The 56,854-nt window shown below is 62.9% G+C and carries 54 protein-coding genes (1 of these 54 running past the window's edge); 20 read left to right on the top strand and 34 right to left on the bottom strand.

Annotated elements, in window-relative coordinates:
* Positions 1–746 precede the first annotated feature (746 nt).
* The 4 genes from HCZ97_RS08765 to HCZ97_RS08750 all read right to left on the bottom strand — a co-directional run bounded on the left by HCZ97_RS08765 (position 747) and on the right by HCZ97_RS08750 (position 3,837).
* Positions 747–968, bottom strand: coding sequence for a hypothetical protein (locus HCZ97_RS08765; RefSeq protein ID WP_217701755.1), 222 nt, complete (start codon positions 966–968; stop codon positions 747–749).
* Positions 969–1,056: 88 nt separating this feature from the next.
* Positions 1,057–2,196 (bottom strand): aminotransferase class V-fold PLP-dependent enzyme, encoded by a 1,140-nt coding sequence (locus HCZ97_RS08760; protein ID WP_167688321.1) that lies wholly within the window; start codon positions 2,194–2,196, stop codon positions 1,057–1,059.
* Between the two features lie 66 nt (positions 2,197–2,262).
* Positions 2,263–2,934 carry an amino acid ABC transporter permease gene (locus HCZ97_RS08755; RefSeq protein WP_167688320.1) on the bottom strand — a complete coding sequence of 224 codons (672 nt, stop codon included), beginning with the start codon at positions 2,932–2,934 and terminating at the stop codon, positions 2,263–2,265.
* Positions 2,935–3,027: 93 nt separating this feature from the next.
* The gene (locus tag HCZ97_RS08750) at positions 3,028–3,837 is read right to left on the bottom strand and encodes an ABC transporter substrate-binding protein (protein ID WP_167688319.1); all 810 of its coding nucleotides are present in this window, start codon (positions 3,835–3,837) and stop codon (positions 3,028–3,030) included.
* A 177-nt stretch (positions 3,838–4,014) separates the two neighbouring features.
* Here HCZ97_RS08750 and HCZ97_RS08745 point away from each other — a divergent pair, with 177 nt between their 5' ends.
* Positions 4,015–4,665, top strand: a complete 651-nt coding sequence (locus tag HCZ97_RS08745; RefSeq protein WP_167688318.1) for a GntR family transcriptional regulator — start codon at positions 4,015–4,017, stop codon at positions 4,663–4,665.
* Positions 4,666–4,715: 50 nt separating this feature from the next.
* Positions 4,716–5,465 carry an amino acid ABC transporter ATP-binding protein gene (locus HCZ97_RS08740; protein WP_167688317.1) on the top strand — a complete coding sequence of 250 codons (750 nt, stop codon included), beginning with the start codon at positions 4,716–4,718 and terminating at the stop codon, positions 5,463–5,465.
* Between the two features lie 105 nt (positions 5,466–5,570).
* On the opposite strand, the gene HCZ97_RS08735 is transcribed toward HCZ97_RS08740, so the two are convergent.
* The 11 genes from HCZ97_RS08735 to HCZ97_RS08685 form a co-directional block, all read right to left on the bottom strand.
* On the bottom strand, positions 5,571–7,760 hold the full coding sequence (locus tag HCZ97_RS08735; protein ID WP_167688316.1) for a xanthine dehydrogenase family protein molybdopterin-binding subunit: 2,190 nt from the start codon (positions 7,758–7,760) through the stop codon (positions 5,571–5,573).
* Positions 7,757–8,761 carry a xanthine dehydrogenase family protein subunit M gene (locus HCZ97_RS08730; protein WP_167688315.1) on the bottom strand — a complete coding sequence of 335 codons (1,005 nt, stop codon included), beginning with the start codon at positions 8,759–8,761 and terminating at the stop codon, positions 7,757–7,759. Before HCZ97_RS08730 ends, HCZ97_RS08735 begins: the two co-directional genes overlap by 4 nt.
* Entirely contained in the window at positions 8,758–9,261 is a 504-nt protein-coding gene (locus tag HCZ97_RS08725) for a 2Fe-2S iron-sulfur cluster-binding protein (RefSeq protein ID WP_167688314.1), read from the bottom strand. Before HCZ97_RS08725 ends, HCZ97_RS08730 begins: the two co-directional genes overlap by 4 nt.
* Before the next feature lie 300 nt (positions 9,262–9,561).
* Positions 9,562–10,269 carry an SDR family NAD(P)-dependent oxidoreductase gene (locus HCZ97_RS08720; protein ID WP_167688313.1) on the bottom strand — a complete coding sequence of 236 codons (708 nt, stop codon included), beginning with the start codon at positions 10,267–10,269 and terminating at the stop codon, positions 9,562–9,564.
* A 157-nt stretch (positions 10,270–10,426) separates the two neighbouring features.
* On the bottom strand, positions 10,427–11,188 hold the full coding sequence (locus HCZ97_RS08715) for a DUF1684 domain-containing protein (protein ID WP_167688312.1): 762 nt from the start codon (positions 11,186–11,188) through the stop codon (positions 10,427–10,429).
* Between the two features lie 15 nt (positions 11,189–11,203).
* Positions 11,204–11,965, bottom strand: coding sequence for an ABC transporter ATP-binding protein (locus HCZ97_RS08710; RefSeq protein WP_167688311.1), 762 nt, complete (start codon positions 11,963–11,965; stop codon positions 11,204–11,206).
* A complete protein-coding gene (locus HCZ97_RS08705; protein WP_167688310.1) occupies positions 11,962–12,771 on the bottom strand; it encodes an ABC transporter ATP-binding protein in 810 nt (269 codons plus the stop codon). Before HCZ97_RS08705 ends, HCZ97_RS08710 begins: the two co-directional genes overlap by 4 nt.
* Positions 12,771–13,619: an ABC transporter permease gene (locus HCZ97_RS08700; protein ID WP_167688309.1), complete on the bottom strand. Its 849-nt coding sequence runs from the start codon at positions 13,617–13,619 to the stop codon at positions 12,771–12,773. The genes HCZ97_RS08705 and HCZ97_RS08700 overlap by 1 nt, the downstream gene beginning before the upstream one ends.
* Positions 13,619–14,572, bottom strand: a complete 954-nt coding sequence (locus HCZ97_RS08695; RefSeq protein WP_167688308.1) for an ABC transporter permease — start codon at positions 14,570–14,572, stop codon at positions 13,619–13,621. The genes HCZ97_RS08700 and HCZ97_RS08695 overlap by 1 nt, the downstream gene beginning before the upstream one ends.
* Positions 14,573–14,651: 79 nt before the next feature.
* A complete protein-coding gene (locus HCZ97_RS08690) occupies positions 14,652–16,181 on the bottom strand; it encodes an ABC transporter substrate-binding protein (protein ID WP_175581674.1) in 1,530 nt (509 codons plus the stop codon).
* Positions 16,182–16,559: 378 nt separating this feature from the next.
* Complete coding sequence (locus tag HCZ97_RS08685) at positions 16,560–16,721, bottom strand: hypothetical protein (protein ID WP_167688307.1); 162 nt, start codon at positions 16,719–16,721, stop codon at positions 16,560–16,562.
* 154 nt (positions 16,722–16,875) lie between these two features.
* Here HCZ97_RS08685 and HCZ97_RS08680 point away from each other — a divergent pair, with 154 nt between their 5' ends.
* Both HCZ97_RS08680 and HCZ97_RS08675 read left to right on the top strand, forming a co-directional pair.
* Positions 16,876–17,184: a helix-turn-helix transcriptional regulator gene (locus HCZ97_RS08680; protein WP_167688306.1), complete on the top strand. Its 309-nt coding sequence runs from the start codon at positions 16,876–16,878 to the stop codon at positions 17,182–17,184.
* An 80-nt stretch (positions 17,185–17,264) separates the two neighbouring features.
* Complete coding sequence (locus HCZ97_RS08675) at positions 17,265–18,470, top strand: oxidoreductase (RefSeq protein ID WP_167688305.1); 1,206 nt, start codon at positions 17,265–17,267, stop codon at positions 18,468–18,470.
* Positions 18,471–18,782: 312 nt separating this feature from the next.
* Here HCZ97_RS08675 and HCZ97_RS08670 read toward each other — a convergent pair whose 3' ends face one another.
* Complete coding sequence (locus HCZ97_RS08670) at positions 18,783–19,703, bottom strand: LysR family transcriptional regulator (RefSeq protein ID WP_167688304.1); 921 nt, start codon at positions 19,701–19,703, stop codon at positions 18,783–18,785.
* A gap of 131 nt (positions 19,704–19,834) precedes the next feature.
* On the opposite strand from HCZ97_RS08670, the gene HCZ97_RS08665 reads away from it, so the two are divergent.
* Positions 19,835–20,515 (top strand): type 1 glutamine amidotransferase domain-containing protein, encoded by a 681-nt coding sequence (locus HCZ97_RS08665; protein WP_167688303.1) that lies wholly within the window; start codon positions 19,835–19,837, stop codon positions 20,513–20,515.
* Positions 20,516–20,565: 50 nt separating this feature from the next.
* Here HCZ97_RS08665 and HCZ97_RS08660 read toward each other — a convergent pair whose 3' ends face one another.
* On the bottom strand, positions 20,566–21,678 hold the full coding sequence (locus tag HCZ97_RS08660; RefSeq protein WP_167688302.1) for a zinc-binding dehydrogenase: 1,113 nt from the start codon (positions 21,676–21,678) through the stop codon (positions 20,566–20,568).
* A gap of 403 nt (positions 21,679–22,081) precedes the next feature.
* Positions 22,082–22,348 carry a hypothetical protein gene (locus HCZ97_RS08655; protein WP_217701754.1) on the bottom strand — a complete coding sequence of 89 codons (267 nt, stop codon included), beginning with the start codon at positions 22,346–22,348 and terminating at the stop codon, positions 22,082–22,084.
* Between the two features lie 279 nt (positions 22,349–22,627).
* Between HCZ97_RS08655 and HCZ97_RS08650 the strand changes: the two genes are divergently transcribed.
* Entirely contained in the window at positions 22,628–24,751 is a 2,124-nt protein-coding gene (locus HCZ97_RS08650) for a TonB-dependent siderophore receptor (RefSeq protein ID WP_167688300.1), read from the top strand.
* Between the two features lie 747 nt (positions 24,752–25,498).
* On the opposite strand, the gene HCZ97_RS08645 is transcribed toward HCZ97_RS08650, so the two are convergent.
* Positions 25,499–26,044 carry a TetR/AcrR family transcriptional regulator gene (locus HCZ97_RS08645; RefSeq protein WP_167688299.1) on the bottom strand — a complete coding sequence of 182 codons (546 nt, stop codon included), beginning with the start codon at positions 26,042–26,044 and terminating at the stop codon, positions 25,499–25,501.
* A gap of 76 nt (positions 26,045–26,120) precedes the next feature.
* On the opposite strand from HCZ97_RS08645, the gene HCZ97_RS08640 reads away from it, so the two are divergent.
* Positions 26,121–27,644 carry an MFS transporter gene (locus tag HCZ97_RS08640; protein WP_167688298.1) on the top strand — a complete coding sequence of 508 codons (1,524 nt, stop codon included), beginning with the start codon at positions 26,121–26,123 and terminating at the stop codon, positions 27,642–27,644.
* Positions 27,641–28,207 (top strand): GNAT family N-acetyltransferase, encoded by a 567-nt coding sequence (locus HCZ97_RS08635; protein ID WP_175581673.1) that lies wholly within the window; start codon positions 27,641–27,643, stop codon positions 28,205–28,207. Before HCZ97_RS08640 ends, HCZ97_RS08635 begins: the two co-directional genes overlap by 4 nt.
* 339 nt (positions 28,208–28,546) lie before the next feature.
* Here the strand turns inward: HCZ97_RS08635 and HCZ97_RS08630 are convergent, their stop codons facing one another.
* Both HCZ97_RS08630 and HCZ97_RS08625 read right to left on the bottom strand, forming a co-directional pair.
* The gene (locus tag HCZ97_RS08630) at positions 28,547–28,897 is read right to left on the bottom strand and encodes a hypothetical protein (protein WP_167688297.1); all 351 of its coding nucleotides are present in this window, start codon (positions 28,895–28,897) and stop codon (positions 28,547–28,549) included.
* Positions 28,898–29,352: 455 nt separating this feature from the next.
* On the bottom strand, positions 29,353–30,078 hold the full coding sequence (locus HCZ97_RS08625) for a DUF4344 domain-containing metallopeptidase (protein WP_167688296.1): 726 nt from the start codon (positions 30,076–30,078) through the stop codon (positions 29,353–29,355).
* A 359-nt stretch (positions 30,079–30,437) separates the two neighbouring features.
* Here HCZ97_RS08625 and HCZ97_RS08620 point away from each other — a divergent pair, with 359 nt between their 5' ends.
* The 12 genes from HCZ97_RS08620 (at position 30,438) to HCZ97_RS08565 (ending at position 43,797) form a co-directional block, all read left to right on the top strand.
* The gene (locus HCZ97_RS08620; RefSeq protein ID WP_167688295.1) at positions 30,438–30,893 is read left to right on the top strand and encodes a GNAT family N-acetyltransferase; all 456 of its coding nucleotides are present in this window, start codon (positions 30,438–30,440) and stop codon (positions 30,891–30,893) included.
* A gap of 510 nt (positions 30,894–31,403) precedes the next feature.
* Positions 31,404–31,748 (top strand): hypothetical protein, encoded by a 345-nt coding sequence (locus HCZ97_RS08615; protein WP_175581672.1) that lies wholly within the window; start codon positions 31,404–31,406, stop codon positions 31,746–31,748.
* An 851-nt stretch (positions 31,749–32,599) separates the two neighbouring features.
* Positions 32,600–35,062, top strand: coding sequence for a nitrite reductase large subunit NirB (gene nirB, locus HCZ97_RS08610; protein WP_167688294.1), 2,463 nt, complete (start codon positions 32,600–32,602; stop codon positions 35,060–35,062).
* 5 nt (positions 35,063–35,067) lie between these two features.
* A complete protein-coding gene (gene nirD, locus HCZ97_RS08605) occupies positions 35,068–35,400 on the top strand; it encodes a nitrite reductase small subunit NirD (protein ID WP_217701756.1) in 333 nt (110 codons plus the stop codon).
* 37 nt (positions 35,401–35,437) lie between these two features.
* Positions 35,438–36,283 carry a formate/nitrite transporter family protein gene (locus HCZ97_RS08600; RefSeq protein WP_167688292.1) on the top strand — a complete coding sequence of 282 codons (846 nt, stop codon included), beginning with the start codon at positions 35,438–35,440 and terminating at the stop codon, positions 36,281–36,283.
* Positions 36,284–36,338: 55 nt separating this feature from the next.
* Entirely contained in the window at positions 36,339–38,063 is a 1,725-nt protein-coding gene (locus HCZ97_RS08595) for a bifunctional protein-serine/threonine kinase/phosphatase (RefSeq protein ID WP_167688291.1), read from the top strand.
* 20 nt (positions 38,064–38,083) lie between these two features.
* Positions 38,084–38,551, top strand: coding sequence for a cyanase (cynS, locus tag HCZ97_RS08590; RefSeq protein ID WP_167688290.1), 468 nt, complete (start codon positions 38,084–38,086; stop codon positions 38,549–38,551).
* Positions 38,552–38,973: 422 nt separating this feature from the next.
* On the top strand, positions 38,974–39,924 hold the full coding sequence (locus HCZ97_RS08585; RefSeq protein WP_167688289.1) for a tripartite tricarboxylate transporter substrate binding protein: 951 nt from the start codon (positions 38,974–38,976) through the stop codon (positions 39,922–39,924).
* The gene (locus HCZ97_RS08580) at positions 39,921–40,385 is read left to right on the top strand and encodes a tripartite tricarboxylate transporter TctB family protein (RefSeq protein ID WP_167688288.1); all 465 of its coding nucleotides are present in this window, start codon (positions 39,921–39,923) and stop codon (positions 40,383–40,385) included. The genes HCZ97_RS08585 and HCZ97_RS08580 overlap by 4 nt, the downstream gene beginning before the upstream one ends.
* A 39-nt stretch (positions 40,386–40,424) precedes the next feature.
* A complete protein-coding gene (locus HCZ97_RS08575; RefSeq protein WP_167688287.1) occupies positions 40,425–41,900 on the top strand; it encodes a tripartite tricarboxylate transporter permease in 1,476 nt (491 codons plus the stop codon).
* On the top strand, positions 41,897–42,664 hold the full coding sequence (locus HCZ97_RS08570; RefSeq protein ID WP_167688286.1) for an amidohydrolase: 768 nt from the start codon (positions 41,897–41,899) through the stop codon (positions 42,662–42,664). The genes HCZ97_RS08575 and HCZ97_RS08570 overlap by 4 nt, the downstream gene beginning before the upstream one ends.
* A complete protein-coding gene (locus HCZ97_RS08565; RefSeq protein WP_167688285.1) occupies positions 42,664–43,797 on the top strand; it encodes an alpha-hydroxy acid oxidase in 1,134 nt (377 codons plus the stop codon). Before HCZ97_RS08570 ends, HCZ97_RS08565 begins: the two co-directional genes overlap by 1 nt.
* A 180-nt stretch (positions 43,798–43,977) precedes the next feature.
* Here HCZ97_RS08565 and HCZ97_RS08560 read toward each other — a convergent pair whose 3' ends face one another.
* The 13 genes from HCZ97_RS08560 to HCZ97_RS08500 all read right to left on the bottom strand — a co-directional run.
* Positions 43,978–45,561 carry a tannase/feruloyl esterase family alpha/beta hydrolase gene (locus HCZ97_RS08560; protein ID WP_167688284.1) on the bottom strand — a complete coding sequence of 528 codons (1,584 nt, stop codon included), beginning with the start codon at positions 45,559–45,561 and terminating at the stop codon, positions 43,978–43,980.
* A gap of 36 nt (positions 45,562–45,597) precedes the next feature.
* Complete coding sequence (locus tag HCZ97_RS08555) at positions 45,598–46,557, bottom strand: SMP-30/gluconolactonase/LRE family protein (RefSeq protein WP_167688283.1); 960 nt, start codon at positions 46,555–46,557, stop codon at positions 45,598–45,600.
* Positions 46,554–47,846, bottom strand: coding sequence for a TRAP transporter large permease (locus HCZ97_RS08550; protein WP_167688282.1), 1,293 nt, complete (start codon positions 47,844–47,846; stop codon positions 46,554–46,556). Before HCZ97_RS08550 ends, HCZ97_RS08555 begins: the two co-directional genes overlap by 4 nt.
* Positions 47,847–48,362, bottom strand: a complete 516-nt coding sequence (locus HCZ97_RS08545) for a TRAP transporter small permease (protein WP_167688281.1) — start codon at positions 48,360–48,362, stop codon at positions 47,847–47,849.
* A 1-nt stretch (position 48,363) separates the two neighbouring features.
* Entirely contained in the window at positions 48,364–49,332 is a 969-nt protein-coding gene (dctP, locus tag HCZ97_RS08540; protein ID WP_167688280.1) for a TRAP transporter substrate-binding protein DctP, read from the bottom strand.
* A 56-nt stretch (positions 49,333–49,388) separates the two neighbouring features.
* A complete protein-coding gene (locus HCZ97_RS08535; protein WP_167688279.1) occupies positions 49,389–50,393 on the bottom strand; it encodes an MBL fold metallo-hydrolase in 1,005 nt (334 codons plus the stop codon).
* Between the two features lie 47 nt (positions 50,394–50,440).
* Positions 50,441–51,382 (bottom strand): tripartite tricarboxylate transporter substrate binding protein, encoded by a 942-nt coding sequence (locus tag HCZ97_RS08530; RefSeq protein WP_167688278.1) that lies wholly within the window; start codon positions 51,380–51,382, stop codon positions 50,441–50,443.
* On the bottom strand, positions 51,379–52,419 hold the full coding sequence (locus tag HCZ97_RS08525) for an amidohydrolase family protein (protein ID WP_167688277.1): 1,041 nt from the start codon (positions 52,417–52,419) through the stop codon (positions 51,379–51,381). The genes HCZ97_RS08530 and HCZ97_RS08525 overlap by 4 nt, the downstream gene beginning before the upstream one ends.
* Positions 52,416–53,912 carry a tripartite tricarboxylate transporter permease gene (locus tag HCZ97_RS08520; RefSeq protein ID WP_167688276.1) on the bottom strand — a complete coding sequence of 499 codons (1,497 nt, stop codon included), beginning with the start codon at positions 53,910–53,912 and terminating at the stop codon, positions 52,416–52,418. The genes HCZ97_RS08525 and HCZ97_RS08520 overlap by 4 nt, the downstream gene beginning before the upstream one ends.
* A gap of 3 nt (positions 53,913–53,915) precedes the next feature.
* Positions 53,916–54,377, bottom strand: a complete 462-nt coding sequence (locus HCZ97_RS08515; protein ID WP_167688275.1) for a tripartite tricarboxylate transporter TctB family protein — start codon at positions 54,375–54,377, stop codon at positions 53,916–53,918.
* Positions 54,378–54,477: 100 nt separating this feature from the next.
* Positions 54,478–55,431: a tripartite tricarboxylate transporter substrate binding protein gene (locus HCZ97_RS08510; protein WP_167688274.1), complete on the bottom strand. Its 954-nt coding sequence runs from the start codon at positions 55,429–55,431 to the stop codon at positions 54,478–54,480.
* A 27-nt stretch (positions 55,432–55,458) separates the two neighbouring features.
* Entirely contained in the window at positions 55,459–56,145 is a 687-nt protein-coding gene (locus HCZ97_RS08505; RefSeq protein ID WP_167688273.1) for an RraA family protein, read from the bottom strand.
* Positions 56,142–56,854: the 3' portion of a hydroxyacid dehydrogenase gene (locus HCZ97_RS08500; RefSeq protein WP_167688272.1), read on the bottom strand. 298 nt of this gene lie beyond the right edge of the window; only the last 713 of its 1,011 coding nucleotides appear in the window; its start codon lies off the right edge, out of view — the gene reads right to left on this strand; its stop codon occupies positions 56,142–56,144. Before HCZ97_RS08500 ends, HCZ97_RS08505 begins: the two co-directional genes overlap by 4 nt.

Below are 56,854 nucleotides of genomic sequence, written 5' to 3'. Positions count from 1 at the left end.
TCTTTGGATTGGTGCTCAGACTCAGAATGGCACGACGCCATTGAAGCTCACCCGGTCAGACGCCGGCCACCCCATCAAAGGGGCGAGGCCGATCTTGGAAGCAACGATGCATGCCTTGGCTTGAGGTCCGATCAACGTCGGGTTGTGGATATGGGCAAGCGTGATGGACCGGAGGATCAATCGGGGGAGAACCGAGTTTACGCGCGACATGCGCACTGCCTGCAATAAGATCCGGAGCGTCGGCCGGAAAAGGACGCGAGCGCCACATCTCGCCAGATGCCAATGGCTATGGTGTGGGAGTTCTCAGGAACGGCTTCACATCTTGACCCGCCATTCTCCGCGGATTGTCCGTGTGCGGGCGACATCCACAGCTGAAGACTAGCGCCTATGACGCGCACTCGATACGCCGAACAAAGGTGGCCCAAATTTACAGCATTCCATATGGCATTGGGTCACTCCAAGACGACCAGCAGCGTCAGACCCCTTGGCTATGAGATTTGGGATACGCTAGCTAACGCCGGAGCTATCGAAATCTAAAGGCATGGTTCTCCTCAAGGTACTCCTAGAGCCAAGCAAGAATTTGAAGGCCTGCGGCGCCCACCCCTCCAAGCTCCATGTAGAAGTGCCTACTAGGCAACTCGGGCAAAATACGCATCATCGGCGAAGCAACTTTTCCCAAAACTCAAAGAGACGTTAACGCCGGTGTGGGCTTGCTTCGGGCCAATGCGGATCAATTCAACTTCGTCCTAGATGCCATCGGTCGGGTCGGAAATTCGGCCGTGCTCCTGGTGCAGGGCACTTAGGATCCAGTGGCGCCCGTTGACCGCACCCTGAATCTCCACGATGCGCTGGATGCGGCGGGAGTCGAAGTAACCTTTTTGCGCATCGAAGGCATTAGGCACTCCTTTGGCCGTATGACCAGCCAACCCGAGTTTTACGACCGCCTTATCCGCGCCTTCGAGGCGCATCTGGGGGCCAAGTAGCGGAACCGATGGATCCAAGGACAAGATAGGCCCTTGGATCCAGTCTCATTGCCCAGAGTGCGAACTACGCCTCTCATCCAATCAGGTCCGCGAGGGCGTGCAGCGTTCTCTCAACGCCCGCATCGGTGGTGATGAAACCGGGGGACATGCGCAGGATCTGGCTGCGATTGTCCATGTGGATGTCGCGTGCGCTCAGTTCCGCCACCAGTTGCGTCGCATCGACCTCGTCGGGCAGAGCGACCATGAGGCTACCACCGCGCTTTTCCGCGTCCCGTGGGCTGACTAGAGCAAGCCCCATGTCATCTAGCCCGGCCAACAGCTTATCCGTCAGCGACCGGTTATGGGCAACGAGCGCAGGCCCATCCTGCTTCATGCGCCATTCCATCGCCGGCAAGCTGGCGATCGCCGAGATGGTGCTGGGTGTGCCGCTGTTGAAGCGCCGCGCATCCTCGGCAAAGGCAAAGGAATCCAGCGCCCAGGAAAAAGGATTCTCCTGCGAGAACCAACCGCGCAGCTCAGGCTCGCAGGTCGCCAGCACCTTCGCATCCACGTAGATGATCCCGGCGCCAGGCGTGCCGCACATCCACTTAAGGCTCGTCGACAGTGCGAAGTCGACCGCCGGGGTGGACACGTCGTAGGGCAGCAGGCCGGCACCCTGGGTCAGGTCGACCCCGATCATCGTGCCCATCTCGCGGCCATGAGCGACCAGCCGGGGAATATCGAGCCTGTGGGAACTGGTCGAGCTGATCCATGTCAGCAGCGCGAGCGCGACGTTCTCGTCCCACTCCGCGATCATGTCCTCTTCCTCGACCCAGGGGCTGCCCTGGCGCATCGCTACGGTGACCAGCTCGAACCCGAAGCGCTTGGCAAGACCCGTCAGAAGGAAGTGCAGCGACGGGAAGCCATCCTCGGCCACCAGCACCTTTTTGCCGCGCAACGTTCCCTCGGGCAGAGCGCCGATGACGGACATAAGCCCGGAGGTGACGTTTTCTGTGGTGGCGACGGTGCCCCTTGGCGCGTTGATGAGATCAGCCCAAAGGTCGATGAAGCGCTGCCGCTTGCCGAGGACCTCGCCCCATTGCTCGCCATTCGGGGCCGCCCAAACCTCGGAGAACTCGGTGAGCCCGGCCGTCATGTCCTGCTGTTTACCATCGTACTGACCGATGGAATGATAGAGAAGATATGCATCTCCGGTGCCCGCGGCTTCGGCCATCATGCACTCCTGTAGTTCAGATTTGGGGCCCGGCGCCGGAAGGGTCCAGGCAGATCGGAGCGCCGCTCAGCGGTACCCACGCTTGAAACGTTGTTCCAGCCAGCCGGTGAAACGCACCATCGGCCAGAGCAGCGCGATGTAAAGCGCGGCGGCCAGCAGCAGGGGCGTCGGATTGGCGAAGAGGGCCTGCGCGTCGGTGGCCTGTTTGAGGAGATCCCCCATGGCCACGACCGAGGCCAGCGAGGTGTCCTTCATGATCGCCACGCAGTAGGAGGCCAGCGGCGGGATCATCATGCGGAACGCCTGGGGCAGGATCACCTTGCGCATCGTGGTCGCGAAAGACAGGCCAAGGGCATCGGAGGCCTCGAACTGGCCTTTCGGCACGGCTTCGATCCCGGCACGCACCACCTCTGCGGTATAGGCCGCGAGGATCAGCGACAGGGCGATCGTCGCCGCCATGAAGGAAGACAGCACGATCCCGGCGAAGGGCAGCGCATAGTAGACAAGGATCAGCACGACCAGCGCCGGAATGGCGCGAAAGACGTCGATGTAGAAAGTCGCAAGCAAACGCAGGGCCTTGGGCGAATAAAGCCGCACCAGACAGACGACAACTCCCAGGATGCCCCCGCAAATGATCGAGGCCGCACCCAGGAGGATCGTGTAGACGAGCCCCTCCATGAGCAACGGGAAGGCCCGCTTCATGACATCGATATTAAAGAAAATATCGAGAATTTCCATATTTAGCTCCGGTAGATCATGGTCGGTGCGGCCTGCACTCATCGTCCCGCTGGGCGGACGGAAGGGCGCGGCGCGCCCTTCCGGGGAAGTGTATCACTCAGCCGAAGTCGGGATCGGCAGCGGGGTCACCGTCACACTGTCCTCTGCGGGGGCTTCACCGAACCACTTTTCGTAGATAGTTGCCATGGTGCCGTCTTCCTTCATCTCAGAGATGGCATCGTTGAACGCCTGCAGATGATCGGAATTCTTCGGCATCATGATTGCGAACTTGTCACCTGTCGGGATGTCGAAGGCGACCTCAAGATCGGACATTTGGGCCTGGGTGAAGGCATAGCGCAGGCCGACGATGTCGTTCACGGCCACATCGATCCGGCCACTGCGCAGATCGGTGAGCAGGTTGGCGGTGGAATCGTAGCTGCCGTAGGACTTGTAGCCCAGCTCGTCTTCGCGTTCCTTGATCCAGGTTTCCGGGAAGGACGTCGCGATCGATCCGACACGCTTGCCGCGCAGATCCTCCTGGCTGGCGATATCGGTGCCGGCCTTCGCCGCAACACCAAGCGCGCCAGAGAAATAGGGCTGGGTAAAGGACTGTGCCTCCAGCCGCTCCTCGGTGATGCTCAGGGAGGAGATGACCGCGTCGACCCGGCCAGATGCCGTGGCCACGAAGAGCGCGCGGAAGTCGAGGCCGGTGATCTCGATGGTGGTGTCGAGCCGCTCAGCGATCTCGTCGACGATGTCGACCTCGAAGCCTTCGAAGTCGCCGGACTCGTTCTTGAACTCCCAAGGCGGGTTGGCGGGATAGGAGCCGATCCTCAGCGCGTCCGCCGCCAGCACGGGCGCGGCGGAAAGGGCAGCAAAGGCGGTGAGGGCAAGGCCGGCAAGGGTCAGTCTTCTGGTGGTCATGGTGTCTTCCTGTTGTGGCGTGAAGCACATTCGTGTCGTTCTGTGTGACTATCGATTGCACCTTCCGCATACTGATTCAAACATTTTCTTTAAGTCTAAAGCTTATTTATTGCGCTATGACGCGGAAACGGCCAGTATGACGCCAACATCAGTATACAGATTGGCATGGAACGCAGGATGACCGAGCGCCCAAAGCGTCACATTAAGGACGCGATCTACGAGACCTACCTCGGGCGGCTTCAGCGCGGCGAGATCTCTCATGAAGATCGGCTGATCGACCTGGCAATCGCGGAGGAGTTCGCGGTTTCTCGGATGCCCGTGCGGGACGCGCTCATGCGGCTGACCCACGAGGGATACCTTGAAAGCACCACCCGCGGCTTCGCGCTGCCAAACCTGAGCCATCCGCAAATCCTCGAGATCTTCGAGCTTCGCCGGCTGCTAGAGCCGCGCGCTGCGGCGCTCGCCACCGCCGAGCTGACAGAGGCGGACCTCGATGCACTTGCCGCCGCTGTTGCTCGCTCGGAACAGACGCTGGAATCGGGCGACGTGGAAGCGCTTTACGCCGCCTCGGAGGACATCCGCCGGATCTGGATCATGGGGGTGCCTAACACGGCCCTGCGCGAGACCATCCTGCGCTATATCGCTCAAATCCAATGCGTCCGCCTCGCGACGCTGCATGACGCCGCCTCGCACCAGACGCTCGTCGATTTCCACCGCCAGATGGTTTCGGCCTTCAACGGGCGCAACGGGGCCCAGGTCGAACTGCTGTTCTTGCGCTTCGTCCTTGCAGGCGAAGAGAGCTACCGGCGCCTGCATCCCGACTCGTGACCGAGCGCCACATGACCCCAACTTCCCGATTCTCCCGACAGGACTGACTGATGACCAAGGACCCCTCCCCCGCGATCCGCATCTCCGGCCTCAACAAGTGGTACGGCAATTTTCATGTGCTGAAGGACATCAACCTAACGGTTGCGGAGGGCGAGCGGATCGTCATCGCCGGACCTTCCGGCTCAGGTAAATCCACGCTGATCCGCTGCATTAACCGCCTCGAGACGCATGAAGCGGGCGACATCACCGTCGAGGGGGTAGAGCTGACCTCAGACACGAAGAACATCAGCCGCATCCGCTCGGAAGTCGGCATGTGCTTCCAGCAGTTCAACCTTTTCCCGCACATGACGATCCTTGAGAACTGCATCCTCGCCCCCATGTCCGTGCGAAAAGCCTCACGCAAGGAAGCAACCGACACGGCGATGCACTATCTGGAGCGTGTGCGGATCGCCGATCAGGCCAACAAGTACCCCGGGCAGCTCTCCGGCGGCCAGCAGCAACGGGTGGCGATCGCGCGCTCTCTCTGCATGAAACCCCGGATCATGCTTTTTGACGAACCAACCTCGGCGCTCGACCCGGAGATGATCAAGGAAGTGCTGGATACCATGGTCGGCCTCGCCCAGGACGGTATGACCATGCTCTGTGTCACCCACGAGATGGGCTTCGCACGGCAAGTGGCGGACCGCGTCATTTTCATGGACCACGGCCAGATCATCGAAGAGAACGCCCCGGAACCCTTCTTCAAAAACCCGCAGAACGAGCGCACCAAGCTTTTCCTGAGCCAGATCTTCGGCCACTGAGCCTGCCTGTCTGGCAGGCGCCCTGCCCACTTGAGGACAGGCAGATAGATAAGCCGCACTATCCGTCGCAGAGAGGCCGCAAGAAGTTTGCGGCCTCTCTGCGAGTCACTTCACGCCGAACGACGAGATGACGCGATCCGGCAGTGCCGGGATGTCGTAGATACGGTGTCCGCTCGCGTGTGAAATCGCGTTGATAACCGCAGCCCCGGCGCCGGAGATGCCAAGCTCACCAATCCCCTTGGTCTGGATCGGATTGGCCCAGTCATCGCGTTCTTCCAGGAAGACCACCTGCATGTCGCCGGGCACATCGGCATGGGACGGAACGTGGTAATTGGCGAGGTCGCGCGTCACCACATGCCCGTCGCGGCTGTCGCTCTGCATGTCTTCGGTCAGCGCGGTTCCAATTCCCCAGATCATGCCGCCAAGTGCCTGGCTGCGGGCCGTCTTTTCATTCAGGATGCGCCCCATCGACATCACACCCAGCATCCGGCGGACGCGGACCTCTCCGGTCCATTCATTCACGGCGACCTCGGCGAAATGGGCCCCAAACCCGGAAGAGAAGTGGCTCTCTGCGGTTTTGCCGCCCTCTATCTCGGCCTCAGCCACGATCTCTTCCGTCACAAGGCCTGACAGATCGGCTTCGCGATTGTCGCCGCGCGCCCGGCCCTTCTGAAGCGTCAGAGCCTCCTCGGAACAGCCAATTTTCCGCGCGATCTCCGCCCGGATCTTTTTGGCTGCCAGGAATGTCGCGGATCCCGCCGAACTTGCCCCGAATGAGCCGCCGGAGCCAGAGGCCCCCGGCAGGTCGGAATCGCCCAGCCGGACCTCGACACGGTCGGGCGAGAGGCCAAGCATCTCTGCCGCGATCTGGTTCAGGATGGCGTAGGAGCCGGTGCCGATATCGGTCATGTCGGTCTCGACAATGGCGCGATCCCCTGTCAGCCGAACGCGCGCGGCGGATTTCACCAGCACGTTGCTGCGCGCTGCCGAGGACATGCCCATACCAATCAGCCAGTCGCCCTCGCGACGCGACCCGGCCTCCCATCGCGCGTCCCACCCGAATAGCTCTGCGCCCTCCGTCAGGCAGTCCGCAAGGCGCCGGGCGCTGTAGGGCCGGCCGTCCATCGGGTGCTTTTCAGGCAGGTTCTTCAGGCGCAAATCAAGCGGATCCATCCCCAGCTTGTCGGCCAGCTCGTCGATGGCAGCCTCAAAGGCCACCATGCCGACCGCCTCGCCCGGCGCGCGGACAGAGCCCGCGGGCGTGGCGGCAATGCGCGCGACAGTCTGGGTGAAGCTCAGCCCATCGGCCCCATAGAGGAACTGAGAGGCCTGGCTGACCGGTTCGGCAAAGCCTTCCTCGTCAAGGTTGGACACGCGGTCATCGTGCGAAATCGCCGTGATCCGCCCGTCCCGGGTCGCGCCCAAGCGAACGTGTTGCGCTGTCTCCGAGCGCCGCAGGATCATGTCGAACACGTTCTGACGCGTCATCACCACCCGTACCGGACGCCCCAGCTTTTGCGAAGCGATCGCGGCGGCAACCGCTTCCGGCCCGATGCCAAGTTTCGATCCAAAGCCGCCGCCGACAAAGGGCGACAGGATCCGGACCTGGGATGCGTCTATGCCAAGGGAGTCGGCCAATTCCTTCTTGTTGAAGCGCACCATCTGAAGCGAGCCGCGCAACTCGACCGCATCGCCGTTCCACTGCGCGACGGCGGCATGGGGCTCCATCGCCGCCGCGGCGTGCGACGGGGTGGTATAGTTGAGGTCCACCGTCACCTCGGAGGAATCCCAGGCGGCATCGAAATCGCCAGCCGTTTCGGGATCATCGACTTCGGTGTCCCGAGTGTTGCCGGGGGAGACGGCGGCGTCCTCGGTCTCGTATTCCACGCTCAGGCGCTGTGCCGCGTCGCGCGCTGCCTCGAAGGTCGAGGCAACCACAAGTGCAATCGGCTGGCCATGGTAATGCACCGCATCCGCCGGCTGCACGGGCGCTTCCCCGGCCATACCCTGCGCCGGGTTGCGGGTCATGCGCGGGTCCGTGATGACGTCAAGGACACCTTCAAGCCCCATGGCCCCCTCCCGGTCGATTTTCAGAACCTTGCCCCGAGCGATCGTGGCCCGCACCAGGTAGCCGTGCGCCATGCCTTCAGGCGCGGGATGGTCCGCCGTGTACCCCGCCGTGCCCGATACTTTTTGCGGCCCATCGGGACGGTCCATCGGGGTGCCTATCACGCCCTGTCCGGTTTCATCTAGCAAGCGCGGCTGGGGTTCATCCATGGTGAAACGGTCAGTCATCCCTGCGTCCTCGCGATGTCGGTACCTGCGGTGTCGCCAGGCCCGGTCAGCTGGCGCATTGTTGCAATAAAGGTGCGGCGCAGAAGGTTGCGCTTGTAGTCGGTGTCGGGATGCGGCGCGCTGTCAGGGACAAGTGCGTCGGCCGCGCGCTCGAACAGGGCGTTGGACGCGGTCTCACCCTGAAGGAGCTGCACAACGTCGTGGTCCATCCAGGGATGCGGCGCCACGCTGCCGTAGGCCAGGCTGACCTGCGTGATGGTATCGCCCTCCATCGCAACCGATCCGGCGACGGAGACCAGCGCAAAGGCGTAGGAAGCGCGGTCGCGCACCTTGCGGTAGGTCTGGCGTGCACCCGCATGCGGAGATGGCAGGATCACAGCAGTGATCAGATCCCCCTTACCCAGCCCGTTCTCGATATCGGGGCGGTCCCCCGGCCCCCTGTAGAACTCGTGCATCGGCACCTGGCGGGTCTCGCCATCCGCGCTGCGGATCTCCACCGCGGCCTCCAATGCCGTCAGCGCGACCGCCATGTCCGAGGGGTGCGCGGCAAGGCAATGTTCGGACGTCCCGAACAGCGCCAACATCCGGCCCGCGCCGCCCTGCGCCGCGCAACCTTCACCTGGGGTGCGCTTGTTGCAGGCCTGCGACGTGTCGTAAAAGTAAGGGCAGCGGGTCCGTTGCAGCAGATTGCCGCCCGTTGTCGCCTTGTTGCGGATCTGGGCCGACGCCCCCGCAAGGATCGCACGCGACAAGAGCGGCCAGCCCGCCCGGACCCGCGCATCATTGGCCAGAGCAGAATTGGTCACCAAGGCGCCGATGCGCAGGCCTTCTCCCTCTGCCTGGATTTCGGACAAGCCCTCAAGCCGCGTGATGTCGACCAGGGTGTCAGGCGTCATGACCTGGATTTTCATGAGGTCGAGCAGATTTGTTCCCCCGGCAATGATCTGCCCTGCACTCACATCGTCGAAAGAGGTGGCGCGCTGATAGTCGAAGGGCCTCATTTCTCCACCTCCGCGGCCATGGCGATGGCCTCGCGGATCAGGGGATAGGCGGAACAGCGGCAAAGATTGCCAGACATGCGTTCTGCCATCTCCGCATCGGAAAGCTCAGCTGCATCAAGGTCGTCGCTCACGTAGGACGGCGCCCCGTCACGCATCTCCTTGAGCATCGCGGTTGCCGACATGATCTGACCGGGGGTGCAGTAGCCGCACTGGTAGCCATCTTTCTCGACAAAGGCCTTTTGCAAGGCCGAGAGCCGCTCAGGCGACCCGATCCCTTCGATGGTCGTGACCTCGTCTCCGTCATGCATCGCGGTCAGGCATAGGCAGGAATTAACGCGTTGCCCGTTCACAAGCACGGTGCAGGCCCCGCATTGGCCATGATCGCAGCCTTTCTTCGTACCGGGGAGATCGAGATCGTCGCGAAGGGTGTCGAGCAAGGTCCGACGCGTGTCATGGTCGACCTCATGCGAACGCCCGTTGACTGTAAGGGTGGTCTTCATCTGTATCTCCGTTGCGAAGGGGCAAACGGGCGGTGCATCTGCACCACCATTCAAGGTCAACGAACGGAAGGCCTTATCGTTCCAGAGCGATCTTTCAGCACGGTCAGGCGTCGCCGGGAACATGGCAGGCAATGCCGGTGTTTTAAGAACTGCACGAAGCCGCTGTCGCGTGTTGCCGTCGGTCGGCACCAGGCCACTCCGAAAATCGCGTTCTGTCCTTTAGCCGGCCCCAAGTCGGACCGGTCTCAGATCGACGTGGGGGGAAGAAGCCGTTGGCACGTCACTGGTCGCGGGGACCGATCAGAACATACCGTCGGTTCGGCAGTTGATGTGGATCTCGGGCAACGAGGCAGTGTTCGACAGGCCGATGGCTTCCATCACCAGATGCGCGACCTCGTCGGGCTGGGTCATCTGCTCCGCCGCCCTGCCGCCAGCGGCGGCAGTTTCGCCCATGTCGGTCGCCACGAGGCCGGGGCAGACCGCAGTGGCGCGGATGCCGTAATCCCAGCCTTCATAGCGCAGGGCATGGGCAAGGCCGACAGCCGCGAACTTGCTGACCGAATAAAGCCCGGATCCGGCCGAGGCTACCCGCTTGCCGGAAAGCGATCCAAGGATGATGACGCGGCCGTGGCCGCCGGCTTTCAGGGCGTCCCAGGTCGCCATGGCCAGCCGCCGCGGTGCACGCAGATTTACTTCCAGCAGCGTGTCGACCTCGGCCTCCGGGGCCCCGACGATGCTGTTGGAGGTGAACAGCCCGGCGCTTGCGACGATGGCGTCGATCCGGCCGTGATTTGCCATGACCGCCTCCGCCCAGGAAGCCTCGGCATCGCGATCAGTGGCATCGTAGGCGAAGGCGTCAAGCAGGGCAGGATCAAGCCCTTCCGGCACTGCGTCGGGATTGCGCAGCCCCAGACTCACGTGCCAGCCGAGGGCCTGTGCCGCGCGGGCGATCTCTGCGCCAATCCCACGGCTGCCGCCGGTGAGCATCATTACGGGTCTGTAGGTCATGGCAGGTCCTTTCGGTCAGGGGATCAGTAGGAGAGCCTCAATAGGCTCCCCTTCCATCTCGCGGACTTGATGGCGGCCTACACCTTCGCGCGGATAGTTTTTGCATCTCCGATGCATAAGTCAGGTATCGAATTCGCGCGCACGCGGACGACGCCTGTCAGAGACGGCGTTCGCCTACCTCGATCCGCACCGGGAAAAGGTTTTCGCGCGGCGGCAAGGGACAGACCGCATGCTGGGTAAAGGCGCAGGGCGGGTTTGTAGCCCGGTTGAAATCGATCACCACGCTGTCTTCTGTCACGTCCTCGCCAAAGACAAAACGCATGTGCGAATAGGTATCGTCGAGCGAAGTCAGATCGCGGAACACGAACTGCGGCCTATCGGCGGTGCCATAGGTCGGCAGCATGGCCATCTCGCGGCCCGCGAACTCGAATTTTGCGACATGGGTCACCGGCACCTGTGTCGGCACGCCGATGATGGTGTCGAGCGTCAGGTTCATCGGTTCGGGCAGCGGCTCCCAGCGGGCAGTGATGCGCAAGGCCGGATCCAGGGGGAAGAAATCGATCGGCTTCATCTGTGCCGCCGCCTCGGACTCCGCATCGCGGATGCGCAGCGCGCGCAGCTCGTTGAGAGAGGTGATCTCCAGCAGGAAGCGTCCGACACGCCACGCGAACGCACCCGCCGCCTTGTCGAGCGGGATTGCCTCGCCGTCCGCCCTTTCAAAGACGCCGGTATCGTCGTCTTTCAGGGTCAGCCGGCCCAGCTGCACATCGCATTCCGCACCGCGCCCGATGCTCAGCGTGCCGGGGGTCACCCACCAACGGCCCAGCAGGTTCAACCAGCCGTCCTCGGCCGTCAGCTTGGCCATGCGGGTCTCGAACCAGGCGGCATGGGCCTGTTGGAACTCTAGGGAAACGGTCATGTCATGTCCTTGAAACTATAGTGTCACAGAGCCTTCCGGCATCCGCGGGATGCTGGCGAGAAGGCTTTTGGTATAAGCATGCTGCGGATTGCGCAGGATCTCCTTGGTGGCGCCCGCCTCGACGATCCGGCCGCGATCCAGCACCACCATCTGATCACAGAGGGCGGCGACGACGCCGATGTCGTGCGAGACGAAGATCATTGTCATCCGCTCGGAAATCTCCTCGAAGAGGTCCACCACACGCACCCGGGTCGACAGGTCAAGCGCGCTCACCGCCTCATCGGCCAGCACAAGCTCTGGCCGCGCCACGATGGCCCGCGCTATGGCGATCCGCTGGCGTTGCCCCCCGGAGAACTGATGCGGAAAGCGATCAAGCGTGTCGGCGCTCAGCCCAACCGAGGCAATCGCCTCCTCGGCCATCTTGCGGTGATCGCCCGGCACCTTGAGCGAGCGCAGTGGCTCGGTCACGATCCGCCCGATACGATGCGCCGGGTTCAGCGAGGAATAGGGATCCTGAAACACCGCCTGCACCCGCTTGCGATAGCCCTGCATGTAGCGCCGGTCGCGCGCCTCCAGCGGCGCGCCGTCGAACAGGATCCGCCCCTGTTGCGGGCTGTCCAGGCCCAGCATCAGTCGCAGCAGCGTCGATTTGCCGGACCCGCTCTCGCCCACCAGGCCCACATTGGACCCACGCGGCACGGTAAAGGAGATATCCTCCAGCACACGCCGCCCCTTGCCATAGGCAAAGCCGACATTTTCCACCGACATCAACGTCATGGCTGTCCCTCCAGGGCCTCATCGAACCGGCGTGCGGCCGCCACGAGACTGCGGGTATAGCTGTCTGCGGGTCGCGTCAGCACCTGCTGCGCCGGCCCCGTCTCGATCATCCGCCCGTCCCGCATGACCATCACGCGCTCGGCCACCTGCCCCACTACGGCGAGGTCATGGCTGATGAATAGCAACGCGATTCCCAGTTCCTCGACCAGCGAGGTAATCAGGCGCACGATTTCGGCCTGGGTCGTCACGTCGAGCGCGGTTGTCGGTTCGTCCGCGATAAGCAGGCGCGGCTGGCAGGCCAGCGCCATGGCAATGGCCACCCGTTGCCGTTGGCCGCCAGAGACCTCATGCGGATAAGAACGGATCAGCCGCTCCGGCTCGGGCAGGCGCACCTGCTCTAGCAGGGCCTGCACCTCCCGCGCAACGGCGGCCCGGCCCGCATCCTGGCCCGTGCGCTTCAAGCGACGGCGCACCGGTCCGGCGATCTGCCGGCCCAGGGGCATCAGCGGATCGAGTGCCGTCAGAGGCTCCTGGAACACCGTCGCCACCGCATCACCGCGCATCCGCACAAGGCGTTTCTCCGGCGCGCCGATAATCTCCTCGCCCGCCAGTGTGACGCGGCCGGTGGGCCGGATCGACGGTGCGAGCAGCCCGGTGATCGCCAGTGAGGTCAGCGACTTGCCCGACCCGCTCTCGCCGATCACGCCAAAGCGCTCCCCCGTCATGATGGAAAAGGACAGGTCCTCCACCAGCACCTTGTCCGGGGTGGCCAGCGTCAGGCCCTGCACATTCAGCAGATCGCTCATCATCCGTCCCTCCGTGCCGGGTCGAAACGGTCACGCAAGCCGTCGGCCAGCAGGTTGATCCCGATCACCAGCGCAAACAGCGCGAGGCCCGGCAGGATGGCGCCCCATGGCGCGGTATAGACCGTGCCCTGTGCCTCTTGCAGCATCCGACCCCAGCTTGCATTGGGCGGCGGTGCGCCCAGCCCGAGATAGGACAGCGAAGCCTCTGCCATCACCGCCAGGCCGAACTGTAGCGCCAGGTTCACCCCCAGGAAAGGCACGATATTGGGCAGGATATGCCAGTAGACAATGGCCCCCCAGGAGGTGCCCGAAACCCGCGCGGCGGTGATGTAGTCCTGGCCCAGCACCTGTTTCGTTAGGATCCGCGTGATCCGTCCCACGATGGGCGACAACCCGATGCCAAGCGCCAGGATCGCCGTTCCGAGAGAAGCCTCCTCGCGCGCGGCAACCACCAGCATGGCGATCAGCAACGTCGGAAAGGCGATCAAGATATCGAAGAAGGCCGCCAGCGCATCGTCCAGGAACCGCGTGGCAAAGGCCGCGAGGATGCCGGTGGCCACCCCGATCACCGCGCCGATACCCACGGCTCCGCAGCCCACGATCAGCGCGATCCGCGCCCCAATCATCAGCTGCGTGAACAGGTCGCGGCCCAGACGATCGGTGCCCGCCCAATGCGCCGCACTCGGCGCTTCCAGCCGTCCGCCGGCCATGTCCGACAGCGCATAGGGCGTCCAGAAGAACGACACGACCCCGGCAAGGACGATCCCGCCCACCAGGATCAGCCCCAGCCAGAAGGTGGCGTTGCCGCGGCGTCGGCGACTGGGCAGCGCGGTGCTTGCTGTAGACATCAGCGGGCCTCCTTGCGCAGGCGCGGATCAAGGACCCGTTGCAGGATATCGGCCAGGAACCCGGTCAGCAGAACCAGCAGGGTCGACACGATCAGCACCCCCTGGATGTTCGGATAATCCCGCTGCTGGATACCCAGCAACAGCATCGAGCCCATGCCCGGCAGCGAGAACACCTGTTCCACCACAACGGCACCAAGGAAGGTCGTCGACAGTTCGATGCCCAGCACCGAGACCACCGGCACCGCGGCGTTGCGCAGCCCATGGCGCATCAACGCCCCGGTATGGCTCTCGCCCAGGGCGCGCGCGGTGCGCAGGAAATCAGATCCCAGCACCTCCAACGTCGCCGCACGCACATAGCGCATCAGCGAGGCCGACATGACAATGGCGATGGTAAGCACCGGCAGCACCATCGACTCGATGGCGCGCCCCGGATCGGCATAGCCCCGCAGCGGGAAGCCCCCCGAGGGCAGCAGCCGCAGGTTCAGCGAGAATTCATAGACCAGCAGGATGCCCAGCCAGAACACCGGAACCGCGATACCGATCTGCGAGATCACCGAGAGCAGCAGCCCATACCAACGATCCGCCTTCACGGCAGCAAGGATCCCGAAGGGTATGGCGATCACCAGCGCCAGCACGAAAGAGGCCAGTGTCAGCGGTAGTGTCACGCTCAGCCGCCGCGAGATCTCATCGAGGACCGACGAACGAGACACGAAGGAATTGCCCAGGTCGAACCGAGCCAGGTCGCCCAGGTAGGTCAGGAACTGCAGGCTCAGCGGCTGATCGGAGCCAAGCTGTGCCTGGGCCGCGGCGATCTGCTCCGGTGTGGCCCCCACGCCGACAAGCGCATTGGCCGGATCCCCGGGCAAGAGGCGCAGCAGCACGAAGAGAACCACCGCGGCAATGAAAAGCGACAGCAGCAGGATGACCAGCCGTCGCAACATGTATCTGACCATGATCGATCCCGTTTCCCGGACAGTGCAGGGCCACGCCCGTCAGCGTGGCCCCTTTCAGTGGTTTGAGACTTCAGCGGTCTCAGTCGGCTTTCTGGATGTCGGACACGAAGAACTGGGAGTTCAGCCCGTTCAGCGGATAGCCCGAAACATTCGACGTCGAAACGACGATCTGCGGGTAGAGGTACAGCCACATGCTCGCGGCGTCCTCGGCGATGATCTTGTTCGCCTCGGTCAGCATCTCGGTCTGTTCCTCCATGCTGTGCGCGCTCTCGCTTTCAGTGATCAGCCGGGTGACCTCGGGGTTGTCGTAGCCCCAGTAGAAACCCGGGTTGCCGTAGAACACGATGTCGCGGTGGTTCACGTGTTCCTGCAGGGTCGCGTCGAAATCATGCGCCTTATAGATCTTGGTGTACCACTCGTTGGCCGTGATGATGTTGATCTTCACGTCCACGTCGACCTTGGCCAACTCGTTCTGCAGGAACTGCGCCACCACGGGATGCGGATCGTAATCCGGCGTGTCGAGGGTGAAGGAGAAACCATCGGGATAGCCCGCCTCGGCCAGCATCTCCTTGGCGCTTTCCGGATCGTAGGCGTTCACGTCGTTCAGATCGACATACCAGGGATCGGTCGGCGGCACGAAAGAGCCAATCAGCGTGCCGTAGTCGCCCCAGATCGCCTGCAGCAGCTTCTGCTTGTCCACGGCGCGCGACAGGGCGGCCCGCACCTCCACATTGTCAAACGGCGCGACCCGGTCGTTGTAGGCCATCAGCTCCTTGGTGGTTGAGGCGCCTTCAGACACGGTGAAATCCGGATTGTCGGTGAACATCGAAAGCGCGTCCGGGCTTTGTACTGAGGTGATGATGTCTACCGCGCCGGTCAGCAGAGCGTTGTTCTGCGCCGTTGCATCGGTGAAGTACTGGAACATCACGCCGCCATTGCTGGGCTCTTCGCCCCAGTAGCCCTCGAAGGGCACCATGGCCAGTGCCGAACCCCGCCGCCATTCCTGCAGCGTGTAGGGGCCGGTGCCGTCTTCGCTGGCGCTGATGTCGCCGGCGTCGTCATTGACGATCCAGACATAGGAAAGGTTGTAGGGCAGAGAGATCGAGGGTGCGCTCAGGGTCACCACCACGGTCTTGTCGTCCGGGGTCCCGATGCTGTCGATCACCGACAGGGTCTTCTTGCGCGAGCTGGCGGAGTTTTCCGCGGTGACCCGCTCGATGGAGCTTTTCACATCGGCAGAGGTCATTACCTCACCGGAGTGGAAGGTCACACCATCCTTCAGGGTAAAAGTATAGGTCAGCCCGTCTTCGCTGATCTCGTAGCCCTCCACCAGTTTGGGTTCGACATCGCCGTCGTCGGTTAGCACGAAGAGACCTTCGTAGACGTTGCCGTTGAAGGCCTCGTTGATGCCCTGGCCCGCGCCCTGGGTGTTGTCGAGGTTCTGAGGCTCATAGAGCGAGCCGATGTTCACTACGGCCTGCGGGTCGTAATCCTGCGCCATGGCGGCGGCGGACGACAGCGCAAGGAGCGAAACGGTAGTCAGCGTCGCAAGGGCGGCCCGGCCGCGCGCAAGCGGCGCACCGAGAGACATGTCTTTTCTGGAGAGCATGGGGAAGTCCTGTTTGTTCTTGTTGGCGGACGATAACGTCACGGACTGCAGCATCGAAGCATGCGGCGCGTCCGAAGACAACATCACCCTGCGCGGCAGGCATACCCAACATCTGTCAACGAACATGAGTTTCCCCATCAGCGCGCCACCTTTATCGTGCCCCCCGCCTGGCCGGCCGCACCGCATAGTCATGCGATAGGCCAGGCGCGGGCGCGCTTGTTGCACGCCCGCCAAGGTGCCACAAGCTGGAACGCGACCCACACGCCGCCCGAGGAGAAAAGATGGCAGGCGCCGTCACCTCCGTGTCCCGCAAAGTCAGCTCTGCCAACCTCTAAAGAATGAAATCTGCCATGTCTTCGTTCACCATCGCAGACAGTTTCAAACGGGTTTCTGCATCTCGCCGCCCGACAGTACCGCCCGGCGCAGCACCATCCCGCCCAAGGCCCCCTGCCCTACAATGAATTCGTTCGGCGACAGCGAGATAGTGTAGAGCTGCACGCCCGCCGCCAGTTCCCTGGCGAACTCGATCAGCTTAGCCACGCTCTCATGTCAGGGCAGGATTTTGGAATGGTGCGCGTATGGCCCGATGGTGAAGCGCCAGAACCGTGTCTGACGCACGCGGGCCCTCGATTGCACGCTTTGGAGGGCTCGACGCTGTATTGACATCGCGAAGAATATCGAGATACCTCGATATATGGACATTGAAAGATCAATCTCTGCGCTGAACAATCCTATGCGCCGCAGGATACTGGAATGGCTCAAGGACCGTTCCAACTTTCCGCCCGCGCTACCGGGACACGAAGACATTGAAGGTGTTTGTGTCGCTTACATTCAGGAGAAGGCGAAACTGTCTCAGTCCACGATCTCGAACTACATGGGATTGCTGAAACAGGCGGGATTTGTGAGGGCCGAACGCCACGGCCAGTGGACGTTCTACCGGCGCGACGAAGAGAACATTCAAGAGTTCCTGACGGCCGTCCAGGCCGAACTTCTGAAAAAGTAACCTGAAGGCAGGGAAACCGATCTCGGTTGTGCCTTGCTAAAACGAAGCGAAATATCGAGATATCCCGATGGAGAGTGGACATGAACAAGATTGGCAATGACGCAAAGACCCTGCTTGGCCAGCCCTTGGACCTGCCATGCGGTGTGAGCCTGAAGAACCGTATTGTGAAGTCTGCCATGTCCGATGCCCTTGGTGACGGCGCGGGAAATCCCACCGAAGCGCAAATGCGCTTGTATGAGAGATGGGCCGAAGGAGGTGCAGCGCTGTCGCTGATCGGTGAGGTTCAGACAAGTCCGCATTATCCGGAAAAACCCGGCAATCTTGTGCTGACGCCAAACGCCGACCTGGCTGCACTGACAGCACTGGCCACACGCGGATCGGCCAACGGTTCACATATCTGGCCACAGCTGGGGCACGCAGGAGCATTGGCGCACGCGCCGATCAGCGATCCCAAAGGACCCTCTGCCCTTGATGTCGAAGGGCTTCGCTGTGACGGCATGTCATTGGAAGACATACAAGAACTGCCCCAGCTTTACGCACAAGCGGCGGGCCTCGCAAAGAAAGTTGGTTTTGGTGGCGTACAGATTCATGCCGGTCATGGGTTTCTGTTCAGCCAATTTCTGTCGCCATTGTTCAATCATCGAACAGATGCCTACGGCGGCACGGTAGAGAGACGTTTCCGCATTGTAGAGGAGGTTATCGAGGCGGTGCGTCGGGCTGTCGGACTCGCTTATCCGATCGGCATCCGGATCAACGCAACCGACAAGCTTGAAGGCGGCCTGACGGCTGTCGATGCGCTGCGGGTAGTTCAATTGCTCGACAAGACATCGGTGGACTTGATCGACATCAGCGGAGGCACCTACTTCCCCGGCGCGACGTCAAGCTCAGAAGGCGGATCGTCTTCCGGCCCCTACTTCATCGACTTCGCCAGACAGGCAAAGAAGACGACGTCCATTCCGATCATGCTGACAGGCGGATTTGAGACAAGGGATCAAGCGTCGAAAGTCTTGGCGGAAGGGTCTGCCGATACGATCAGTCTTGCCCGTGCAATGGTGCTGAATGCATCTCTCGCCAAAACGTGGTTGAGCGACGCGGGCGGTGATCCTGACTTCCCGAAATTCGATGTCCCGCCGCGCGGAGGTGTCACGGCATGGTACTCAATGCGTCTGACAGCTCTGGGTGAAGATCGTGAAGAACAGTTTGCTCTCACGCCTTCGGAAGCCCTGGAGGCCTACGACGCGCGGGATGCGCAACGGTGTGAAATTTGGCGCAATCGGTTCAGTTAAAACAAGCGGTCAGTCGACGCTTCACAGCATGTCGGCATGGATGGGCTTAGAGCCGCCATGGGCGGAGCGGAGCGTCAAAAGGTAACCGGATCGTCGGAACTACGGTCAATCCCGAACGTACTTGCCGTTCGCAGAGGATGATCACTCCCGGCCCATGCCGAGACATTCGCGGAAGGCGGGGATCACTTGGCGGCAGGTGCGGCGTCTCAGATGCCGTTTCCTTGGATCGGACATTCAACGCCGCGCTTACGACCAAAGCCATACTCCCCCGCATTGAGGCTGGCGAAGCGCAGATAGCTGCAAATCACCTGCTCATCCCGCGCCTCGGGATCTTTTCTTTTCCGCAGCCGCGATGGTGCTCAGAAGGCCGCGCAGCCAGATATGGCGCGCGTCGGTCCGGTTGTGGGGGTGCCATGCGACCTCCGTCGGGAACGTGCCCAGGTTCAATGGCACCGGCATGTCTCGAAGCCCGTAAGGGTCAGCGACCATGGCCGCGATGCGTGCAGGGACAGTGGCGATACCTCCGATGCCGGCGACTGTCGGCGCTGCCGTCATGAAGTGCGAGACAATCACCACGGTGTTGCGCCGCAAGCCTGTGTCTGCGGTCAGCTTGTGAACTCCAGTGCGCCACTTGCCGGGCGGCGCCACCACCACATGCGGAAGTCGTTCATAAAGGTCTCGGGTCAGGGTCGCGCCCTCTGCCAAAACCTCCGGCGCAACGATGCAGCGGAACCCGTCACTGAAAAGTTCCGAGACAACCAGGTCCTCCGGTGGAGGGGAGAACCGGCCGATGGCGAGATCGAAGGTTTGCCCGGCAAGCGAACGTGGATCCAGGTCCGGGCCGATCGGCGCGATCTCGAGCTCCGCCTGGGGCGCGAGCCGCGCAAAGGCTGCAGCCAGAGGCGGAGCGAGCACGACCTCTGCGTAGGGGCCCAGCAAAAGCCGGAAGCGCCGCGTGCTTTGCGCCGGATCGAAAGGCTCTGCGTCGCGGAACGCCCGTTCCAGCCGATCCAGCCCGGCAGCGATGTCCGGCGCGATCTGCAATGCCTTCTCGGTCGGTTCGACGCCGTACCTAGCCCGCAGGAAAAGCTCATCCCCAAGGGCGACCCGCAGCCGCGCAAGCGCCGCGCTGACGGTGCTTTGCGACTGGCCGAGGCGACGCGCCGCGGCAGTGACATTGCGTTCTTCCATCACGGCGTGGAAGACGCGAAGGAGAGAGATATCGGCGGTCACTTATCCAGCTTATCGATATCTGACATGCTGCGCATCAATTTCTCGATTGGTGATTTCATCCCATATCAGCCTCAAGACGTTCCTGCAGTGACGCTTGCAGGACGTTCCAGATAACGCAAGGAGACCTGAAAATGGCACGTATTCTGATCCTTTCAACTGCGGCCGATGCCCTTGGCGACACCGGCAACCCCACCGGCGTCTGGTACGAAGAGCTGGCAAGCCCGTATTACGCCTTCCTTGATTCGGGTCACGAGGTCACGCTGGTGACGCTGGGCGGCAAGCCTGTTCCCATCGACCCGAATTCCGACGTGACCGGAGACGAGGCCCCGGCCTCGGTCACCAGGTTCCGGGAAGATGCGGAGGCAACGGCGCTTCTGGCCAAGCCCGGCCGCCTTGAGGACGAAGACGTAACCGCTTACGACGTGCTCTACATTCCGGGTGGTCATGGTGCGATGTTCGATCTCGCGGAGAGCGCGGAGGCGGCAAAGGTCATCGGCAATGCCTGGGACAGCGGCAAGATCGTCGCCTCGGTCTGTCATGGCCCTGCGGCCTTTGCGAATGTCGTGGATGCGAATGGCGATCCCATCGTGAAGGGGCGCAAGGTCACGGCCTTCACCGACAGCGAGGAAGAGGCCGTTGGCCTGACGAAGGCGGTGCCCTTCCTGCTGGAAACCAAGCTGCGCGAGCTCGGGGCCGAATTCGAGAGCGTCGGCGACTGGCAGCCTCATGCCGTGGCCGATGGCCGGCTGGTGACCGGTCAGAACCCGGCCTCGTCAGAGGCTGCGGCGAAGAAGGTTCTCGAACTTCTGTAAACTCAGGTGGCGCCGCCCTGCAACGGGCGGCGCCTTCTCTACCCTGCGGATCAGGCCCAGGGCGTGACCAGGTATTTCTCACCCGTGCGCATGGCGCTGTAGTCCAGCACGGCATCCTTGGTCAGCATTTCCTCAAGCGTGACCTTGGACTTGTAGCTGCTGGCGAAGGTGGTCGTGAGGTTGTCACGCACACGTTGACGCATCCGCCCCATGGTTTCCTGCCCAACCGATTGAAGGAAGGGGAACAGCAGCCAACCCGACAGCGTCCAGCCGAACCCGTAGCTGGCTGTCAGGATGGTGGGGCTGGTGTCGAGGCGACCGTAAATGAACATGCGTTTCGGCTGGTTCGATCCGTAGCGCGAATATTCGTCCATCTGCTCCCTTGCGACCCGCTCCATCGCCCGGAACGCGCTATCAACCAGCTTGCCGCCCCCAACGGGATCGTAGCCATAGAAGGCTCCGGTGGCACGAATGGCCTCGGCCAGCTGGTCCATGAAGTCGTCATCGGAGGAGTTGACCACATGCTCGGCGCCGATCCCCTTCAGCAGCTCCACTTGGTCGCTCTTTCGCACGATGTTCACCAGCCCGATGCCGTCCTCTGCGCAGATGCGCGTCAGCATCTGGCCAAGATTTGAGGCCCCGACGGTGTGCAGGATGGCCTCCTGTCCGTCGGCCTTGGCATTCTCAACGAAGCCGAGCGCGGTCATCGGGTTGACGAAGGCGCTGGCGCCTTCTTCGGCGGAATGCTCTCCCAGGGGAAGGCACATGTTCGCGTCGGCAAGGCAATACTGGCTGTAGGCGTTGCCCGGTACGCAGGAGACCCGCTGCCCCATCAGCGCCTGAGCAGCGTCGCTGTCGCCAGCGGCAATGACCGTACCGGCCCCTTCATTGCCAGCGGGCAGTTTCAATCCGTGACGAGCCGTTGACGCGGCATTCGCCGCCTCGGGCATCCGGGCCACGAACCTGCCTGGCGTATATTCTGCGTTTTCCATGTCGGCACCGCCGACGAGAATGGCAAGGTCAGACGGGTTGATCGGCGCGGCTTCCATCCGCACCAGCACCTGATCTTTGGTGGGGTCGTCAAATACGACGTCCTCAAGCGCGACGGTCAGTGTGCCGTCGGCCTCGAGCGTGGTGAAGAGTTGTTTTCCGGTGGTGGCCATGTAGAAGCCTCCTTCGCGTTTAATTGTGTGATCTGAATATAGGCCCAATTCCGAAGCATCCAAATTTTCTGCATACGTGACATGATACACAGGCCAGACTGCAGGAATGGGTTCGGTCACGGCCCCTTCGTAGCGGGCAACGTTCGAAAGTTACGCCATCACGCTTGGCATATGGAACACAAGGCTTCTGCGCCGAGAGTGAGGCATGCTCGCCACCCGTTTGGCCGACGCTTGCGAAGGTCCCGAACTTTGCAGTCGGCTCTAGCGCCGCCCCTGAAGGTCGTCGTCCCGACCCCTTCTATAGTAGAACCCAGGCCGAGACCCTCGGCCCATTCTGGCGATTGGGGGCGTGTCACATGATGCGCTCACCGAAGAGCTTGATACTGCTGCTTAATAACGCTCTTCAGGAATGGAAGACGAGGTTATTCGTCGCATCCCATGCCATCAGCACCTGAAAGCGATAGCGAGATGTGCGGTGGGCTTGTATCGGGCAGTCATGGGCTCTCGCGCGCGTCATATCGTAATCACACTGCTTGCCGTTCTGCTTTTGGCAGTCGGAAGTGTTACGTCGGCCCGGATGATGGCCCCTGATGAGAACACAGTCATCCGTGCGGAAATCGCTGCGCTTGGGCTCTCGCTTGACGACATCTGCGGTGACCACCTCGGACATGAGCATCACTGCCCATTCTGTCATCTGACCTCGGAGCCCCCCTTACCGGCCCCTGTCGGCATCTGGCGCGTTTTCATTCCCAACACCGGCTGGAAGGAAAGCGCAGATCTTTACCGCAAGGCGCAGGCACGAGACCACTCCCATGCCCCTCGCGCCCCTCCTGAAATGATCTGAAACGGCAATACCGGACGCGGTGCGTCACGTCCGGGTTTACCTTTCCACGGCATTTCGGCGGCTTGACGACGTCCGCCAACGTGCCTTGCTTATTTCGGAACCTCCATGAAACATCCCCTGAAACTGGCCGGGCTCCTGCTCGCCAGCACATCTCTGTGCGCCACGACGACGCTCGCCCAAGAGGCTTTGGACCTCGGCACCACCACTCTCGATCCGATCATCGTTCAGGATCTGGATAACGGCGCAGTCATATATGGCTACCGCGCAGATACCGTGTCGAGCGCCACGCGGACGGCAACGCCCCTTCAGCAGACACCCCAATCCGTCCAGGTCCTCTCGCCCGAGCTGCTGGAGGATCAGGCCGTCACCACCATGTCCGAGGCGCTTGGCAATGTCAGCGGCGCCCAGGGCACGATCCCGCTTCAAACGCCTGCCTTCGAGTCCACCCTGCTGCGCGGCTTCCCCACTGAATTCTACCGGGACGGCATGACCAGTTACATCAACACGGGCGACGCCAACGCCATGGCAGGTGTCGAGCGGATTGAGGTGCTGAAGGGGCCGAATGCCATCCTCTACGGCGGCGGCATTGGCACGCCCCTGGGCGGTCTGGTCAATATCGTGACCAAGAAGCCCAAGCCGGAAAACTTCACCGAGCTTGGCCTGACCTATGGCACAAACAATTTCGTTGAGCCGTCGTTCGACATCAATCGACAGCTCTCAGGCACCGTTCTCTTGCGCATGAACGGCAGTTACGTCTGGTCCGAAGCCGACCAGGAGGTAATCAAGACACATCGCTATTCGTTCAGCCCCTCGCTGACCTTCGGCTATGGAACGGATACCCGCCTGACGGTTGAAGGGTATCTGTCCCGCTGGGAGCAGCAGGAATATCAGGGCCTGCCTGCGGTCGGCACGGTGGCAGGGGATTTCCACATCGACCGAGATCTCTATATCGGCGATCCCGGCATTCCCGACAGCCACACGGAAACGCGCAAGCTGACCTTCACGCTTGAACATGATTTCAACGATCAGTGGTCCAATCGCACTCAGGTCCGGTATGGCGAGAACGAGGTGGAGCAGATCACCCAGATCATCCTGTCGAACGCACCTGATGCGGGCCCGACCGACTGGAGCCTCTACAATTCCTACGTACCGGGCGAGCAGACCGAATACAGCTTCAACACCTCCTTCGAGGGGCATGTCAGCGCCGGGAACTGGGACCACGTGCTGCTCTTCGGCGCGGATTACTCCCGGATCGAAGACTATTCGCTGATGTATATGGACTACGCTGGTAGCAACGATCTGGTGAACCCGGGCGCATGGCCCGCTTGGACCATGCCCTCGACGCTGGCCATGGGCGAAGGCAACGGGACCTACACGACCTCTGGGGCCTTCGTGCAGATGCAATCTTCCGTCGGGCGCCTGCACCTCCTCGGCGGCCTGCGCTTAGCCCACCTGGAGACGATCTACGATTCCGAGGGCTATGGCCGACGCGACACGCTGGAAGAAACGAAACTGCTGCCCCGGATCGGCGCGGTCTATGACGTCACGGATCAATGGTCGGCCTTTGCCAGCTACAGCGAGGGAATGAAAGCCAATGCATTCTATTTCTACTCCTCAACGCCGAAGCCCGAATTTTCCCGCCAAGCCGAGATCGGCATGAAATACGATGGAGGCACCGTGTCGGGCAGCATCGCCGCCTTCCGGATCGAGCGTGAGAATGTGCCCGTCACCGACCCCAATGATCCGATGATGCTGACCAGCATAACCGAAGGGCAGCAGCGCTCTCAGGGCGTCGAGCTGGACGCCGTCTGGCAGCCGGGCGGCGCCTGGCAGGTCATGGCGAACTACGCCTATACCGATGCCGAGCTGACCGCGGATATCCCGATGGGCGCACCGGCCGGGTCGAAGCTTCCCGGAGTGCCGCGCCATTCCGGCGGCATCTGGGTGGATTACGATGCGCGGGCTGGCAACGGCGAGGGCTGGCGCGTAGGAGCCGGGCTGCACGCGGTCTCGTCCTCCCCGCTCGATCAGGTAAATACCTACCAGACAGCTGGCTATGCCACAGTGAACGCCTCGGCCAGCTATACGCGGGGAGCCATGACCTATGCATTGGCGGTGAAGAAACTCTTCGATACGGAATACGACCTGCCGATGTATGGCTACATGGGAGGTCGCGTGGTGCCCGGAGCCGAGCGGCAGATCCTCTTCAACATCAGCAAGAGGTTCTGAGGTCTTAGGCTTTGCGCTCTCCTCGCACCCATGGGAGCGATGGCTGATCAGGTCATCCCGCTGCAACCCGGCGGGACTGTCGCACCTCTGAACCGCCCTGACCCGAAGACGGCATGCACATGCCCACCGCACCAGGAGATGAATGTCCTGGTGCGGTGGGCAAAGACGCACCAGCCTGCGAAGAGTCCGATCTTCGCAGGCGAACCAGCTGCGGCCGAGGATGGTCGCCGCTGATGATACCTGTCTGCGGAATGAAGGCCCACGCTCTGCACAGCCAGGCACGACGCGGGCATTCCGGCACAGCTTAATGTCCATCAGAACGGAGGTCACGGCGAGGGCATCTGGTCGTTGTTCAGCAGCAACACGCCGAGCTTTTGGCATTCACGAAACGGATTGAAGAAAATGACCAGCCACAGAGATCGCCAGGGGGCGTAGAACGGCTCCCCGCCCTGCCTGTCGAAGCCTCCCGTTCATGCTGCACTCGGCATGAAGCTTGTAGAAAGGTCGCTTGACGCCAATCCCCCCTCCTCCGGTGCGGTAGCGCTTAAGATGAATAAGGCCCCGGACGATGGGATCGAGGTCAACTTAGTCTCCACACACATGCGCAAAAGTCTCTGTGTAAACATCGATCATCCACGACAAAACGACCTAAGTCGCAGAGAAATGGAACGGCCTTCGACCTGCCTGACGACAGACATGGGTGCCATCAGGCAGGGCAAGTATATCTGATCATGTCGATACGGTTCACTATTCCGGTGTTCCAACCAACTTCAGCAAGATCACCTCGACGTCGTCCATCAGGTCCGACCAGCTGTTCTCATCGTCCAAGCCGTTAATCCGCATCAGAAACAGGCCCTCGACCGCCAGGAAAGCCACGCGGGCGGCGCGGGCTTCTAGTCCATCGCCGGTCAGGCGGGCGAAGACCCCTCGATACCAGTCACGGGTCTCCCGCAGGTTTGCCGGATCCTCCAGATAGCTGACCAGCAGGCCCGCCATCTTGGCGTCAAGCGCCTGTTGCGAGGCGCGTGTCGCCGCGATGTAGCGCTGCACGAAGCGCACCGGATCGTCAGGCGGCGGGTCGCCCAACAGATCGTCGAACTGCGCGGTCCAGCGGTCAATCAGCGCACGCACGATCGCGTCCTTGCTGGCGAAGGAATACTGCACCCCGCCCTTGGACACGCCCGCCGCTCGCGCCAGCGCGCCGATGGTCAGGGCTGCCCCGCCACGGCTGCGCACGATTCCCTCGGCCACGTTAAGCAGCCCGTCGCGGGTGATTTTCGCCGTCCGGCCCATCGCTGCCCTCCGCCCCATTGAATTCCATACGCACGTATTTAAATCAACTCCTGTCCGAAGACTCAATAGGCGCGCCATGACCACCCCACCTCTCGACCCCAAGCGCTGGCTGGTCCTGCTGGCGGTGATGCTGGCCTTCCTCCCGGTTGTGCTGGACATGACCATACTGCATGTCGCGGTGCCCAGCCTAACCCAAGCCCTGCATGCCTCCTCGACGGAGGTGCTCTGGATCATCGACATCTATCCGCTTCTGATGGCGGGGTTGCTCGTGCCGATGGGCACACTGTCGGACCGGGTCGGCAACAGGCGGATCCTGTTGGGCGGGCTGGTCGTCTTCGCCGCCGCATCAGCCTTCGCAGCCTTCGCGCAAAGCCCGGCCCAGCTGATCGCCTCGCGCGTCGTGCTGGCGCTTGGCGGGTCGATGATCATGCCCTGTGTGCTGGGGCTCATCCGCAAGACCTTCGAGGATCCGGGCGAACGGGCCATGGCGCTCGGCCTCTGGGGGACAGTCGGGGCAGCGGGCGCAGCCATGGGTCCAGTGATCGGCGGCGCGCTGCTGGAGCATTTCTGGTGGGGGTCGGTCTTCCTCATCAATGTGCCGGTCATGCTTTTCGTGGCCCCGGCCTGCTTTCTGCTGCTGCCCCGGGCCGAGCGCGTAACCCCGGGCCCCTGGCCCATCGGCCAGGCGCTGCTGCTGATCGCGGGTATGATCGCGGTGGTCTATGGCATCAAGGCAGGCTTCGGCGCCAAGCATCCACCCGTGGTGACGGGAGCCGTGCTTGCCGGCGGCGCGGCCCTTCTTGCGATTTTCGTGCGTCAGCAACTGCGCGCGGCGGCGCCGATGCTGGACCTATCGCTCCTGTCGCGCCCCGCCATACTTGCGGGGTTGATGATGGCGCTGGTGGCCTCCGGTGCCTTGGCCGGGGTCGAGCTGACCCTGGCGCAGGAGCTGCAATACGTGCTGGGCAAGACGCCGCTCGAGGCCGGGTTGTTCATGGTGCCGATCATGGCGGCCGCGGCTGTGGGCGGGCCGGTCGCGGGCTGGCTCTCCAACCGCTTTGGCCTGCGCCTGGTGGCGGCCCTGTCGCTTGCCATGGCAGCGCTGTCGCTGCTATTTCTGGCGTATCAGGATTTTCACGATCCCGGCTGGCATGTGCCCACTGTGTTGGCCCTTCTGGGCCTGACGCTCAGCATCGGGCTGACCGCATCATCGATCGCGATCATGGGCGCCGTCGAAGCCGAGGACGGCGGCGCGGCGGGATCGCTGGAGGCCACGGGATACGAGCTTGGGACGGGCCTTGGCATCACCGTCTTCGGCGTCTTCATGGCCAGCACCTTCGCAGGCGCCATTGAGATGCCGGCAGAGTTGCCCTCCGATCTGGCCGCCGCTGCGTCGCGTAGCATCGGCGACGTCTACATGGTCGCCGCCGGGCTGCCCGATGACCAGGGCGCGGCGCTGATCACCGCTGGTAGGGCGGCCTTCAGCCAGACCCATGCCATCCTGTTGACCAGCGCAGCCACCGTGATCATGGCGCTGGCGGCGGCCGTCTGGATTACCCTTGCAGGGCAACGCCAGTCCGCCGATGCCCCGAACCATTGAGCCCCGAGCCGAAAGGGACATCCATTAAGCCGATCGAAACCGAACGCCTGCTTCTTCGAAACTTGCGCCGCGAGGATGCGGGCGGGCTGCTGGCATATCTGGCATTTCCGGTCGCGAGCTGCTTCCTGTCGCTGACCCTCCGGGACATGGACGCCGCCTTGCCCGAGGCCGAGCGGCGCGACGCGGACGACTCCCAGATCGCCGTCTGCCTTAAGGAAAGCGACCAGCTCATCGGGGACCTCTTCGCGCATCCCGAGGGTGACACGGTTTCGGTTGGATGGAACTTCAAACCGGCGTTTTCAGGACAGGGCTATGCGTTTGAGGCTGCGCATGCCCTGTTTGCCGATCTCTTCCAGGCCCAGGGCATGCGCCGCCTCCATGCCTATGTCGAAGATCACAACTTACCCTCGCAGAAGCTCTGCGAGCGGTTGGGAATGCGACGTGAGGGGCTGTTTCTGAACTACATCTCCTTCCAAGAAGACGATACCGGCCAGCCTATCTACGAGAACACCATGCAATACGCATTGCTGCAACGAGAATGGGCCGCCTCCAACAAGCGGTAGGCGAGTGCAAATAGGTTGTCTGGCAAGGACAGTTGGAGAATTTCAACAGCTGATTTTGGGACGCGGCGGTGGGCATTGGGGCCGACAGCCGGATAGGGCACAAACCGGTCATGCGGCTCTTCAGCTGCCTACGCCGACCACCTCGACCAGCACCCTGCGTCGACGCCGGCCCTGAATCGACTTTCAGCCCTGAATAAGACTGCTGCAGCACAGCCCGTCAAAGCTGCCGTTCGAAGCGCGTGCGAACCCTGGCGGGATCGTAAGGCCTGCTGAGCGGACCTTCCAGACCTCCGTTGCAACTGCGCAAATGTTGGGTTCAGTGAACGGTTCGTTTTTGCCTCAGAAAAGGTCAATGCAACCGGCTACTTCGTAGCGACTTGTCATTTCCGCAGAGCGTAGGCGGTACCAGTCGGCGAGTTGTTCGAAGCGGTCATCGAGGGACTGGCCACTGGTCGGTGGGGCACCGTGCAGTAGCTCGAAACGATCTTGCTCTGCCTTCACAACAGACCCTAAGAAATAGCCGATGCCTGCCTCGGCCGACCCTCCTACTGGTCGGGGCTTGATGAACCCGGGAAAGCCGGAATCCTTTTCGACCAGTGGCGCTCCAAGCTTCAATGCCTCGGCCATGTGCGCGTCGCGCAAATGATCGGCATCAGCGTTCGCGCGAGATGCGCCCTCGATGCGTACCAACGGAAGTCGGCTGAGTTCGGCGTAGGCGGCACATTCAATGTGCTGTATCGCCCTTGTTCCATCGGCGAATGCGGTGGTCGCTATACATAGGGCAATCGTTGTCGTCGTAGTTCTCCTCACTTTGTTTCCTTCTGCTTGCCAAAGGCCATTCCCAGATAAGGACCACTGCCCCAGAAGAAATCTTCAATGAGCTCCGCGCAACAAATCATGTTTTCCGATACTGCAGTATCAATGTCGTGAAAGGGCTCGTTCCCAACCTTCGCTGCTCCGCAGGGTCAAGCGTCTGGTCCCTTGAAAGCGTCGCTGCGAGCCCTGAGCCGACCTTCGGCCTCGGATCAGAATGCTGCAGCGCAGCGCATCAAATCTGCCGTTCGCCGCGCTCGCAAACCCTAACGGGGCCGCAGGGTCTGCTGAGCGGACGAAGCCGACCTCCAAGGATACCCGGCGCGTATCGGTCAGTGGCCGCTCAACTGTTCCTCGAAACGCTCGACATAGGAATCGCAGATGGTGATTTTGCGCTGATTTCTCGACCAGCCAGTTTCACCCTCGCAGCGCTCCAAGGACAATGTGATTAGCGAGTGCCAGTCTATTTCCGACAATAGATCGTAGGCCATGGCGCTCAGCTCGCTGTCGACGATCATTTGGGAAAGAGGGAATTGATCCGCGATCAGACGAACTTCGGTGACCCTCGCGCGATCCGGCATACGATGCGCATCGAGCAGACGTCGCCAGGCACGCCCGACCTCCGGGCCGAAATCCCGGCAAGCGGCCACGTCGTCATCGTTCATGTCATAGCGCTCAACGAGGCTCTCGTACCGCTCGGGCTCAAGACCATAGAGAAGGCAGACCGAGCGTCCCGCCCGCTGATCGTCGTCAAGATACTCGCTGAATCGCCCCGCCTCCTCTCCGTCAGCGAGGTTCTGATCCGCACGGGCGGCGACGATCTGCTCAACACGCTCGGGGAACATCAGGTGGACGTAGACTGTCGCGAAATCGTCAACGATCGCCTCTTCGGGCCCGATCATCGGAAGGTCGAACTCCCTTAGAAACGCATGGCCGATCTCATGCGCAACCACATGGACGAGCGCGTCCGTAGTTGCCTGCGAAAGCACTTGTTTATCCTGCGCAATCAGTGGCGGCGCGCTCGCCATTGCCGCAGCAAGGATCACAGTTCTAAACATGGACGCCGTCCTTCTGCAGAGATGTCGCTAGGGCCGAGAATATCGAGACGCGGCTGTGACACAATGGGCTCCGAGCAGACGTGTGGCGATACGGCGGGCCAGGCTAAAGGCTCTGGTCAGGTGCCCCGTCGCTTGCGGCCCTCACCTGCCGTTAGTCTTTAGTGCCACCGCTGCTCCGCAGCATCACGGAAGCGGCCATTCATGCAAGGCGCAGCGCGATCGGCTGGTTGGAGGTCGGGGATGCGGGACAAAGAACGCCTTATCTGCAGCCGTGGCAGAGGTCCGGTTCCTGTAGGTGGTGTTTGGCGGATATTACCGAGAACTGGTCAACATTATTAACGCGCCTTAAGGTGCTGAGAATGACTTCAACGTTCAACATCATGCGCGCCGGTTTGAACGACATTCCGGAGCTCATTCCACTCTACGAGCGTTTCTTTGCAGAGGACGCCATCAAGATCGCGCGACCCGAGATCGAAGCCAATTTGAGACAGATGCTTGCGGATGATCGGGCGTCCGTTTTCGTGGCGACTGCTAACGGGTCGGCGATCGGGCTTGCTTCCGCGAGCTTAACCTGCGGGGTTGAGTTTGGCTGGGCGGCAGAGATAGAGGATCTGTTTGTCGTTCCCGAGCGCCGCGGCCAGGGCCTGGCGCGACAATTGATAGAGCTTGTGCTCGAATGGGCAGACGACAGCGGGGTTCGCCAGAGCTATCTCGTCATCACGCCGGAAGCCGAGCACGCGCAATCGCTCACCGCACTGTATAGCAAGTTTGGCTTCGTCCGATCTAACCGCGTCCTGATGTATCGGGCCTCTTGAACTTCCGAGCACTTGCTTAAGAGCCGGAAAGGTTAGAACCGGTCATCGGCTCGCTCTGCAGCATTGGGTGATATGGGCTCGAAGCCCATTTGTGGCAGCGCGGCGGCCGGCCAGCTAAAGTGAGTGGGTCTGTCGACGGGCGGCCCTTTGCCGACCTTCAAACATGAGATTTGTGGTGCCGCAGCTGGGACATGAAATCATTCCGAAATGTCGAATGTTTCTCCAATCTCGAAGAAGAGCGGCAGATTATCTTCTCAAGACAGCTCTGGCGTAGTTGTTGCCCGAAGATGGGCTATTGGGCAAGGCTGCTCAACTTTGCGTGACAGGCGACACGTAGGTGTCGGCGGCCTATTTCCCGTTTACGAAGCTGCGCGATGAAGAACTTTCCGATGTTTCTCCGAATGGAGGGTCGCCGTGTCGTGTTGTGCGGTGGGGGAGAAGAAGTTGCCCGCAAGGCGCGCCTGCGACTAGATTGCGGCTACCGGAACCGCTGGTATCGAAGTCGAAATCTTGCCCGGCATCATCGCAGCCTCAGCTACCGCCGCGGCGCTTGGGCAATCGCTGACCGAGCGTGACGAAACCGATACCTTCGTCGTCACGACAGGCACTTGCCGCTCCGGATCGTGCGCTCCTCTCCAGACCGGGGACTTACATTGCCTTTTCATGGCCGTCGAAAAAGCGGTCCAGGTCCAGGCTGATGGGTATTGTGGCGTCTCTCAGCATAGACCCGCAACGAAAGGTATCGACTACGCTCGGCGCCTTGTCCGAAACGGTTGCGGCTCAGGGAACCAAAGGCCCGGCCATTCTCATGTTGCGATACCTCAAGTCGTTGGCCCCCGGAGCAGCCTCCTATGAAACCGCGGTCCAGGGATCTTGATGGCTTTTTATATCTGCTTCTAGCTTGAAGCGATAATAGCCTTGGATTTCTTATGAAACTCTCCAACTTCACCGATAAAGCCTTACGGGTCTGCCTCTATCTCGGAGCGCGATCAGGATCGCGTGGTGCCCATCTCCGGGATGCCCCGGGCCTGGGGCGTTTCGCAAAGCAACCTGATGAAGGTCGTGATCCAGTTGATCGGTGGCGGGCTGCAGAAGAGCACCCGGGGGCGGTCCGGCGGCGTCGCCCAGGCGCGGAAATCTGGGTCGGCGAAGTGACGCGCCTCATGGAAGGCGATGATCCTCTGGTCGATCCTTCTTGGCGGCGCACGCGCGCAGGAAGATGCCGTCCCGGCAAGATAACACGAATTGGCACGACTCTTTCCGGACCTATGCTCCCGGACAACCTTTAGGTGTGCCCGATGGTCTTGGTCACGCACGCACCGTGGCTTCGCGAATGGTTTAAAAGCTGCTCATCAGGCGAGCAACCTATGCAAGATGCCCACAAAATCTGCCTGCTCAAAAGGCAAATCCTCTCTGCCATAGCAAAAATCGCTATTCGCGCAAAAAGGGATTGTGCCAATAATATATTCTAAGTTACCGCATTCATAAGTGAGGCTACATCGCCTCCACTCTGCCGCAACGGCGCGGCGATTTCCGTCACATCGGCCACCGGTCCCCGGACCATAGGCCACGCAGCAATGGCGCTGCTCGACGCTCTGAATTTCAGATCGCGGGATACGCCTTGCCTCATGGCTTGCAGCCTTCCCTGACAGAAACCGCCGCGGCCCGGACTCACCCGGTTCCGCACCAGCGAACCGGAGGACGTCATGTCCAGGCAGAAGCTCGTCATCGTCGGAAACGGCATGGCCCCCGGCCGGATGCTTGAACACCTGTTCGAGGCGAAAGGCGCCTACGACGTCACCATCTTCAACGCCGAACCGCGGGTGAACTACGACCGCATCATGCTATCGCCGGTCCTGTGGGGCGAGAAGAGCTTCGACGACATCGTCATCCACGATGACGCTTGGTATGCGGACAACGGCATTGCCCTGCACCGGGGCGAAAAGGTCGTCGAGATCGACCGTGACGCTAAGACCGTTACCTCCGAAGGCGGTATCACCGCCGCTTATGACAAGCTTGTCATCGCCACCGGGTCGACCCCCTTCATCATCCAGGTTCCGGGTCATCAACTGCCTGGCGTGATCGCCTATCGCGATCTCGACGATGTCGAAACCATGACAGCTGCGGCGGCCCGGGGTGGGCGCGCCGTGGTCATCGGCGGCGGCCTCCTGGGGCTGGAAGCAGCCGCCGGTCTGAAGGCACAGGGCATGGACGTCACCGTCCTGCACCTCATGCCGACCCTGCTGGAGCGCCAACTGGACCCGGCCGCAGGCTACCTGCTCCAAAAGGAACTGGAAGGTCGCGGGATCGACGTCCGCTGCGGCGCCAACACCAAGCTGATCCTTGGTATGGACAAGGTCGAAGGTGTCGAGCTGGAAGATGGCGAGGTCATCGACGCCTCCCTCGTGGTGATGGCTGTCGGCATCCGCCCGAACATCGCGCTGGCGGCTCAGGCCGGGCTGGAGGTCGGTCGCGGCATTGTCACCGACGCGCAGATGCGCACCTCCGATCCAGACATCCTGTCGGTCGGCGAATGTGTCGAGGTGGGCGGGTTCGTCTACGGCTTGGTCGCACCGCTCTACCAGATGGCGAAGGTCGCCGCGGCAACCCTGACCGGGGACGCCGCCGCCTTTGCCCATGCCGAGACGCCGACCAAGCTGAAGGTGACCGGGATCAACCTCTATTCCGTCGGTGATTTTCAAGACGGGCCTGACCGCGAGGATGTCGTCCTACGAGACGCCGCGCGTGGCAGCTACAAGCGGGTCACCCTGAAGAACAACCGCGTGATCGGCGCCGTGCTTTACGGCGATGTGGCCGATGGCATGTGGTTCAACGAGTTCCTGAAATCGGGCGAAGATGTCAGCGCGCTGCGCGATACGCTCATCTTCGGTCAGGCGCACCAGGGAGGCGGCGTTGCCGCCGATCCGCTGGCCGCCGTGGCCAACCTGTCGAGCAATGCGGAAATCTGCGGCTGCAACGGCATCTGCAAGGGCAAGATCATCGACGCGATCAACGAGAAGGGCCTGACCTCGCTGGCCGAGGTTCGCGCACACACCAAGGCTTCTGCCTCCTGCGGAACCTGCACCGGGCTGGTCGAGAGCGTGATCGCGCTGACCCTTGGGGACAGCTTCGAGAAGAAATCCGAGGGAATGTGCGGCTGCACCACGCTGGGCCACGGCGAGGTCCGTCGCCTTATCGTCGCGAAGAAGCTGAAGTCCATCCCGGCGGTCATGCAGGAGCTGGAATGGTCCACCGCCAACGGCTGCGCCAAGTGCCGCCCGGCGTTGAACTACTACCTGTTGTCCGACTGGCCGACCGAATACAAGGACGACCAGCAGTCGCGCTTCATCAACGAACGCGTCCACGCGAACATCCAGAAGGACGGCACCTATTCCGTTGTTCCGCGGATGTGGGGTGGCATGACCTCTGCCGATGAGCTGCGGGCCATCGCCAATGTCGTCGACAAGTTCAACATTCCGGACGTGAAGGTCACGGGTGGTCAGCGGATCGACCTGCTGGGCATCAAGAAGGAAGACCTGCCGGCGGTCTGGTCCGACCTGAACGATGCGGGCCTCGTTTCCGGACACGCCTATGCCAAGGGTCTGCGCACGGTTAAGACCTGCGTGGGCTCGACCTGGTGCCGCTTCGGAACGCAGGACAGCACCGGCCTCGGCATCAAGCTCGAGAAGTTCCTTTGGGGCTCCTGGACGCCCGCGAAGGTCAAGCTGGCGGTCACCGGCTGCCCGCGCAATTGCGCGGAAGCCACCTGCAAGGACATCGGCGTCATCTGCGTCGAGAGCGGCTACCAGATCGTTTACGGCGGCGCGGCGGGCCTGCATATCCAGGGCACGACGAAGCTGGGCACCGTGAAGACCGAGGAAGAGGTACTCGAGATCGCGGGTGCCTTGACCCAAATGTATCGCGAACAGGGTTTCTACCTTGAGCGGATCTACAAATGGGCCGAGCGGGTCGGGTACGACACCGTGAAGGCAGCGATCTTCGACGATCTCACCGGGCGCCGCGCCTACTATGACCGCTTCGTCATCTCTCAGGAAAACTCCCAGACCGATCCCTGGTCCGCGCGCGTCTCTGGCGTCGACAAGCACGAATTCAATCCGATGGCCGTCTTCGGCAAGCCGGCAACCACAAAGATGGAGCCCGCAGAATGAATGCCATGTCTCAGAATGATCTCGATTGGCGCCTTATCGGCACCATCGACGACATCCCGCAACAGGGCGCCCGCTGCGTCGAGAACGGCGACACCAGGATCGCCGTCTTCCGCACCGCCGCCGACGAAATCTTCGCTCTCGAAGACAACTGTCCGCACAAGAACGGGCCGCTTAGCCAGGGGATCGTGCACGAAGGTTGCGTGACCTGCCCCCTGCACAACTGGGTCATCTCGCTCTCCACAGGCTCGGCGCAGGGCGCCGATGAGGGCCGGTCCGCAACCTTCCCTGTCCATCTCGACGGTCGGGACATCTACCTGAACTTGAAACCCGGCGCCTGACCTCAGGCCCTGCAACTCTCTGAAAGGAATGCGAGAAATGTCGTATGTTACTCCCAAGGAATTCGCGGTCAAAATGGTCGACGCCGGCGAATCCAAAATCTTCATGTCCACCAAGGACACCCTGATCCGCGCCTTCATGGCCGGCGCCATCCTGGCCCTCGCGGCAGCTTTCGCCGTGACCATCGCTGTCAACACCGGCAACTTCCTCGTGGCCTCGCTGCTCTTCCCGGTCGGCTTCTGCCTGCTCTACCTCATGGGCTTCGACCTGCTGACCGGCGTCTTCACGCTGGCCCCGCTGGCCGTCATCGCAAAGCGTTCCGGCTGCACCTGGGGCGGCGTGCTCCGCAACTGGGGCCTCGTCTTCACCGGCAACTTCGCCGGCGCCATGACCACCGCCATCCTGATGGCCGTCGTCTTCACCACGGGCTTCTCGGCTGAACCGAACGCCGTCGGCCAGAAAATCGGCTCCATCGGCGAAGCCCGGACCCTTGGCTATGCCGCCGCCGGCGGCGCAGGTCTGCTGACCGTCTTTGTCCGCGCAATCCTGTGCAACTGGATGGTTTCGACCGGCGTCGTTGCCGCGATGATGTCCACCTCCACCTCGGGCAAGATCATGGCGATGTGGATGCCGATCCTGGTCTTCTTCTACCTCGGCTTCGAGCACTCGATCGTGAACATGTTCCTGTTCCCCTCGGGCATCATGCTGGGCGGTCAGTTCACCTGGGCAGACTACTTCATGTATAACGAAATCCCCGTCGTTCTGGGTAACCTCGTCGGTGGCCTGACCTTTGTCGGCGGCATGATCTACGCAACGCACTTCCGCGAAAGCCCGAAGCGCAACGCCCACCGTAACGACGACGGCGCAGGCGTCCCTGCGGAATAAACCTCTTTGACCTGGCCCCGCGCAAGCGGGGCCATTTCCCGTACCGGAGAGAGCTATGCCCAAGGATACCAATGCCCCCGCGACCCTTGCGGTTACGATCGGCCAGTGTTCCGATGCTGGCGCCAAACCGGAAAATCAGGATTTCCACGGCGCGCTGATCCCTGAGGGTCCAAGCCTCGCACTGAAGGGCATAACCCTTGCCGTCGCCGACGGGATTTCATCCTCGAAGGTCAGCCGCGAAGCGGCAGAGACGGCGGTCAAAGCCCTCCTTGCAGATTACTACACGACCCCGGATGCTTGGACGGTCAGAACCGCCGCAACCCGGGTGATCGCTGCCACCAATGCCTGGCTTCATGCCCAGAACACCTCGGTCGAGGATGTGAATGCGGGCCGCGTCTGCACCCTCTCGGCGCTGATCCTAAAAGGACGCGAAGGCCATATTTGCCATGTGGGCGACAGCCGCATCAGTCGCCTCACCGGCGCAAGCCTTGAGCCACTGACCGAAGATCACCGTGTCACCCTCTCCGCCAAGGAAAGCTATCTCGGCCGTGCCATGGGCGCGGAGCAGACCGTCGACATCGACTACAGCCGCGTGCCGCTGAAGCAGGGTGACATCTTCCTCCTGACCACCGATGGCGTGCACGAATTCATAACCGCTACGACCTTGCGGGAGGCTTTGGAGGCATCGACCCTCGACGATGCTGCCCGCTATCTGGCCGATGCGGCGCGCGGAGCTGGAAGCCAGGACAATCTCACGGTTCAGATCGTCCGCATCGACAGCTTGCCAGCGGGCTCTGTCGATCTGGACATCGACGCACCGAGCCTGCCGGTGCCGCCGCTGCCGAAGTCCGGGGACGTGATCGACGGTTTCCGCATTGCACGCCAGATCCACGCGACCGCGCGCAGTCATGTCTTCCTCGCCACCGCGCCCGACGGCCATCGGGTCGCGCTGAAGATCCCCGCGACCGATACCGCCCTCGACGCCGACTATCTGCGCCGCTTCGTGCTTGAGGAATGGATCGCCCGGCGGATCAGCTCGTCGCATGTGCTCCGCGCCGCCGACACGCCGGATAGGCGCACCGCCCTCTATGTCGTGTCCGAGTTTGTCGAGGGCGTGACCCTGCGCCAGTGGATGACGGATAACCCCCGCCCGACGCTCGATCAGGTCCGCGACATCATCGGTCAGATCGCCGCCGGTCTGCGTGCATTTCACCGGCGCGAGATGGTGCACCAGGATCTCCGTCCCGAGAACGTCATGATCGACCACAGCGGGACCGCGAAGATCATCGACCTTGGCTCCACCTCCGTCGCCGGGGTGGAGGAGGCGATCCCGGGTATGCTGGGCGAGCTTCCGGGCACCTACCAATATACCGCACCTGAGTATTTCTCAGGCGATCCGATTAGCTGGCGCTCGGACCAATATGCCTTGGGCGCAATCGCCTACGAAATGCTGACCGGCCGTCTGCCCTATGGCACGCAGGTCGCGCGTATCAGCAATCGCCGGGACCAGATGCGGCTGACCTATTCTCCGGCCCGTGACGACGACAGTCCTGTGCCCGCCTGGATGGATGAGGCCCTGCGTCGCGCCACCCATCCCGATCCCTTGCGCCGTTACGACGCGTTGTCGGAGTTCGTGACTGACCTCACCCGCCCTGGCGCCACCAGGAGCGCCACGCGGCACATGCCCTTGGCCGAACGCAATCCCGTCCGTTTCTGGCAGTCCGTCTCGGCGATCCTCGCCGTGCTCTGCCTTATGCTTGCCGTCCAGATGGTCGGCTGACCCAACCCCGGAGGACTACCATGAAAGATCTGTCACTGACCGAAGACCTCACCAAGGAGGACGTCACCGTCCTGATAATCCGCGCCAAGAAAAAGGCCGGTCTGACCTGGGAAGAAATCGCCGAAAAGATCGGAATGTCCCCGGTCTGGACGCATTCCGCCGCAATGGGCATGAATGCTTTCACCGAAGAAAAGGCCAAGGCGCTCATCGCGCTGCTGGACCTGCCGGAGGAGGTCATCGACGCCATGGTCGAGAGCCCCACCAAAATCTGGGAGCAGACCGTCCCGACCGACCCCTGCATCTACCGTCTCTACGAGATCGTTGGCGTCTACGGTCCCACCATCAAGGCACTGATCCATGAAAAGTTCGGCGACGGCATCATGTCCGCGATCGACTTCGACATGACGGTCGAGCGGGTCGCGAACCCGAAAGGCGACCGGGTCAAGATCGAGATGTCCGGGAAATACCTCGGATACAACGCATGGTAAGATTGACGGCGGGCCGCAATCGCGGCTCGCTGAACCTGCGCAAGGTGTCTCATCCGCAGCAGGAGAGTCGGCCCCGCTGTTTGGCCCTTCGCTGCGCCTTGCACGAATGGTACTTCTGCGCAGACAATGGCCTGCGCGGGGTGGCTCTGACAAGGACTGACTTCGATACTTGCCAACAGGTAGTCGAGGTGGAAGCAGGATATCTCTCCGCCTCCGGTTCGGCACGTGGGCAGAACGGCTGGTGAAAAATATCTGTTTCTAAGCTTAAATTTTTAGCGCTTTTAGTAAAAAATAATAAAGGTCATGATCGAGCATCCGGTGGGAGGCCGGACTGTCAGCCGTGCCTTTACGCAACCGGCCAACAGGTTTTCAGCCGACCGCCGCAGCCACCGGCCAGCACTTTCGACCCTTGGGAGGATACCATGAGATACACACGCCGTTCGACCTTGGCCCTTTTGGCCGGGATGGCGATCACGCCGCTTGCCGCCGTCGCGCAGCAGGATTACCCGACCCGTCCGATAACCCTTGTCGTCCCTTATGGGGCGGGTGGCACCACCGATATCTCTGCGCGCCAGATGGCGACAATGGCCGAAAAGATCCTCGGCCAACCCATCGTCGTGGAAAACCAGCCAGGCGCCAGCGGGACCAATGCGATGCGCTCCGTCGCATCGGCCGAGCCCGATGGCTACACGCTGATCGCGACGACCTCGTCGCCGTCCTTCGTCACTCCGGCGCTGCGCGATGTAGGCTATGACACGCTGGCCGACTTCACCCCGATCCTGAACTACTCCGGCCCGTTCCACGGCGTCGTGGTTCCGGCGGACAGCCCCTACGCCACGCTCGACGCGCTGATCGAGGACGCCAAGTCCGGCGCCGTGACCTATGGCACCGCGGGCGCCATGGGCGGCGCGCACCTGGCGTTCGCCTCGGTTGCCAAGGACACCGGCGCGATGCTGCAGCACGTGCCCTTCGACGGCGCCTCCAAGGCGACGGCGGCGGTGCTGGGCGGCCACGTGGACGCGGCACTGGTTCCGGCCTATCGCGACCTCGTGCAGGACGGTCAGCTGCGCCTTCTGGGCGTGCTCGACGGCACGAACGACCCGGACTTCCCCGATGCCCCGACGCTGAAAGAGGCGGGACTGGCCGCGGAATTCCCCTCGATCGTCGGCATCATGGCCCCCGCGGGCACCGATCCCGCGATCATCGCCAAGCTTGAATCCGCCTTCACCGAGGTGGCCTCGTCGGATGAGTTCAAGACCTTCATGACCGATCTCAGCCAACCGGTGCGGATCATGTCGGGCGAAGACCTCGCGGCGACGATCCAGGAGAACCTCGCCGCCTACCGCGAGATCGCCAAGGATCTCGGAAATTGAGCACCAACGGCCAAGGGGGCGGGGTCGCCCGCCCCGGCTTCCGGACGCTGACCACCGGCCTTTTGCTGGCGGCAGCGGCCTGGGGGCTTTATAGTCTTGATAGCCAGATCCAGGTGTTCGGCTTCGGCGCCTCCGGACCGGACGCGCGCAGTTTTCCGCGCCTTGCGCTGTGGCTGCTTGCGGCGGTGGTGGCGCTCCGCCTTGTCCTGGGCCTGCGCTCCGAGGATTTCCCGCTTGGCAATCCCGTCCGGCTTGGCCGCGTCCTGGCCGTCATCGCAAGCAGCGCAGCGGCGCTATGGGCGATGCCGCAAGTCGGCTTCTTCTTCGGGGCCGCCGGTGCCGGTATCGTCGTGGCCCTCATGCTGGGTGAACGCCGTCCCCTATTGCTCGTCCTGCCGCTGATCGTGGCAGCCGTCGTGACCTTTGGAGGACGGCATGGGCTTGGCATCCCCCTGCCCTGAGCCTGCCCATCCATTCCAGACCTCAAAGGAGCGCAGGCCGTGCTTGTCGATGCCTTTCTCGAACTTCTGAACCTCTGGGTGCTGGTCGCCGCGCTTGTCGGGATCACATCGGGGGTCATCATCGGGGCGATCCCCGGCCTTGGCCCGACCATGGCCATCGCGCTGCTGATCCCGGTCACCTTCTCGATGCAGCCGATCCCGGCGATCATCCTGCTGCTGGGTGTCTACCAGGGCGCGATCTTCGGCGGGTCGATCTCGGCTGTGCTTCTGAACGTGCCGGGCACGCCGTCCTCTGCGGCGACGGCCATCGACGGTTTCGCCATGGCACGCCGTGGCGAGGGCGGCAGGGCGCTGCGCTTTGCCCTCTATGCCAGCGTCATTGGCAACATCTTCAGCTGCATCGTCCTGATGGCCTTGGCCGAACCCCTGGCGCGCTTTGCCCTCGACTTCGGCCCGGCCGAGATGGCGATGCTGATGCTGTTCGCTCTGCTGGTCATCGTGCTGTTCGGCGGCGGATCGAAGCTCGACGCACTGATCATGGTTCTCGTGGGTGCCTGCGCAGGGATCGTCGGGCTTGACCCGATCAGCGGCACACCGCGCTTTACCTTCGGATCCTTCGCATTTGAAAACGGGTTCCAGCTGATCCCCGTGCTGATCGGCCTTTTCGCCATGTCCGAGGTGCTCTTGCAGGCCTTCGACCGTGAAACGTTGGTGGGCGATGTCGAGGTACCGCCCCTGAAAAGCTCTGTCGTGAAGTTCGTCGAACTGTGGCGGATGCGGATGACACTGTTCCTGTCCTCGCTCATCGGCACCTTTGTCGGCATCCTGCCGGGGATCGGCTCCACCGTACCCGCCTTCATGAGCTATAGCCTCGCCCGCTCGCGCTCTGCCGATCCGGATGCGTTCGGCAAGGGCGCGCCCGAGGGTGTCGCCGCCCCCGAGGCCGCAAATAATGCCGTGACCGGCGGCGCGCTGGTGCCGACGCTGGCACTGGGGATCCCTGGCGATGCGGTGACGGCGGTGATCCTTGGCGCCTTCATGCTGCACGGGCTGGCACCGGGGCCGTTCCTGTTCCGCGACCACGGGCTGGAGGTCTACGCCATCTTCGAGGCGCTTCTGCTGTCGTCCATTCCAACGGTGATCCTTGGCCTGCTATTCTTCCGCGTGGCGATCCACGTGACCCGCATCCAGCCGCGCCACCTGCTGCCTGCGATCACGATCCTCGCCATCTTCGGCGCGTTTTCGGTGAACAACAGCCTGTTCGACGTCTGGGTGATGCTGGGCGCGGGCGTGCTGGGCTTCCTGTTCCGCCGGGCGAACTTCCCCCTGCCGCCACTGCTGATCGGGTTGATCCTTGGCGCGCCGTTCGAACAGAGCCTGCGGCAGGCGCTGCTGACCTCTGGCGGTGGATATGGCATCTTCGTGGGCTCTCCCATCACCATCGGCCTCGTGGCGCTGATCGTGCTGTCGCTGGCCATCAGCCTGTTCTTCAGCCTGAAAAAGACCCGCACATGATCACCGATTGCCACCTCCATTCCTTTGCCAAGACCGAGGGCCCGCAGACCGGCGCCTATGTCCCGCCCGCCCGCGACATCCGCGACTATATGGACGAGGCCGCGCCACTGGGCGTGCGTCGCGCGGTGGTGGTGCAGGCCTCGGTCGATGGAACGGACAACAGCCGCTTGGTAGAGGTCCTGAGCAGCGACGGCCCCGTCGCACTACGCGGCGTTACGATGATCGACGCCGATGCCGACCTGCAAGCGCTGCACGCCGCCGGCATCCGCGCGACCCGCATTCAGGACCGTGCAAGGCTTGGGCACAGCGCGCTTGACCAGCTTCCCGGACTTGCGAAACGCGTGGCGGAGGTCGGCTGGCATATCGAGCTGAACACAGAGCCGCGCAGCTTTGACCGGCTTGCCGATATGGTGGCCGATCTGCCCGAGGGGCTGCGGCTGGTTCTGGACCATATGGGCCATGTCGATCCTGCCGCACCGGATCCCCTGTTCCGCTTGCTCGAGACGGGTCGCGTCTGGGCCAAGCTGTCTCCCACGCGGGTCAGCAGCGATATCGGGCACTACGCCGACCTGAGCGCGCTGATCGAACGCCTCGGCGCAGGTTTCCCCGACCAGATCATCTGGGGCAGCGATTGGCCCCATGTGATGACCCCCGAGCCGGTGCCAGAAATTCCGCCCATGCTGGAGCTGTGCCGCGGGGCGTTGAGCCAAGATACCTTCACGCGGTGCATGTGGGACAATCCCGAAAGGCTCTACGGTTTCTGATGCTGCTGACTCTGGATGACTTCGAACCTGCTGCGCGGCGGCGCCTGCCCCGCCCGCTCTTCGGCTACGTGTCGGGTTCGGCTGAGACGGGCGCGGCAAGGCAGGACAACCGCGATGCGCTGGACGCCTGGCGGCTGGTGCCGAACGTGCTGCGTGGGGTCGAGGGGCGCTCCACTGCCTGCGCCCTGCTGGGAGAGAGCTACACGGCACCCTTCGGCATCGCACCGATGGGCCTTTCGGCACTGATGGCCCGCGACGGGGACCTGGCCCTCGCCCGCGCGGCTGCGGCGGCGGGACTGCCCTTCGTGCTCTCCGGGTCGTCCCTGACCCGCATGGAAGACGTCGTGAAGGCCAACCCCAAAGCATGGTTCCAAGCCTATCTGCCCGGCGAGGAGGACCGCATCCGCGCCCTGATCGCCCGGGTACGGGCGGCAGGTTTCGGCACGCTGGTGCTGACAGCCGACACCGCCGTTCTGGCCAACCGCGAGAACAACCTGCGCGCGGGCTTCTCTACCCCGCTCAAGATCAGGCCACGGCTGATCTGGGACTTCGCCATCAAGCCCCGTTGGGTGCTGGGCACCTTCCTGCCCACGCTGATGCGTGGCATGCCACATTTCGAGAATTCCGATGCCGTGCGCGGCGCGCCGATCATCTCGAAACAGGCGGCACGGGATTTCGGGCGCAAGGATCACCTGAATTGGGATCACCTAGCGCTGATGCGCGACCTCTGGCCCGGCAAGCTGGTACTGAAAGGCGTGATCGCGCCCACCGACGTGGCGCAGGCCAGCACGCTTGGCTGTGACGCGGTGGTCCTGTCGAACCATGGCGGGCGGCAGCTGGATTACGCCATCTCACCACTGCGCATCCTGCCGGAGGCGCGGGCGCAGGCGGGCGACATGGCGCTGCTGATCGACGGCGGCATGCGGCGCGGCACCGATGTGATCAAGGCGCTGGCGCTTGGCGCGGACATGGTGCTGGTGGGGCGTCCGTTTCTCTACGCGGCAACGCTGGGCGGCCAGCCAATGGTCGAGCGCGCGGCAGAGATCATGAAGACCGAAATCACGCGAAATCTGGGCCTTTTGGGCTTGCGGAGCCTGTCCGAAATCAGTTTGGGCGTGCTGCACCGGGTCTAGGAATCCTGGCAGTCAGTCTGCGGAACGCAGCGCGCGAAAAAAGCCGAACGGTCGTGTCAGGGTGCCCGTGAACCACGAAGAGCACCGCCACCGGACCCATGCGGCATTATAAATGGTGCGGGTTTCGTATTCCCCGGGCGGCGTGACTCCGCCCGGTAAGAGGTATTTGATTTCCTCAATTTACTCCGGAAGCGCGCATTCGAAGCTGGTCGCTTCGGTCTCGTCTCCCTCGCCCGAATACATGGCAACCTGCGGATAGGGGCACAGCGGGCGGCTGCGCAGGGTTTCCCCGTCCTTGACCTGGCGCGCGACGATCTGTTCGGGTGCCTCGCCGGTTTCGACCCATTTGATCAGTGGCACCATGGCATCGAACCTGTCCGGCCCATAGCCTGCGCGGCAATGGAACATGCCCGGTGCCATGAACAGGCGGTAGAACTCGGAGGTGCGCTCAGCCCCCATCGTTTCGCGGACGTCCTCGTAGTAGTTCACGCCCATCATCGGATTGAGCGCTGGGTCGGACCAGCCGAAATAGGTGATCATGCGTCCGCCCTGGCGTTCGAACTCGGACAGGTCGGGCTGGTTGGCGTCCAGCAGGTCGCGGGCCATCTGGACGTCACCGAAGTTGGCCGGGATGTCGAAGGTCCGCCAATCGATGTCGGTGCCGCGTTTCGGCAGCAGAGCGATGTTCTGCACGTAGGTTTCGCCATAGGCCAGCTGGCGGCTTTGGCCTTCTTCGGTGACCATCCAGGCCTTCCAGCCGCTGTTGCCGTTGGTGTCGATCCCGTCCACACCCCATTGCACACCGGGATAGACCTGTTCGCCGTCGACCATGACACCTTCGTGGATGCCCTGCACGGCGGCAATCTGATCATCCGTGAAACAGGTCCCGCCCGCCTCGCCCTCACAGCGCGGCAGATCGGTCGCAGGGTCGAAGTTGCACTGACGCGGATCGGCGATCAGCCCGTCTTCCAGCCCATCCGCAGCGTCGCATTTTCCCATCACGGCTTCGGCCAGAACCGGAAGCTGGTCATAGGACAGCGGACCCTTCAGAAGTTGCTGGGCGTTGTAGACGTTCCACAGCTGGGTGTTGTTGAATTCCAGAACCGGTGCGCCGGCCACGATCCCATCGAAATCCGTGGGGTAGCGCTGTGCGGACATCAGGCCCTGGCGCCCGCCGGTCGAGCATCCGTCCCAGTAGGAGTAGGAGGGCCTGTCCGAATAATAAACTTCGGCCAGCGCCTTGGCGGTGTTCACGGTGACGTGGACGGCGCGATGCGAATAGTCCACGAGTTTTTCGAGATTCCCGTTGGCAAAGGTGCCCAAGGGGTCGGTGCGGTCGTCGTGCCCGGTGTTCTGTTGCACCGACATGAACCCGTTCTTTACGGCCGCGTCCCGATTGGCGACCCGCTGGGGGCTGGACAGATCGCGGCCCGCGTAGCCGCCGTTCCCGAACATGTAGAGACGCCGGTTCCAGGTATTGGGCAGCGCGATCTCGAACTTGATCTCAGGGCGAATGATACCTTCGACGCGGCAAAAGGTGGGCGCGTCACCATCGTCGATGGCGGTGGCCTTCAGGAATGTTACCTCATCAAGAGCAAGCCCCCCGATCGAAGCACAATCCATGGCCGGGCTGACAGGGGCAAAGCTGAACCAGGCGTCCTCCGGAACCTCAGAAAAGCTGGCCCTGTTCTGCGCTTGGGCGGTTCCTGCCGCCAACGCCAGTAGCGACGCGGCCCCAACGACCCTCAGAAAATTGTCTCTCACGGTTTCCTCCTCACCGATTTCGTTTCTTGAAAGGTCTTAGTCCGACGCCCCGTGTCCCGAGAACATCGGCGCGCCCTGTATCCCAAGGCCGCCGGGCAGCTCTGCTTTCAGGATGCTGCCGCTGTCGCTTTCAGTGATGAACAGGGTGCGCCCCTCGGGCCCGCCAAAGGCGCAGTTGGTCGTGCCAAGCCCGCGAGGGCTGCGCACCACGGCGATGGGCCGGCCCAGCACGTCATGCACCCAGACAAGACCCATGCCGGTCTGGCACACCACCACGCCGCCATCGGACGTCAGGGCAAGCCCATCCGGCCCTGCCCGGCCACCGGAAAACTGGATGAACAGACCGGCCTTGTTGACGCGCCCGCTCGGCGACATGGGCAGACGCCAGACGGCATTGGCCCGCGTCACGGCCAGAAACAGCACGTGTTCGGCCAGGTCCAGCACCAGACCGTTGGGGCTGGGCACCTTGTCGATCAGGCAGGTCAGCGCGCCGGTCTCGGGTTGCCATTTCCACACCCGCCCCGTGGGGTCCTGCAGCCCGGTCTGGCCCTGATCGGTGAAATAGAGCGCCCCGTCGCGTCCGAAATGCAGATCGTTGCAGCCCTTGAAGCTTTCGGTATCGGCATCGCCAAGCGCCTTGGTCACGGCCCCCGTGGCGGGATCCAGCAGCATGATGCCGTTCTGGTAATCTGCCAGGAAGATCCGCCCGTCGCGGTGGATCTTCAGCCCGTTGGGCTGACCGTCATACTCCGCGATCTGGGTGATCTCGCCCGCAGGATCCGCGCGGAACACCCGCCCGAACGGAATGTCGACGAACCACAGGTTCCCATCGGTATCGAACGACGGCCCTTCAAGGAAACTGTCCGCAGGGGCCCCGCGCCGGTTCTTTTCCGCCCAATAGGACGGCTGGCCGGTGCGACGCAACGCGGCGGGCAGCTCGGTGAAGACCTCGGCGTCGATGACGACCGGCTCGGGGAAAGGATAGGTGTGGGTCATCCGAACGTGAACTCCGGCAGGAACAGCGCGATGTCGGGCACGCCGATCAACAGCAGCATGAAGGCGACGATGATGAGGAAGAAGGGCAAGGTGCCCATGATCACGTCCTCTACCTTCACGTCTTTCGACGAGGAGGCGACGACGAACAGGATCACGCCCAGCGGCGGGGTCAGCTGGCCCAGCTCGACCAGGATCACCACGAAGACGCCGAACCAGATCGGGTCCACGTCCATCGCCATCAGCGCCGGGAAGATCACCGGCACGATGATCGCGATCATGCCCAGCCCTTCCATGAAGCAGCCAAGGATCGCGAAGACTACCATGATGATCAGCAGGAAGGTCAGGCGCGAAACATTGGCCTCTTGCAGCATGCCGACAAGATCCTCACCGATGCCCGACAGCGCGGTGGCATAGGCAAAGATCATCGAGGTGAAGACGATGAACAGGATGTTGCCGCTCATCGAGGCGGTGCGCGACAGCGCGTCCTTGAGCAGTTTCAGGCCGAGCTTGCGATAGATCCCGGCGATCAGGATGGCGCCGACGGTGCCCACGGCCCCGGCCTCGGTCGGGGTGGCGAAACCGCCGTAGATGCTGCCAAGGACGATGAAGATCAGCATCAGGAAGGGCACGATGTCCAGAAGCGCGCGGCCCAGATCGCCGGCACTTGCCTTTGTTTCGATCTTCGGCGCCAGCTTGGGATTGATCAGCACACGTGCCATGATGAAGCCCATGTAGCACAGCGCCAGCACGATCCCCGGCACGAGACCGGCAGCAAAGAGGCGCGCGATCGAGGTCTCGGTGAAGGTGGCGTAAATGATCATGGTGATCGACGGCGGGATCAGGATGCCCAGCGTGCCGCCCGCGGCCAGCGACCCGGCGACGAGGCGCTTGTTGTAGCCGCGCGCGGACAATTCCGGCAGGGCGACGGTGGACATGGCAGCGGCCGTCGGGGCAGAGCCGCCCGAGATCGCCGCGAAGATGCCACTGCCCGCGATGTTGGTGTGCAGCAGGCCGCCCGGCAGCCGCCGCATGAAGGGCGCGACGCCATTGTAAAGCCGCGTCGACAGGCCCGAGCCCAGCAGGATCTCGGCCATCAACACGAAGAGCGGGATGGCGGCGAGGGTGAAGCTGTTGGCGGCGCCCCAGCTGACAAGGCCAAGCGCTTTCCAGCCGGCAAAGCCCTTGAGCAGCCAGATATAGGTCAGCCCTGCCCCGGCGACGGCGAATTGCACCCACATGCCGCCCATGATCAGGCCAATCAGCAGGCCGAAGGCGAGGATCGCTTCCATTTAGTCTTCCTCGGATTTGCGGAAGGTCAGCAGCAGCTGCTCGACCAGGAAAAACGCCAGCACGGAGAAGCCGAGCGGCAGCATGATCTGCGGGATCCACAGCGGGGTACGCAGGACGGTCGGGGCAAACTTGCCGCGTGAGAAGGAGGACAGCGTCAGGTCCTTCGTCTTCCACGCAAGGATCACGCAGATCACCAGCGCGATCAGCGCGAAGACGCGGATCAGCCAGCGGCGCGTGCCCTCGGGCCAGGCGTCCAGCAGGAAATGGACCTGGAACATCGCGGATCCGCGCAAGGCCAGTGCCGCGCCGAAAAACGTCATGAAGACAACGCCGTAGCCCGTCAGCTCCTCGGCAAAGCCCAGCGAGTAGTTGAACCCGCCGCGCAGCAGCGCCTCGAGGCAGACCAGCGAGACCAGCGCCACGAGGACCGTGCCAGTGGCCGCGCCGGTAATCCGGGCGGCCACGTCGAAAATGGGGCCGGCCGATGCCGGCCCCGTTCTGCTCTGCGTCTGCATCTTACTTACCGATGGCTTCGCGTACGGTGGCCAGGGCTTCGACATACTCCGGCCCGTTGTCCTCGGCCCAGCTTTCCCAGAACGGTGCCAGCTTTTCGCCCGCCATCTCGGCGTCGCCATCGGCCGCGTCGACCAGGGTCATGCCGGCCTCGGATTGCGAGGCTTTCTGAGCTTCCTCGTCCTCAAGGAAGGCCGCGGTGGTCGCGGGGCCTTCTTCGGCGACGATCTCGCGCAGCTTGGCTTGGGTGTCTTCGGAGAGCGCGTCGAAGCTGTCCTGGTTGGCGATGATCATCGAGTTGCCGTAGTTGACCGCGAAGCGGTAGTTGTAGGGCAGGAACTCGTGCCAGTTCTTCGCACCGCCGGCAGAGGCGGTCAGCACGCCCTCGATCACGCCGCGTTCCAGCGAGGTCGGCACTTCGGAGCCCGACAGGGTGATCGGCGCGCCGCCGAACATCTCGATGAACTTGCCCTGCTCGGGCGAGGTCACGCGGATCTTGTGACCTTCGAGGTCTGCCAGAGAGTTGATCTCAAACGTGGTGAAGATCGTCTGCTCGGGGTAGCGGTAGCCGCCCAGCAGCACGACGCCCTGCTGTGCGAAAGCCTCGTCCAGCGTCGGTTCCATCGCTTCGTAGGCCTTGGCCCATTCCTCGTCGTTCTCGATCAGCATCGGCAGGTTCAGCACCCGCGCGATCGGCACGCTGCCTGAGAAGAAGAAATCCGCCGCCATGTCGATGATGCCATCGCCCACGGCCTGGGTGATGTCGGAGGACGCAATCTGCAAGGTCTTGCCAAGGTGCAGGTCGATGGTCAGGTCGGTGTCTTCCCCGACGCGGTCGACGATGCGTTTCATGCCCTTGACGGCAGAGGTCGTCGAGACGGACGAATAGGTGTAGGCGGTCCAGTCGTCGGCATGTGCGACGGTGGCGGACGCGGCGATCAGCGCAGCGGCGCCGAGGGTTTTGATGGTCATGATTTCCTCCGGTTTAAAAGTGTCGGGACGGGCATTGCGGCCCGTTCCGTGGTGTTTCAGTCGGCTGGAACGGCCTCTGGATCGAAGCTTGCCAGCTGCGCGGCGACGCAATGGCTCATCGCTGTAAAGGCCCGCTCCACCTGGTCCGACCCGATGACAAAGGGATTGCCTTCGGCCCCGGCTTCCATGGCGTCGAGTTTGGTGTAGCTCGCATCAAGGGTCTTGTGGTTCGACAGGAACACGTCAAAGCCTTCCTCCCCCGCCATCGCCGCAAGGCGGCGCTCCGACTCGATCATCTGAACAAATTGCGCGGCGTTCGGCCCGAAGTTCAGCCCGTTGCCACCCCAGATGATCGCCTTGTGCGCCTCGCCATCGTCCGTCAGCGGAACGATGGTCGACAGGGTCCCGGGCGTGTGGCCCGGCGTTTCCAGCAGGGTGATCGTCGTATCGCCCAGCGTCACCGTGTCGCCATCGCCAACGCTCACATCGCGCTCCGGCGGACGGCCCCACAGCGGATCATCGAACTGAAGCTCGTCTTTCTCCAGCTCCTGCCAGTCGGTCTCCGACATGATGACTTCGGCACCGTATTTTTCCTGCAGGTAGCCGGCACCGCCGTAGTGGTCCCCATGCGCATGGGAGACCACGATCTTCTTGATGTCCGCCGGATCAAGCCCGACCTCGCGCAGCCCGTCTTCGATGAAGCGCTTGGCCTCGTCTTCGTTGTTGAGCGCGTCGATCAGGATGATGCCATCGGATGTGGGGATCGCCCAGGCCGTGGTCCAGGACGTGCCAAGGAAGACCAGGTTGTCGAAGATTGCCGTGGACCGCACCTCGCCCTTGCCGACCAGGCGCTCCAGCATCTCGTGCCCCTTGTCATGGGGAATGGTGAAGGATTTGCCGATCTTCTTGCAATGGCCCAGCACATGCGCAAAGTCCTCTCCCGCGGCGGCTTCTGCAGCGGCCACATGGCGCGCCGACAGTTCAGGATCGCTCTCGGCTGATGCCGGCAGCGCGCCAAGCAGCAGCGCGGCCGCAAGTGCGGTGCCTGTCACGTATTTCATACTGTTCTCCTCCCGAAATTCAGTGGGGTCTTTCTGGTGCAGCGGTCTTACTTCCAGGGCGTTTCGGCCCAGATTTGGGCCGCGATACCGTCCTGCTTGGCGGCGGTTTCCGCGAAATCATCGCCTGCCATGAAAGCGATCGGGTTGCCCTGCTCGGCCATCATCGCCTGGAAGTCGGGGTTCTCGTTGACGGCGCTCAGCGCGCGAAGCAGCTGCTCTGTCGTCGCTTCGTCAAGCCCAGCGGGGGCGACGATGCCGCGCAGGGACGACATCTGCACGTCATAGCCCAGTTCCTTTGCGGTCGGCACATCCGGGCGGAAGGCAGAGCGTTCGTCGGCCAGCACCGCCAGCACGCGCAGATCATCGGGGAAGTTCGAGGTCTGGCCCAGCGTCATGGTTCCTGCGGCCACATGGCCCCCCATGATCGCGGTGCGCGCGTTCGATGCACCCTTGAACGGCACCAGCGTGAATTCCGCGCCGCTTGCCTCCTGCATCATGTTGGCGGCGAAATGGTCGTTGCCGCCAAGGCTCGACAGCCCCAGCGTGATCGCGCCGGGATCAGCCTTCGCCGCGTCCAGAAGCTCACCCAGCGTCTCGAACTTGGACGTGGCGGCGACGGTGATCGTGTTCGGATCTTCAACGAAATTCGCGAGGTAGGTGAAGCTGTCCAGATCGTAATCCGCCGCGCGGTCCTTGGTCAGGGCAAGGGCCGCAGGCAGGTTAAAGGTGCCCAGCGTGTAGCCATCGGGCGCGGCCTCGGAAACCTCGGTAAAGCCGATCTGGCCACCGGCGCCGGGCATGTTCTTGACCACGACGGATGCGCCATCGCCCAGTTCCTGTTCAAGGAATTGCGCCACGGTGCGCGCCATCACGTCGGTGCCGCCACCGGCGGAATAGCCGACGACCACCTCGACCGGCTTGTCGGGGTATTCGGCGAATGCAGCGGTGGCCGTGAGGGCCAGCGCAAGCGCGGTAAGGGGTGTTTTCATGACGGTATCCTCCCAGTGTCATGTGCGAAAATCTGGTCGCCGATGCCGTAGGTCCGCGCCGCGCTGCGCCAGAACAGGTCATCGCGTTCGCCCCGGCTCAGCCGAGCGGCAAGGCACTTGAAAGCGTTCCACAGCGTCCGATAGCCGACCTGCCCCTTGTCCACGGGGAAGTTGCTTTCGAACATGGCGCGGTTCGGCCCGAAGAGGTCGAGACATGTCTCGACCCAAGGGCGCCAATCCTGCGCCAGTGTCTCGGAATGCGGTGGCAGCGCCGCGTCTGCGTAGCGCCAGCCAAAGACGCCCAGGCCGAAGCCACCGATCTTGATGCGCGTGTTGGGCAGCGCGGCGACAGGGGCCAGCGCGTCGCGCCAGGCGCGGAAATTCTCTGTGTCGAAGCGGTCGTGCGGGCCAACGCCAAGCGGGCCGCCGCAGTGGTCGACGATGACGGTCAGCTCCGGCACGGCCTCGGCCAGGGCGCGGACCTCGTCCAGTTGCGTCTGGTAGGCCCAGACGTCGAGCGTCAGACCATAGGTGGCCAGCGCCCGGGCGCCGTCGATAAAGGCGCTTGTCTGCAAAAGGCCAGCAGGAGGAGGGTTGGGATTGGAGCGCACGGCCGGATCTGTGTGCCAGGCGGTGGTGTTGCGGATCCCGACCACCCTGCCCTGCCCCGCCTCGGTCAGCGAGTCGAGCACCGGGCGCACGGCGTCGCCCAGTTGCAGGTCCGCCATGGCGACGATGCCCGCCGGAAACCGATCCTGCCCGCGCGTCCAGTCCAGCACGGTTTCGACCTCGCCCACCGGGCGCAAGCTTTCGGGGCCGTGGTCGCGATAGCCGGTGCGGCATTGAACATAAAGGCTCGCCAGCACGTCATGGCCCGCGCCAACATCCGCCATCAGCTCCTTGGCCCGGTAGCACCCTTCGGGCCGGTCCCAGAGGTGGTGATGGCAGTCGAAGATCGGCTGCTCCGGGGCAAGAGTCTCCTCCTGCCCCAGGGCCAGCCAATCCTCGCGGACCTTATGATGCGGACTCGCGATCACGCTTTCTTGCGGCTGTCGATGAAACGCTTCTTCAGCGTCGGGCCGACAACCACGGCGACGGTCAGCGCCACGAGGATCAGGCTGGTGGTGTTCTGGAACAGCACCATCGGATCACCGCGTCCGATCCGCAGCGCAAGGCGCAGGTTCTCTTCCGCGAAACCGCCCAAGATCAGGCCCAGCACGACGGGGGGAAGCGGGAACTTGAGCCTGTCCATTACCCAGCCGATCGCACCGAAGCCAAGCATCAGGTAGACGTCGAACATGCGGCCATGGATCGAATAGACGCCGATCAGCATGAGCACGATGATCACCGACCCCAGAAGCGGCCGCGGCAGGTTCAGCAGGCGGGCGAAGCTGTTGGTTGCCAGCGAGCCGCCCAGCAGTACCAGAAGGATCGCGCCGAACAGGAACTGCCACATGAAGCCGAAGACGATGTCCGGGTTGTCGCGGAACAGCATCGGCCCCGGTTGCAGGCCATGCACCAGCAGGCCGCCCAGCATGACCGCCGCAACGGCGGTGCCCGGGATGCCCAGCGTCAGCGCGGGGATCAGCGCCGATGCGGTGTCGGCGTTGTTGGCGACCTCGGCGGCGGCAACGCCCTCGGGTTCGCCCTCGCCCCATTTCTCGGGGTTCTTCGAGGTGCGGCGCGCCTCGTTGTAGGACATGAAGGCCGCCATGGAGCCGCCCGCGCCGGGCAGGATACCGATCCAGATACCAAGGAGAGAGCCGCGCAGCCAGGTCTTCCAGTACTTCATACGCGGCAGCGCCTTCCAGATCGGCTCGGTCCCCAGCTTGGAGCTGTTGACACCATCGGTCTTGAGCGGCGTTTCCAGCAGGTCGATCACCGGCGGCAGCGCATAAAGGCCGACCAGCAGGATCACGATGTTGATGCCGTCGAGCATTTCGAGCTGGCCAAAGGTGAAGCGGTCGTTGCCATAGATCGGGTCAGAGCCGATCACCGACACGAAGACCCCGAAACAGGCCGAGATCAGGCCTTTGATCGGGTTGCCGCCCAGTAGGAAGATGATCGAGGCTAGGCCGAAGACCGCAACCCAGAACACCTCGGACGGGCCGAACAGCAGGGTCACCTTGGACAGCGGCGGCGCCAGCAGCATCAGCGCAAAGGCCGAGGCGATACCGCCGATGGAGGAGGACACGACCGCGACCTGCAGGGCGAAACCGCCCTCGCCCTTCTGGGCCATCGGGTAGCCGTCAAAGGTGGTGGCGACGGCGGCAGGCGTGCCGGGGATGCGCAGAAGCACGGCGGGAATGGCGCCGCCGTACATCGCACCGTTATAGATGCCCGCCATCAGGCCAAGCGCAACAAGCGGCTCAAGCCCGAAGGTGAAGGGAACAAGGACGGAGATCGCCATGGTGGCCGAGAGGCCCGGCATGGCGCCGACGACGATGCCCGCGATCACGCCGATCACGACAGCAGCAAAGTTCGTCCAGGCGAAGACATCCGGCAGGGCATGGAGAAGATCAGAATACATGGTTCAACGCCCCCAGAAACGGCCAGTGGGGAAGTCCTGAGACATCCCGTAATCGAAGATCGCCCAGATGGTGCCGACGACGATCACGGTCGCGAGCAGCAGGCCCAATGGGCTGCGATAGCCGAAGGTCCAGGCGACCAGCGGGATCGTAATTGCGGTGCTGACGTAGAAGCCGACGAAATCGCAGGCTAGCGCGTAGCTGACGATCATCAGGAAGGCCCCAATCACCCGCTTGGGCGCTTTGGTCATGGGCTCGGCGTCTTCGCCGGCGCTGGCCTTGCGCTGATCGGCAAGCAACAGGATCACCGACAGCACGATCAGGCCGATCAGCATGGCGGCAGGCAGCAGCGCGGAAATCGCGCGCAGATCATAGGTGGGAACAAGGAACCCGGCAGCGACCAAGATGATTCCGACCGCAGTCAGGGTCTCGGGCCTTGTCAGGCGGGATTTACGGCTCTCGGTCATGAGATTGCCTTCGGTATGAGGGATGAGATGTCTGAGGGGCGATGCCCTCAGGGACTGGGCAGCGTGAGGGAGGAAGACTCCCCCCTCACGCGTGTTGGCCTCAGTTCCAGGGCGTGGTTTGCCACACGCCGTTGGCGAGGTCATAGAGATCGGACGTGAGCTGCTTGAACTCCTCGCCGGTCACAACTTCGACCGGGTTGGCGGTCGCGGCCATGGCGTCAAGGAATTCCTGATCGTCAGACAGCTGCGAGAAGGCCTCGATCAGCTTGGCTTGCACGTCTTCAGGCAGGCCGGCAGGCGCGATGAAGCCACGCATGGAGCCGTTCACCAGGTCAAGGCCCTGCTCCTTGAAGGTCGGCAGGTCGGGAGCGAATTGCGAACGCTCATTGGTGGCGACGCCCAGGACGTTCAGCTGGTCCTGGAATTCCGCCACTTCCGAGATGTTCAGGATACCCATGGCGACATGGCCGCCAAGCAGCGCGGTACGTGCCGGTGCAGAACCCTTGAACGGGACGATGGTGAACTCCGTATCGGTCGCCTTCTCAAGCTTGATCAGCGCGAAGTGGTCATCGCCACCCAGGCTCGACATGCCGACGGTGATCGCCAGGGGATTGGCCTTGGCCTCTTCCAGAAGCTTGTCCAGCGTATCCAGCCCGCTGGCCTTGGAGGTCACGATGACGTTGGGATCGTTCACCACGTTGGCCAGGTAGGTAAAGCTGTCGCGGTCGTACTCCGCCTCGCGGTCGATGGTACGCGCCATCATGCCCGGCAGGTTGAAGGTGCCCAGGGTGTAGCCATCCGGGTCGGCATTGGCCGCCTCGGTGACGCCGATCTGGCCGGAGGCACCGGGCATGTTCTTGACGACAAGGCTTGCGCCGTCGCCAAGGTACTTCTCGATGAAGGGCGCGGCGGTGCGCGCCATGACATCGGTGCCGCCGCCGGCAGAATACCCGACGATCACCTGGATGGGCTTTTCGGGATACTCGGCCAGCGCCGCCCCTGCGGACAGGATCATCGCACCTGCGATGGCGGTTTTCTTGAAGATATTAAGCATGTTACTCCTCCGTTTCATGCGGGTATTTCAGTCTTCGGGCAGGGCACAGCCACGCTCTTTCAGGGCGCGGTCGACCCAGGTCCGGTCGTTTGTGCCGGCTTCGATGTCTGCCATTTGTTTAATTTCTTTCGCAGACTTGTCCTGAGTAGCTTTCAGGATCGTCTCGGCTCCGTCAATCGGCACGCAGAGCACACCGTCGCTGTCGCCGATGACGATATCGCCGGGGTTGATCACCATGCCGTCGATTGCGATGGGCACGTTCACCTCTCCGGGGCCGTCCTTGTAGGGGCCGCGATGGGTGACGCCCGCCGCCCAGGTGGGCAGGTTGGTTTCGCGGAAATTGTCGAGGTCGCGGATCGCGCCGTCAATGACGAAACCGACGACGCCCTTCTTGATCGCATAGGCCAGCATCAGCTCGCCCATAAGCGCGTTGTCCAGCGCCCCGCCCGCATCGACGACGATCACGTCGCCGGGCACCGCCCGATCGATGGCCGCGTGCAGCATCAGGTTGTCGCCGGGACGCGCCTTTACGGTGAGCGCAACGCCCGCCATGCCGCCGGATGTGTGCATCGGGCGCAGGCGCGAACCGGCAGCGGTCATGCGCGACATGCTGTCAGAGACGTTGGCGACGGGCAGCTTGGCGAACTCGGCGACGATCTCAGGATCAGCGACGCGGTCGCGTTTGAGGATACGGAACCCGGTGGTCATGGTCATTTCTCCATATTGGCCGGCTCGGACTGTGCGGCGGCCAGCAATTTTCGGTTGATGATGCGTTCGGGGGCGACGGGTTTGCCGTCCAGGATCTGGAAGATCCCGCGCACCGCATCGACGCCGACACGCGCCCCGGCCTGACGGGTGACGCCGCCGATATGCGGGGTCAGCACGATTTCCGGCACGGCGAAAAACGGATGGTCGGCGGCGGGCGGCTCGACCGCGAAAGTGTCGAGGCCCGCGCCTGCAAGATGTCCGCTCTGGATCGCGGCGACCAGCGCCTCCTCGTCGATCAGCCCGCCACGGGCGGTGTTGATCACGTAGGCGCCTTTCGGCATCTTCGCGATACTTTCGGCGTTCAGAAGGCCGCGCGTCTGTTCGGTCAGCGGGCAATGCAGCGACAGGATGTCGGAGCCGGCCAAGAGGTCCTCGACCGTCTCGCAGCGGGTGACGCCCAGCTCTTCAAAGGCATTGTCGGGGGCATATGGGTCATAGCCCAGCAGGTGCAGCCCCAGCCCCTTGGCCATGCGGCCCGTCGCCTGTGCAATCGCGCCCATGCCCATCAGGCCCATGGTCGAATCGGCAATCTCATGCCCGGAAAAGCCCGGCTTTTCCCACCGCCCGGCCCGCAGGCCAGCATCCAGTGGCAGGATACGCTTGACCGTCGCCAGCAGCAGCGCGATGGCATGCTCGGCCACGGACACGGCGTTGG

The organism is Pseudooceanicola sp. HF7, assembly GCF_011806405.1.
Classification (GTDB): domain Bacteria; phylum Pseudomonadota; class Alphaproteobacteria; order Rhodobacterales; family Rhodobacteraceae; genus Pseudooceanicola.
The sequence above is the reverse complement of the archived record's forward strand: the minus strand, read 5'-3'. Positions and strand labels throughout refer to the sequence as shown.

Coding starts and splice junctions, on each gene's coding strand:
- HCZ97_RS08765 (WP_217701755.1), bottom strand. CDS start 968: ATGCGCCTCGAAGGCGCGGATAAGGCGGTCGTAAAACTCGGGTTGGCT.
- HCZ97_RS08760 (WP_167688321.1), bottom strand. CDS start 2,196: ATGGCCGAAGCCGCGGGCACCGGAGATGCATATCTTCTCTATCATTCC.
- HCZ97_RS08755 (WP_167688320.1), bottom strand. CDS start 2,934: ATGGAAATTCTCGATATTTTCTTTAATATCGATGTCATGAAGCGGGCC.
- HCZ97_RS08750 (WP_167688319.1), bottom strand. CDS start 3,837: ATGACCACCAGAAGACTGACCCTTGCCGGCCTTGCCCTCACCGCCTTT.
- HCZ97_RS08745 (WP_167688318.1), top strand. CDS start 4,015: ATGACCGAGCGCCCAAAGCGTCACATTAAGGACGCGATCTACGAGACC.
- HCZ97_RS08740 (WP_167688317.1), top strand. CDS start 4,716: ATGACCAAGGACCCCTCCCCCGCGATCCGCATCTCCGGCCTCAACAAG.
- HCZ97_RS08735 (WP_167688316.1), bottom strand. CDS start 7,760: ATGACTGACCGTTTCACCATGGATGAACCCCAGCCGCGCTTGCTAGAT.
- HCZ97_RS08730 (WP_167688315.1), bottom strand. CDS start 8,761: ATGAGGCCCTTCGACTATCAGCGCGCCACCTCTTTCGACGATGTGAGT.
- HCZ97_RS08725 (WP_167688314.1), bottom strand. CDS start 9,261: ATGAAGACCACCCTTACAGTCAACGGGCGTTCGCATGAGGTCGACCAT.
- HCZ97_RS08720 (WP_167688313.1), bottom strand. CDS start 10,269: ATGACCTACAGACCCGTAATGATGCTCACCGGCGGCAGCCGTGGGATT.
- HCZ97_RS08715 (WP_167688312.1), bottom strand. CDS start 11,188: ATGACCGTTTCCCTAGAGTTCCAACAGGCCCATGCCGCCTGGTTCGAG.
- HCZ97_RS08710 (WP_167688311.1), bottom strand. CDS start 11,965: ATGACGTTGATGTCGGTGGAAAATGTCGGCTTTGCCTATGGCAAGGGG.
- HCZ97_RS08705 (WP_167688310.1), bottom strand. CDS start 12,771: ATGAGCGATCTGCTGAATGTGCAGGGCCTGACGCTGGCCACCCCGGAC.
- HCZ97_RS08700 (WP_167688309.1), bottom strand. CDS start 13,619: ATGTCTACAGCAAGCACCGCGCTGCCCAGTCGCCGACGCCGCGGCAAC.
- HCZ97_RS08695 (WP_167688308.1), bottom strand. CDS start 14,572: ATGGTCAGATACATGTTGCGACGGCTGGTCATCCTGCTGCTGTCGCTT.
- HCZ97_RS08690 (WP_175581674.1), bottom strand. CDS start 16,181: ATGCTCTCCAGAAAAGACATGTCTCTCGGTGCGCCGCTTGCGCGCGGC.
- HCZ97_RS08680 (WP_167688306.1), top strand. CDS start 16,876: ATGGACATTGAAAGATCAATCTCTGCGCTGAACAATCCTATGCGCCGC.
- HCZ97_RS08675 (WP_167688305.1), top strand. CDS start 17,265: ATGAACAAGATTGGCAATGACGCAAAGACCCTGCTTGGCCAGCCCTTG.
- HCZ97_RS08665 (WP_167688303.1), top strand. CDS start 19,835: ATGGCACGTATTCTGATCCTTTCAACTGCGGCCGATGCCCTTGGCGAC.
- HCZ97_RS08660 (WP_167688302.1), bottom strand. CDS start 21,678: ATGGCCACCACCGGAAAACAACTCTTCACCACGCTCGAGGCCGACGGC.
- HCZ97_RS08655 (WP_217701754.1), bottom strand. CDS start 22,348: ATGTCCGAGGTGGTCACCGCAGATGTCGTCAAGCGAGAGCCCAAGCGC.
- HCZ97_RS08650 (WP_167688300.1), top strand. CDS start 22,628: ATGAAACATCCCCTGAAACTGGCCGGGCTCCTGCTCGCCAGCACATCT.
- HCZ97_RS08645 (WP_167688299.1), bottom strand. CDS start 26,044: ATGGGCCGGACGGCGAAAATCACCCGCGACGGGCTGCTTAACGTGGCC.
- HCZ97_RS08640 (WP_167688298.1), top strand. CDS start 26,121: ATGACCACCCCACCTCTCGACCCCAAGCGCTGGCTGGTCCTGCTGGCG.
- HCZ97_RS08625 (WP_167688296.1), bottom strand. CDS start 30,078: ATGTTTAGAACTGTGATCCTTGCTGCGGCAATGGCGAGCGCGCCGCCA.
- HCZ97_RS08620 (WP_167688295.1), top strand. CDS start 30,438: ATGACTTCAACGTTCAACATCATGCGCGCCGGTTTGAACGACATTCCG.
- nirB (WP_167688294.1), top strand. CDS start 32,600: ATGTCCAGGCAGAAGCTCGTCATCGTCGGAAACGGCATGGCCCCCGGC.
- nirD (WP_217701756.1), top strand. CDS start 35,068: ATGTCTCAGAATGATCTCGATTGGCGCCTTATCGGCACCATCGACGAC.
- HCZ97_RS08600 (WP_167688292.1), top strand. CDS start 35,438: ATGTCGTATGTTACTCCCAAGGAATTCGCGGTCAAAATGGTCGACGCC.
- HCZ97_RS08595 (WP_167688291.1), top strand. CDS start 36,339: ATGCCCAAGGATACCAATGCCCCCGCGACCCTTGCGGTTACGATCGGC.
- cynS (WP_167688290.1), top strand. CDS start 38,084: ATGAAAGATCTGTCACTGACCGAAGACCTCACCAAGGAGGACGTCACC.
- HCZ97_RS08585 (WP_167688289.1), top strand. CDS start 38,974: ATGAGATACACACGCCGTTCGACCTTGGCCCTTTTGGCCGGGATGGCG.
- HCZ97_RS08570 (WP_167688286.1), top strand. CDS start 41,897: ATGATCACCGATTGCCACCTCCATTCCTTTGCCAAGACCGAGGGCCCG.
- HCZ97_RS08565 (WP_167688285.1), top strand. CDS start 42,664: ATGCTGCTGACTCTGGATGACTTCGAACCTGCTGCGCGGCGGCGCCTG.
- HCZ97_RS08555 (WP_167688283.1), bottom strand. CDS start 46,557: ATGACCCACACCTATCCTTTCCCCGAGCCGGTCGTCATCGACGCCGAG.
- HCZ97_RS08550 (WP_167688282.1), bottom strand. CDS start 47,846: ATGGAAGCGATCCTCGCCTTCGGCCTGCTGATTGGCCTGATCATGGGC.
- HCZ97_RS08545 (WP_167688281.1), bottom strand. CDS start 48,362: ATGCAGACGCAGAGCAGAACGGGGCCGGCATCGGCCGGCCCCATTTTC.
- dctP (WP_167688280.1), bottom strand. CDS start 49,332: ATGACCATCAAAACCCTCGGCGCCGCTGCGCTGATCGCCGCGTCCGCC.
- HCZ97_RS08535 (WP_167688279.1), bottom strand. CDS start 50,393: ATGAAATACGTGACAGGCACCGCACTTGCGGCCGCGCTGCTGCTTGGC.
- HCZ97_RS08530 (WP_167688278.1), bottom strand. CDS start 51,382: ATGAAAACACCCCTTACCGCGCTTGCGCTGGCCCTCACGGCCACCGCT.
- HCZ97_RS08520 (WP_167688276.1), bottom strand. CDS start 53,912: ATGTATTCTGATCTTCTCCATGCCCTGCCGGATGTCTTCGCCTGGACG.
- HCZ97_RS08515 (WP_167688275.1), bottom strand. CDS start 54,377: ATGACCGAGAGCCGTAAATCCCGCCTGACAAGGCCCGAGACCCTGACT.
- HCZ97_RS08510 (WP_167688274.1), bottom strand. CDS start 55,431: ATGCTTAATATCTTCAAGAAAACCGCCATCGCAGGTGCGATGATCCTG.
- HCZ97_RS08505 (WP_167688273.1), bottom strand. CDS start 56,145: ATGACCATGACCACCGGGTTCCGTATCCTCAAACGCGACCGCGTCGCT.